At 68.3% G+C, this 54,968-nt stretch carries 55 protein-coding genes and 3 tRNA genes (2 of these 58 only partly in view); 37 read left to right on the top strand and 21 right to left on the bottom strand.

Annotated features, from left to right (window positions below; all coding sequences use genetic code 11):
• Both AC5RVD_RS06055 and AC5RVD_RS06050 read left to right on the top strand, forming a co-directional pair.
• Positions 1–2,621 carry the 3' portion of a bifunctional proline dehydrogenase/L-glutamate gamma-semialdehyde dehydrogenase gene (locus AC5RVD_RS06055; protein ID WP_494126467.1) on the top strand. Its footprint begins 808 nt before the window's first position, so the window shows 2,621 of its 3,429 coding nt (coding positions 809–3,429); its start codon lies beyond the left edge, outside the window; its stop codon occupies positions 2,619–2,621.
• Between the two features lie 65 nt (positions 2,622–2,686).
• Positions 2,687–2,989, top strand: coding sequence for a GNAT family N-acetyltransferase (locus AC5RVD_RS06050; RefSeq protein WP_494126363.1), 303 nt, complete (start codon positions 2,687–2,689; stop codon positions 2,987–2,989).
• A gap of 51 nt (positions 2,990–3,040) precedes the next feature.
• Here AC5RVD_RS06050 and AC5RVD_RS06045 read toward each other — a convergent pair whose 3' ends face one another.
• Positions 3,041–3,574 (bottom strand): hypothetical protein, encoded by a 534-nt coding sequence (locus AC5RVD_RS06045; RefSeq protein ID WP_494111022.1) that lies wholly within the window; start codon positions 3,572–3,574, stop codon positions 3,041–3,043.
• 279 nt (positions 3,575–3,853) lie between these two features.
• Between AC5RVD_RS06045 and AC5RVD_RS06040 the strand changes: the two genes are divergently transcribed.
• Together AC5RVD_RS06040 and AC5RVD_RS06035 are read left to right on the top strand one after the other, a co-directional pair.
• Positions 3,854–4,084, top strand: coding sequence for a hypothetical protein (locus AC5RVD_RS06040; RefSeq protein ID WP_494111023.1), 231 nt, complete (start codon positions 3,854–3,856; stop codon positions 4,082–4,084).
• A 199-nt stretch (positions 4,085–4,283) separates the two neighbouring features.
• Complete coding sequence (locus AC5RVD_RS06035; protein ID WP_494126362.1) at positions 4,284–4,685, top strand: hypothetical protein; 402 nt, start codon at positions 4,284–4,286, stop codon at positions 4,683–4,685.
• A 67-nt stretch (positions 4,686–4,752) separates the two neighbouring features.
• On the opposite strand, the gene AC5RVD_RS06030 is transcribed toward AC5RVD_RS06035, so the two are convergent.
• On the bottom strand, positions 4,753–5,001 hold the full coding sequence (locus AC5RVD_RS06030; protein WP_494122301.1) for a DUF6458 family protein: 249 nt from the start codon (positions 4,999–5,001) through the stop codon (positions 4,753–4,755).
• Positions 5,002–5,177: 176 nt separating this feature from the next.
• Here AC5RVD_RS06030 and AC5RVD_RS06025 point away from each other — a divergent pair, with 176 nt between their 5' ends.
• From AC5RVD_RS06025 to AC5RVD_RS06010, 4 genes are all read left to right on the top strand, one after another.
• The gene (locus AC5RVD_RS06025; RefSeq protein ID WP_494111026.1) at positions 5,178–6,116 is read left to right on the top strand and encodes a hypothetical protein; all 939 of its coding nucleotides are present in this window, start codon (positions 5,178–5,180) and stop codon (positions 6,114–6,116) included.
• 71 nt (positions 6,117–6,187) lie between these two features.
• Complete coding sequence (locus tag AC5RVD_RS06020) at positions 6,188–7,009, top strand: LamB/YcsF family protein (protein ID WP_494126466.1); 822 nt, start codon at positions 6,188–6,190, stop codon at positions 7,007–7,009.
• 1 nt (position 7,010) lies between these two features.
• Positions 7,011–7,619 (top strand): 5-oxoprolinase subunit B family protein, encoded by a 609-nt coding sequence (locus AC5RVD_RS06015; protein WP_494126361.1) that lies wholly within the window; start codon positions 7,011–7,013, stop codon positions 7,617–7,619.
• 3 nt (positions 7,620–7,622) lie between these two features.
• Positions 7,623–8,615, top strand: coding sequence for a 5-oxoprolinase subunit C family protein (locus AC5RVD_RS06010; protein WP_494126360.1), 993 nt, complete (start codon positions 7,623–7,625; stop codon positions 8,613–8,615).
• 107 nt (positions 8,616–8,722) lie between these two features.
• On the opposite strand, the gene AC5RVD_RS06005 is transcribed toward AC5RVD_RS06010, so the two are convergent.
• Entirely contained in the window at positions 8,723–10,084 is a 1,362-nt protein-coding gene (locus AC5RVD_RS06005) for a DUF445 domain-containing protein (RefSeq protein WP_494126359.1), read from the bottom strand.
• 100 nt (positions 10,085–10,184) lie between these two features.
• Here AC5RVD_RS06005 and AC5RVD_RS06000 point away from each other — a divergent pair, with 100 nt between their 5' ends.
• The 4 genes from AC5RVD_RS06000 to AC5RVD_RS05985 all read left to right on the top strand — a co-directional run bounded on the left by AC5RVD_RS06000 (position 10,185) and on the right by AC5RVD_RS05985 (position 14,560).
• Positions 10,185–11,051, top strand: a complete 867-nt coding sequence (locus AC5RVD_RS06000; RefSeq protein WP_494126358.1) for a glycerophosphodiester phosphodiesterase family protein — start codon at positions 10,185–10,187, stop codon at positions 11,049–11,051.
• A gap of 47 nt (positions 11,052–11,098) precedes the next feature.
• Entirely contained in the window at positions 11,099–13,348 is a 2,250-nt protein-coding gene (locus tag AC5RVD_RS05995) for a glycoside hydrolase family 15 protein (RefSeq protein ID WP_494126357.1), read from the top strand.
• Positions 13,349–13,442: 94 nt separating this feature from the next.
• The gene (locus AC5RVD_RS05990) at positions 13,443–14,252 is read left to right on the top strand and encodes an AzlC family ABC transporter permease (protein WP_494126356.1); all 810 of its coding nucleotides are present in this window, start codon (positions 13,443–13,445) and stop codon (positions 14,250–14,252) included.
• Positions 14,249–14,560, top strand: a complete 312-nt coding sequence (locus AC5RVD_RS05985) for an AzlD domain-containing protein (RefSeq protein WP_494111033.1) — start codon at positions 14,249–14,251, stop codon at positions 14,558–14,560. Before AC5RVD_RS05990 ends, AC5RVD_RS05985 begins: the two co-directional genes overlap by 4 nt.
• Before the next feature lie 88 nt (positions 14,561–14,648).
• Here AC5RVD_RS05985 and AC5RVD_RS05980 read toward each other — a convergent pair whose 3' ends face one another.
• A complete protein-coding gene (locus AC5RVD_RS05980) occupies positions 14,649–15,599 on the bottom strand; it encodes a zinc-binding dehydrogenase (RefSeq protein ID WP_494111034.1) in 951 nt (316 codons plus the stop codon).
• 209 nt (positions 15,600–15,808) lie between these two features.
• On the opposite strand from AC5RVD_RS05980, the gene AC5RVD_RS05975 reads away from it, so the two are divergent.
• The 3 genes from AC5RVD_RS05975 to AC5RVD_RS05965 are packed head-to-tail and all read left to right on the top strand — an operon-like array spanning position 15,809 to position 17,703.
• Positions 15,809–16,138, top strand: a complete 330-nt coding sequence (locus AC5RVD_RS05975; RefSeq protein WP_494111035.1) for a thiamine-binding protein — start codon at positions 15,809–15,811, stop codon at positions 16,136–16,138.
• A 14-nt stretch (positions 16,139–16,152) separates the two neighbouring features.
• The gene (locus AC5RVD_RS05970) at positions 16,153–16,842 is read left to right on the top strand and encodes an O-methyltransferase (protein WP_494126465.1); all 690 of its coding nucleotides are present in this window, start codon (positions 16,153–16,155) and stop codon (positions 16,840–16,842) included.
• A gap of 3 nt (positions 16,843–16,845) precedes the next feature.
• Positions 16,846–17,703, top strand: coding sequence for a spermidine synthase (locus tag AC5RVD_RS05965; RefSeq protein ID WP_494126355.1), 858 nt, complete (start codon positions 16,846–16,848; stop codon positions 17,701–17,703).
• A 270-nt stretch (positions 17,704–17,973) separates the two neighbouring features.
• Here AC5RVD_RS05965 and AC5RVD_RS05960 read toward each other — a convergent pair whose 3' ends face one another.
• A complete protein-coding gene (locus AC5RVD_RS05960; protein ID WP_494126354.1) occupies positions 17,974–18,903 on the bottom strand; it encodes a LysR family transcriptional regulator in 930 nt (309 codons plus the stop codon).
• A gap of 158 nt (positions 18,904–19,061) precedes the next feature.
• Between AC5RVD_RS05960 and AC5RVD_RS05955 the strand changes: the two genes are divergently transcribed.
• On the top strand, positions 19,062–20,450 hold the full coding sequence (locus AC5RVD_RS05955; protein ID WP_494126353.1) for an MFS transporter: 1,389 nt from the start codon (positions 19,062–19,064) through the stop codon (positions 20,448–20,450).
• A gap of 93 nt (positions 20,451–20,543) precedes the next feature.
• On the opposite strand, the gene AC5RVD_RS05950 is transcribed toward AC5RVD_RS05955, so the two are convergent.
• Both AC5RVD_RS05950 and AC5RVD_RS05945 read right to left on the bottom strand, forming a co-directional pair.
• Positions 20,544–22,013 carry an NCS2 family permease gene (locus tag AC5RVD_RS05950; RefSeq protein ID WP_494111039.1) on the bottom strand — a complete coding sequence of 490 codons (1,470 nt, stop codon included), beginning with the start codon at positions 22,011–22,013 and terminating at the stop codon, positions 20,544–20,546.
• A gap of 107 nt (positions 22,014–22,120) precedes the next feature.
• The gene (locus AC5RVD_RS05945; protein WP_494126352.1) at positions 22,121–22,774 is read right to left on the bottom strand and encodes an FAD-binding protein; all 654 of its coding nucleotides are present in this window, start codon (positions 22,772–22,774) and stop codon (positions 22,121–22,123) included.
• A gap of 196 nt (positions 22,775–22,970) precedes the next feature.
• Between AC5RVD_RS05945 and AC5RVD_RS05940 the strand changes: the two genes are divergently transcribed.
• Positions 22,971–23,987 (top strand): universal stress protein, encoded by a 1,017-nt coding sequence (locus AC5RVD_RS05940; RefSeq protein WP_494111041.1) that lies wholly within the window; start codon positions 22,971–22,973, stop codon positions 23,985–23,987.
• A gap of 81 nt (positions 23,988–24,068) precedes the next feature.
• On the opposite strand, the gene AC5RVD_RS05935 is transcribed toward AC5RVD_RS05940, so the two are convergent.
• Together AC5RVD_RS05935 and AC5RVD_RS05930 are read right to left on the bottom strand one after the other, a co-directional pair.
• Entirely contained in the window at positions 24,069–25,658 is a 1,590-nt protein-coding gene (locus AC5RVD_RS05935) for a C40 family peptidase (protein WP_494126351.1), read from the bottom strand.
• Positions 25,659–26,081: 423 nt separating this feature from the next.
• On the bottom strand, positions 26,082–26,447 hold the full coding sequence (locus AC5RVD_RS05930) for a metallopeptidase family protein (RefSeq protein WP_494126464.1): 366 nt from the start codon (positions 26,445–26,447) through the stop codon (positions 26,082–26,084).
• Between the two features lie 152 nt (positions 26,448–26,599).
• Here AC5RVD_RS05930 and AC5RVD_RS05925 point away from each other — a divergent pair.
• The 10 genes from AC5RVD_RS05925 (at position 26,600) to AC5RVD_RS05880 (ending at position 31,040) form a co-directional block, all read left to right on the top strand.
• A tRNA-Glu gene (locus AC5RVD_RS05925) sits at positions 26,600–26,672 on the top strand.
• A gap of 84 nt (positions 26,673–26,756) precedes the next feature.
• Positions 26,757–26,830, top strand: a tRNA-Asp gene (locus AC5RVD_RS05920).
• A 58-nt stretch (positions 26,831–26,888) separates the two neighbouring features.
• Positions 26,889–26,964, top strand: a tRNA-Phe gene (locus AC5RVD_RS05915).
• 96 nt (positions 26,965–27,060) lie between these two features.
• Entirely contained in the window at positions 27,061–27,831 is a 771-nt protein-coding gene (locus AC5RVD_RS05910) for an MBL fold metallo-hydrolase (protein WP_494111043.1), read from the top strand.
• 462 nt (positions 27,832–28,293) lie between these two features.
• Positions 28,294–28,548, top strand: coding sequence for a hypothetical protein (locus AC5RVD_RS05905; protein ID WP_494111044.1), 255 nt, complete (start codon positions 28,294–28,296; stop codon positions 28,546–28,548).
• Between the two features lie 46 nt (positions 28,549–28,594).
• On the top strand, positions 28,595–29,134 hold the full coding sequence (locus tag AC5RVD_RS05900) for an Asp23/Gls24 family envelope stress response protein (RefSeq protein WP_494111045.1): 540 nt from the start codon (positions 28,595–28,597) through the stop codon (positions 29,132–29,134).
• A 31-nt stretch (positions 29,135–29,165) separates the two neighbouring features.
• On the top strand, positions 29,166–29,357 hold the full coding sequence (locus tag AC5RVD_RS05895) for a hypothetical protein (protein ID WP_494111046.1): 192 nt from the start codon (positions 29,166–29,168) through the stop codon (positions 29,355–29,357).
• Positions 29,354–29,818, top strand: coding sequence for a hypothetical protein (locus AC5RVD_RS05890; RefSeq protein ID WP_494111047.1), 465 nt, complete (start codon positions 29,354–29,356; stop codon positions 29,816–29,818). The genes AC5RVD_RS05895 and AC5RVD_RS05890 overlap by 4 nt, the downstream gene beginning before the upstream one ends.
• Complete coding sequence (locus AC5RVD_RS05885; protein ID WP_494111048.1) at positions 29,815–30,432, top strand: hypothetical protein; 618 nt, start codon at positions 29,815–29,817, stop codon at positions 30,430–30,432. The genes AC5RVD_RS05890 and AC5RVD_RS05885 overlap by 4 nt, the downstream gene beginning before the upstream one ends.
• A complete protein-coding gene (locus AC5RVD_RS05880; RefSeq protein ID WP_494111049.1) occupies positions 30,429–31,040 on the top strand; it encodes a hypothetical protein in 612 nt (203 codons plus the stop codon). Before AC5RVD_RS05885 ends, AC5RVD_RS05880 begins: the two co-directional genes overlap by 4 nt.
• Here the strand turns inward: AC5RVD_RS05880 and AC5RVD_RS05875 are convergent.
• Complete coding sequence (locus AC5RVD_RS05875; protein ID WP_494126350.1) at positions 31,037–32,893, bottom strand: glycoside hydrolase family 13 protein; 1,857 nt, start codon at positions 32,891–32,893, stop codon at positions 31,037–31,039. The genes AC5RVD_RS05880 and AC5RVD_RS05875 overlap by 4 nt on opposite strands.
• A 242-nt stretch (positions 32,894–33,135) precedes the next feature.
• Between AC5RVD_RS05875 and AC5RVD_RS05870 the strand changes: the two genes are divergently transcribed.
• The 4 genes from AC5RVD_RS05870 (at position 33,136) to AC5RVD_RS05855 (ending at position 37,518) form a co-directional block, all read left to right on the top strand.
• The gene (locus AC5RVD_RS05870; RefSeq protein ID WP_494126349.1) at positions 33,136–34,485 is read left to right on the top strand and encodes an ABC transporter substrate-binding protein; all 1,350 of its coding nucleotides are present in this window, start codon (positions 33,136–33,138) and stop codon (positions 34,483–34,485) included.
• A gap of 96 nt (positions 34,486–34,581) precedes the next feature.
• Positions 34,582–35,547, top strand: a complete 966-nt coding sequence (locus AC5RVD_RS05865) for a carbohydrate ABC transporter permease (protein WP_494111052.1) — start codon at positions 34,582–34,584, stop codon at positions 35,545–35,547.
• Entirely contained in the window at positions 35,544–36,500 is a 957-nt protein-coding gene (locus tag AC5RVD_RS05860) for a carbohydrate ABC transporter permease (RefSeq protein WP_494111053.1), read from the top strand. The genes AC5RVD_RS05865 and AC5RVD_RS05860 overlap by 4 nt, the downstream gene beginning before the upstream one ends.
• 7 nt (positions 36,501–36,507) lie before the next feature.
• Positions 36,508–37,518: a LacI family DNA-binding transcriptional regulator gene (locus AC5RVD_RS05855; protein ID WP_494126348.1), complete on the top strand. Its 1,011-nt coding sequence runs from the start codon at positions 36,508–36,510 to the stop codon at positions 37,516–37,518.
• Positions 37,519–37,543: 25 nt separating this feature from the next.
• Here AC5RVD_RS05855 and AC5RVD_RS05850 read toward each other — a convergent pair whose 3' ends face one another.
• Together AC5RVD_RS05850 and AC5RVD_RS05845 are read right to left on the bottom strand one after the other, a co-directional pair.
• Positions 37,544–38,368 carry a DUF8083 family protein gene (locus AC5RVD_RS05850; protein ID WP_494002000.1) on the bottom strand — a complete coding sequence of 275 codons (825 nt, stop codon included), beginning with the start codon at positions 38,366–38,368 and terminating at the stop codon, positions 37,544–37,546.
• Position 38,369: 1 nt separating this feature from the next.
• Complete coding sequence (locus tag AC5RVD_RS05845) at positions 38,370–39,173, bottom strand: exodeoxyribonuclease III (protein ID WP_494111056.1); 804 nt, start codon at positions 39,171–39,173, stop codon at positions 38,370–38,372.
• Between the two features lie 148 nt (positions 39,174–39,321).
• On the opposite strand from AC5RVD_RS05845, the gene AC5RVD_RS05840 reads away from it, so the two are divergent.
• Entirely contained in the window at positions 39,322–39,924 is a 603-nt protein-coding gene (locus AC5RVD_RS05840; RefSeq protein WP_494126347.1) for a uracil-DNA glycosylase, read from the top strand.
• 146 nt (positions 39,925–40,070) lie between these two features.
• On the opposite strand, the gene nadE is transcribed toward AC5RVD_RS05840, so the two are convergent.
• From nadE to AC5RVD_RS05800, 8 genes are all read right to left on the bottom strand, one after another.
• Positions 40,071–40,895, bottom strand: a complete 825-nt coding sequence (nadE, locus tag AC5RVD_RS05835; protein WP_494111058.1) for an NAD(+) synthase — start codon at positions 40,893–40,895, stop codon at positions 40,071–40,073.
• Positions 40,896–41,243: 348 nt separating this feature from the next.
• Complete coding sequence (locus AC5RVD_RS05830; RefSeq protein WP_494111059.1) at positions 41,244–42,239, bottom strand: sugar phosphate isomerase/epimerase family protein; 996 nt, start codon at positions 42,237–42,239, stop codon at positions 41,244–41,246.
• A complete protein-coding gene (locus tag AC5RVD_RS05825; RefSeq protein WP_494126346.1) occupies positions 42,229–43,422 on the bottom strand; it encodes a Gfo/Idh/MocA family protein in 1,194 nt (397 codons plus the stop codon). The genes AC5RVD_RS05830 and AC5RVD_RS05825 overlap by 11 nt, the downstream gene beginning before the upstream one ends.
• Before the next feature lie 86 nt (positions 43,423–43,508).
• Positions 43,509–44,357 (bottom strand): sugar phosphate isomerase/epimerase family protein, encoded by an 849-nt coding sequence (locus tag AC5RVD_RS05820; RefSeq protein WP_494126345.1) that lies wholly within the window; start codon positions 44,355–44,357, stop codon positions 43,509–43,511.
• A 205-nt stretch (positions 44,358–44,562) separates the two neighbouring features.
• Positions 44,563–45,798, bottom strand: coding sequence for a substrate-binding domain-containing protein (locus AC5RVD_RS05815; protein ID WP_494111062.1), 1,236 nt, complete (start codon positions 45,796–45,798; stop codon positions 44,563–44,565).
• 1 nt (position 45,799) lies between these two features.
• On the bottom strand, positions 45,800–46,906 hold the full coding sequence (locus AC5RVD_RS05810) for an ABC transporter permease (RefSeq protein ID WP_494126344.1): 1,107 nt from the start codon (positions 46,904–46,906) through the stop codon (positions 45,800–45,802).
• On the bottom strand, positions 46,903–47,952 hold the full coding sequence (locus AC5RVD_RS05805; protein WP_494126343.1) for an ABC transporter permease: 1,050 nt from the start codon (positions 47,950–47,952) through the stop codon (positions 46,903–46,905). The genes AC5RVD_RS05810 and AC5RVD_RS05805 overlap by 4 nt, the downstream gene beginning before the upstream one ends.
• Positions 47,949–49,673 carry a sugar ABC transporter ATP-binding protein gene (locus AC5RVD_RS05800; protein WP_494126342.1) on the bottom strand — a complete coding sequence of 575 codons (1,725 nt, stop codon included), beginning with the start codon at positions 49,671–49,673 and terminating at the stop codon, positions 47,949–47,951. Before AC5RVD_RS05800 ends, AC5RVD_RS05805 begins: the two co-directional genes overlap by 4 nt.
• Positions 49,674–49,798: 125 nt before the next feature.
• On the opposite strand from AC5RVD_RS05800, the gene AC5RVD_RS05795 reads away from it, so the two are divergent.
• The 4 genes from AC5RVD_RS05795 to AC5RVD_RS05780 all read left to right on the top strand — a co-directional run bounded on the left by AC5RVD_RS05795 (position 49,799) and on the right by AC5RVD_RS05780 (position 53,253).
• Positions 49,799–51,001 (top strand): ROK family transcriptional regulator, encoded by a 1,203-nt coding sequence (locus tag AC5RVD_RS05795; RefSeq protein WP_494126341.1) that lies wholly within the window; start codon positions 49,799–49,801, stop codon positions 50,999–51,001.
• Between the two features lie 95 nt (positions 51,002–51,096).
• Positions 51,097–51,519, top strand: a complete 423-nt coding sequence (locus AC5RVD_RS05790; protein WP_494126340.1) for a hypothetical protein — start codon at positions 51,097–51,099, stop codon at positions 51,517–51,519.
• Positions 51,520–51,637: 118 nt separating this feature from the next.
• Entirely contained in the window at positions 51,638–52,216 is a 579-nt protein-coding gene (gene pyrE, locus AC5RVD_RS05785) for an orotate phosphoribosyltransferase (protein ID WP_494126339.1), read from the top strand.
• Between the two features lie 26 nt (positions 52,217–52,242).
• The gene (locus tag AC5RVD_RS05780; RefSeq protein ID WP_494126338.1) at positions 52,243–53,253 is read left to right on the top strand and encodes a thioesterase domain-containing protein; all 1,011 of its coding nucleotides are present in this window, start codon (positions 52,243–52,245) and stop codon (positions 53,251–53,253) included.
• A gap of 252 nt (positions 53,254–53,505) precedes the next feature.
• On the opposite strand, the gene AC5RVD_RS05775 is transcribed toward AC5RVD_RS05780, so the two are convergent.
• Positions 53,506–53,997: a YciE/YciF ferroxidase family protein gene (locus AC5RVD_RS05775; protein WP_494106917.1), complete on the bottom strand. Its 492-nt coding sequence runs from the start codon at positions 53,995–53,997 to the stop codon at positions 53,506–53,508.
• A 380-nt stretch (positions 53,998–54,377) separates the two neighbouring features.
• Between AC5RVD_RS05775 and AC5RVD_RS05770 the strand changes: the two genes are divergently transcribed.
• Positions 54,378–54,968: the 5' portion of a TrmH family RNA methyltransferase gene (locus AC5RVD_RS05770; protein ID WP_494126463.1), read on the top strand. 12 nt of this gene lie beyond the right edge of the window; only the first 591 of its 603 coding nucleotides appear in the window; it begins with the start codon at positions 54,378–54,380; the stop codon falls past the right edge of the window.

Here is a 54,968-nt window from a genome sequence, read left to right as displayed (position 1 = left end):
CCCGCGGCGGCGCCGCGATCAAGGTGCGCGTGGTCAAGGGCGCCAACCTGCCCATGGAGCACGTGGAAGCGTCGCTGCACGGCTGGCCGCTGGCCACCTGGGGAACCAAGCAGGACTCGGACACCAACTACAAGCGCGTGATCAATTACGCCCTGCATCCGGACCGGATCGGCAACGTGCGGATCGGCGTCGCCGGGCACAACTTGTTCGACGTCGCGTTCGCCTGGCTGCTGGCCAAGCAGCGCGGCATAGGACACCTCGCGGGGGCCATCGACTTCGAGATGCTGCTGGGCATGGCCCAGGGCCAGGCCGAAGCGGTGAAGAAGGACGTCGGGTCGCTGCTGCTCTATACCCCGGTGGTCCACCCCGGCGAGTTCGACGTGGCCATCGCCTACCTGATCCGCCGGCTCGAAGAAGGCGCCAGCAACGAGAACTTCATGTCCGCGGTCTTCGAGCTCAGCAAGAACGAGCATCTCTTCGAGCGCGAGAAGCAGCGCTTCCTCGCCTCGCTCGAGAACCTCGACGACGACGTCCCGGAACCGAACCGGCAGCAAGACCGCACCAAGCCCGAACCCGCCCGGCCCGTCGATTCCTTCGACAACATCCCGGACACCGATCCGTCCCTGCCCGCCAACCTGGCCTGGGGCCGGGAGATCCTGGCCCGCGTACCCGGCTCAAAGCTTGGCATCGATACCGTTGCCGCCGCCGAGGTCAAGGATGAGGCGCAGCTGGAGCAGGTCATTGCCACGGCCGTCGAGCAGTCCAAGAGCTGGGGCGCGATGAGCGGCGCCGAACGTGCCGAGGTGCTGCACAAGGCCGGCGACAAACTGAATGCCAACCGTGCCCGGCTGTTGGAGGTCATGGCCGCCGAGGCCGGCAAGACCCTGGACCAGGGAGACCCGGAGGTGTCCGAGGCCGCCGACTTCGCACACTTCTACGCCGAGCTGGCGCGCATGCTGGACACGGTAGACGGCGCGGAATTCGTTCCGTCCAGGCTGACCGTGGTCACCCCGCCGTGGAACTTCCCGACGGCGATCCCCGCCGGAGGCGCCCTTGCGGCGCTCGCCGCGGGCTCCGCCGTCGTGATCAAGCCTGCCAAGCAGGCGGCCCGCACCGGTGCCGTGATGGTGGAAGCGCTGTGGGAGGCGTTGGACGAAGCCGGGGTGCCGCGCGATGTGCTCCAGCTGGTCCAGCTGGGCGAGCGCGAACTGGGCCGGCAGCTGGTCTCGCACCCGGACGTGGACCGCGTGATCCTCACCGGCGCCTACGAGACCGCCGAGATGTTCCGCTCCTTCCGCCCGGACCTGCCGCTGCTGGCCGAGACCTCCGGCAAGAACGCCATCATCGTCACGCCCAGCGCAGACTTCGACCTGGCCGCCAGGGACGTTGCCTACTCCGCGTTCGGCCATGCCGGGCAGAAGTGCTCCGCGGCCTCGCTGGTGATTCTGGTGGGATCCGCCGCCACGTCGCCGCGCTTCCGCAACCAATTGGTGGACGCGGTCACCTCCATGAAGGTGGGCTATCCGCAGGATCCGGCCACCCAGATGGGCCCGGTCATCGCCCCGGCCGAAGGCAAGTTGCTGGACGGGCTGACCACGCTGGGCGCCGGCGAGAGCTGGCTGATCCGGCCGGAACAGCTGGACGAGACCGGCAAGCTATGGAGCCCGGGCGTGCGCACCGGGGTGAAGCGCGGCTCGCGCTACCACCTGACCGAGTTTTTCGGCCCGATCCTCGGGGTGATGACCGCCGAAACGCTGGAAGAGGCGGTCGCCATCACCAACGACATCGAGTACGGCCTGACCTCGGGCCTGCATTCGCTGGACCGGGATGAGCTGGACTACTGGCTGCAGAACATCCAGGCCGGCAACCTTTATGTGAACCGTGGGATCACCGGCGCCATTGTGCGGCGCCAACCCTTCGGCGGCTGGAAGAAGTCCTCGGTGGGGGCCGGAACCAAGGCGGGGGGACCGAACTACCTGATCGGACTCGGCGACTGGGAGACCGCGCCGTCCACGGCCACCGCCGACTTCGACGGTGCGGCGGCGAAGCTATTGGAGGCGGCCCGTCGCGCGGGCCAGGCGCTGTCCGCGGACGAGCTCGCCGTGCTGGAGCGCTCGCTGCGTTCGGATGCGGCGGCCTGGACCGCAGAATTCGGCGTGGCCAAGGACGTGTCCGGCCTGACCGCCGAGCGCAACGTGTTCCGTTACCTGCCCGTGCCGGTCACGGTCCGGCTCTCCGACGGCGAGCCGCTGGCCAAGTTGGTGCGCGTGCTGGCCGCCGGCGTGCGGGCGGGATCCGAGGTAACGGTGTCCACCGCCGTCGGGCTTCCCGCGGCATTGCAGGCAGTGGTTACGGAGTTGGATCTTGCCGTGGCGGTGGAGGACGACGACGCCTGGCTGGCCCGGGTTCCGCGGCTCGGCGCCGGGCGGATCCGGTTGATTGGCGGGGACGCCAAGGCGCTCGCCGCCGCCACCGGCGGGCGGCCGGACGTGGCGGTCTATGCCCACGACGTCACCGAAGCCGGCCGGGTGGAGATGTTGCCGTTCCTGCACGAGCAGGCCGTCAGCATCACCGCGCACCGCTTTGGCACGCCCAACCACCTGGCCGACGGCCTGATCTAGCCGGCGGCAGCCCACCCGGGCAGCGGTGTATTTGCACCGCCGCCCGGGTGTGTCAGGCTCGGGCTATGGCTGACAACCTCTCTTTCCGGCTGAACGAGGATCTCAGGCGCTACGAGGTGCTGGCCGCCGGGGCCCTGGCCGGGTATACCGAGATTCAGGCACACGGCGGAACCGTGGCGTTCACCCATACACGGGTGTTCGATGAGTTTGCCGGCCAGGGCCTCGCCGGCAAGTTGGCGGGCCATGCGCTGGACGACGTGGTCGCCGGCGGGAGGAAGATCGCGCCGTACTGCGAGTACATTGCGGATTGGCTGCACAAGCATCCGGAGTACGAGCCGCACGTCGAATGGCCCGAAAGCCCCGAATAGGATCCGCCGGACGCGATCTGCCGGGTTCCCGCCGCCGGGTTGCCGGTGCGGTCAGGGGTGCCGGCGCATCCAGCTGACGGCGTGCAAGGTCAAGGTGCCGGCGACGGTGAGCAGTCCGGCGATCAGGACCATGGGCGCGATGGAGGTCAGGACGAAAATCCACGGCGGCCCGTAGATGCTGGTGGGGCCGAGCATGGCGTCCATCTCGATGAAGTGCGGTGCAATCGAACCCCAGACTCCGAACCCGGCCAGCCCCAGGCCCAGCACCCACATCGCTGCCAGGAACGGATTGGCCTTCCAACGGTTGCGTGCCGCACCTGCCGGCCCCGCCGTCACGACGGCGTCGGGCGGAATGACTTCGGCAATTCCGGTCGCCTGGGCTGCGCTGTCGGCGCTCAGGTCCGTCGCAACGGTCGAATTCGTAGCGGCGGAGGGGGATGCGGGGCTGAACCGAGCCTCCGGCGTGGTGACGGGCTGGGGGAGCCGGGCCGCGGCCGGCCGGGCCGCGGTCCGCGGAGTGCCGGGCGTTTCGCCGCCGCGCTGGTAGATCGAGTCATACCGCTGGTCGAACTGTGATGCGGACATGGTCCCCCTTCTCGCCGGCCTTTGCTTGAATCTACCGGATGCCGGGCGGCGCTGTTAGGCTGTGCGCCATGGGAATTCTGATTTTCGAGTAACCAGGTCTTGGACCGGTCAAGCCGACAACCAAACAAGGCTTGCTGAGGCTGTACCTCGCGAGTGGTTCCCTGATCCCACCCCCGCTCTCGCCCGGATGCTGCTCCGGGTATTGTGGCGTCTTTAGTCTTTACGACTGGTGCGGCGGACCAGTTTCCAGCAGGCTCCTGAAAATACCGAAGGAGAGCCATGACTGACATCGATCCGCGGGCGCCTAAGCCCGTCGAATCCCGTGAACTAAACATCCACCTCGCTCCGGCCGCCGCGGCCAAACTGACCGAGGACCAACAGGCGAAGCTGGCCTCCCGCCGCGCGGCCAATGCCGGCGATCTGGCCGGCTGGCACAGCATCGGCAACAGCCACAAGCCGAAGCACGCCAGCGGCCGGCAGGGACCGCCCGAGAAAAAGGTCCGCTGGTAAAAGCTGCCGGCGAGAGCGCCGACCAGTGCCCCGGTGGAAAGTTTCCGCCGGGGCACTGCCCTGTTTCAAGGTGCGCCGCCGTGTTTAAGGGCAAGCCGGTCCTGCGGATGACGCCCGGCGAGCCGGGTGCGCTGCGTGCCTTCTATAGGGTGGCAGGAGAGGGGCCCCCAAGCGGGCGGAGCTACGGGAGGAATACGGTATGAGGCCCGACGTGCGGCGGATGTTGCTGATCCAGGCCGGCAACGTCCTGCAGTTCGCCATCGCCGTGGGCGTCATCGTCGTGGCCATCGACACCCTGACAGCCTTCTCGCTGGGCTCGCGGCAGGACCCGAAGGGCGGCGGAACCTTGGCGGGCTTCGCCCTGGTCGGAGCCAGCGCCGTCGTCGTCCTCGCGGTTTTTGCCTACCGCTGGACGGCCCGCGGCGAGCGGTATGCGCCGTTGTTCGCCGTGCTCGGCTGGGCCGTGCTCTGGCTGCCGCTCAGCCTGACGCTGGGCATGGGCGGCGAGGACGGCGTGGGCCTGGCCTACCTGGCCACGCTGGTGTGCGGGGCGGGCATTGTGCTGTCGCTCGTGGCGCTGGGCAGCAAAAAACCCCGCTGATCGCCGACGGCGGGCCTGCGCGCGGGCCGTGGGGCCCGCGTGCAGGCGCGTGCTTCAGCCTGTGTGCTTAGAGGCCGCGGGTTTCGTCCCGCCGGATGGTCTCGCCCGTGTTCGGATCCTCGACGCGGCGGCTTTCCGTCACGCGGTGCTCGCGGCGCGGCATGGCCATGATGATGGAGATGATCAGGCCGAGCACGCCGACACCCATCAGGATCCAGCCGATCAGCGTCAGGTCGATGAAATCGACGACGTCAGCAACGGCGAAGGCCAGGATTGCGCCGATAGCAATCAAGGCAATTGATGATCCGATTCTCATAGCCAGCAACTCCTTTAGGTTGGGCGGCCGGCGCAGCAGGCGCTGCCTCCGGCCGTCGTACAGGAAGTACGCGGTGCTTTGTCAGCATACTTGGTGTTGGGAGGAACGTCCCGCAACCGGTGACTTACGCTTAAGGCCGGAACACCATCACGGTGCTGATTGCTCCAGGAGGGTTTGTGGCCAGAGGACGGAAGATCAATCCAGCCATGCGCGTCGCCGCCGATGCGGCATTCGACAAGCACGGCAACCCAAAGCCCGGCGTGACGACCGGCATCATGAAGGCGCTGGACGTCCAGCGGCCGCTGGTGCTGGCCCACTTGGACCGGCTGCGGCGCAAGAACCCGGACGCAACGCCGGCCGAGCTGGCCGCGAAGTTGGAAAAGAAATACCTGGCCGCGGTGACCACCGGCGGTGCCGCGGTGGGGGCATCCGCCGTCGTACCGGGTGTGGGCACGGTGGCGGCACTGGGCCTTTCCGCGGCGGCAACTGTGGGCTTCCTGGAAGCCACTGCCCTGTTCGCCCAGTCGATCGCCGAACTGCATGGCATCGATACGGAGAACCCGGAGCGCTCCCAGGCCATGGTGATGGCCATCCTGATGGGCGACGAGGGCAGCTCCCTGATCAAGGAGTTCGCCGGGCAGGCCGGGGGCCGCGGCGGAAATCCGTCGCGGGCCTGGGGAAACGCGGTGGGCAGCAGCATGCCCTCCGGCATGGTCAGCTCGCTGGTGGACAGCCTGAAGAAGCGCTTCCTGACCAAACTGCTGGCCAAGCAGGGGACGGCGATGCTCGGCCGGGCGGTTCCCTTCGGCATCGGCGCTGCGGTCGGGGGTGCCGGCAACCACGTAATGGGCCGGCGCGTCATCGACGCCACCCGGACCGCCTTCGGGGAGCCCCCGCTGGTGCTGCCGATGTCCCTGGTGGAGGATTTAACCGACAACCGGTACCGGCTGGGCGAGCTGCCGGCGGTGCCCGGCCGGGTCGCCGCCGGCATGCTGGAGAGGCTGCCCGGCCGCAGGCGGAAGGCGCCGGCGGCCCTCGAGGCGTCCGCTGACCAGGACGGCGACGCCCGCAGCCGCTCCGCCGGCGGACCCGACGAGGAGGGAACCGGGCCGTGACAGCATCCGGCAGCCGACCTGCCGGCGGCGGCGATGCGGTACGCGGAGCTGAATCGGGGGGCCGGCCGGGCATCGACCTGAACAGCGATCTCGGGGAATCGGTCGACGGGCGGCTGATGGGCGACGATGCCGCGATGTTTCCGCTGATCACCAGCGCGAACATCGCCTGCGGCTACCATGCCGGCGACGACGAGACGATGCTGGCCAGCTGCCGCCGCGCCGTGGAGCACGGGGTGGCGGTGGGCGCGCACGTTTCCTATCGGGACCGGGCCGGGTTCGGCCGCCGGACCCTGGACGTCGCGGCGGCCGATCTGACCGCCGACGTGGCTGCCCAACTCGCCGCCCTCGACCGGATCGCCCGGAGCGCGGGAACACGCGTGGCTTACGTGAAGCCGCACGGCGCGCTCTATAACCAAATAGTCCACGACCGTAGCCAGGCCGCGGCGGTGGTCGAGGCCATCGGCGCCTTCGACCCCCGGCTTCCCCTCCTGGGGCTGCCCGGATCCGCGGCGCTTGAGCTGGCGGCCGCCGCCGGACTCCCGGTGTTCCGGGAGGCTTTCGTGGATCGCGGCTACCGGGCGGACGGAACGCTGATTCCGCGCGGCGAACCCGGCGCCCTGCTGGAAGACCTGGAGCAGATTGCCGACCGTGCCGTGGACTTCGCCCGCAGCGGTGCGGCGGATTCGCTCTGCGTCCACGGCGATACCCCCGGCGCGGTGGCGATGGCGCGGTTGGTCCGGGAACGGCTGACCGCGGCCGGGATCCCGCTGCGTCCCTTCACGGGTGCGGCCGGCAACGGGGCCGGCCACCGCCCGCCCGCCGCCGGCGATTCCCGCGCCGCCGGCGCGGCACCCGTTCCCTCCCCCTCCGGGCACCCCACCCCTGGACGGTAGGGTGCGGATCCTGCCCTTCGGCGCGGGCGCCCTGCTCGCCGAATTCGACACCCTCGACGACGTCCTGGCGCACTACGACGCACTCAAGGTTGCGCCGCCGCCAGGCGTGACGGAGCTGGTTCCCGCGGCCCGCACCATCCTGGTGACCTTCGACGATCCGGCGGCCGCCGACGTCGTCCGCCGCTGGCTGGAACAGACACCACCGCACGACGGCGGCGCACGCACCACGGGCGACGAGGTCACGGTTGAGGTGGACTACTCCGGGGAGGACCTGCCGGAGGTGGCGCGGATCCTGGGGGTGAGCGAGGCCGAGGTGGTGCGCCGGCACCAGCAGTGCGAATGGAGTGCCGCCTTCACCGGCTTCGCGCCGGGCTTCGCCTACCTGGTGGCCCCCGGAAACCCGCTGCAGGTGCCGCGGCTGGCCGTACCGCGGACCCGGGTACCGGCCGGATCGGTCGGGCTGGCGGGCGAGTTCAGCGGCATCTACCCCTCCGCGTCGCCCGGTGGCTGGCGGCTGATTGGCAGGACCGAAGAGCGGTTGTGGGACGCCGCGCGGGAGCGGCCGGCGCTGATTGCGCCGGGAACGCGCGTGCGGTTCAGGGCGGTGTAGCCGGTGATCACCGTGATCAGGGCGGGACCGCAACTCCTGGTGCAGGACCTCGGCCGGCCGGGCCATGCCGCGATCGGGCTGAGCCCGTCCGGCGCACTGGATAACCGGGCACTGCGCACGGCCAACCGCCTGGTCGGAAACCCCGAAACTGCGGCGGGGCTGGAGCTGCTGCTGGGCGGCGCGGTCCTGCAGTTCGGCGCCGACACGGTGGTGGCGGTGACCGGGGCCTCGGGCAAACTTTCGGTGGCGGGCCCAGCGGGCCCGGCAGGGAAATCACCGGCAGCGGGCCGGTCGCGGAAGGACCACCCGGCTCTTTACCGGCCCTTCCGTGTCCGTGCCGGCCAGCGGCTGGAAATCGCCCCCGCCGCGTCCGGGCTGAGGTATTACCTGGCGGTGGCCGGCGGCATCGTGGCCGACACGCTGATGGGATCGGCGGCCACGGATCTGCTCTCCGGCGTGGGGCCGGCTCCGCTGCGGGACGGGGACGTGGTGGAGACCGGGGCCGTTCCACCGGCCGCGCGGGCCGGTTCCAACGTCGCCGCCGCGCCCGCCGGCACGGGCCAAGGACCCGCCGCCGGCCATGGACGCAGCACGGTCGAACGGTTTGTCGTCGATTCCCGCTGGACGCCGGTGCCGCTGCCGCCCGCCGCTGCGGTGACAGTGCGGCTGCGCCCCGGCCCGCGGTTGGATTGGTTCACCGCTGACGCGCGCCAGCGCCTGGTGCTGGGCCATTGGACGGTCAGCGCCGAGAGCAACCGGATCGGGCTGCGCCTGCTCGGCCGGCCGCTGCAGCGCGCGGTCGACCGGGAACTGCCCAGCGAAGGCATGGTCACCGGCGCGGTGCAGGTGCCGCCGTCGGGCTTGCCCACCGTATTTCTGGCCGACCATCCGGTGACCGGCGGCTATCCCGTGCCGGCCGTGGTGGAAGCGGCCGACCTCCCGCTGCTGGCCCAGGCCAGGCCCGGCCAACGGCTCCGCTTTCTCTGGGCCGGCTAGGGCCCCCCGAGGTGGACCTTGCGCTCCGTTTCGGGCTCGGGCTCCGGTTCAAACCGGAGCACTAGTCACGAACTGGAGCGGATGCTCCACAGGGAGCCCAGCGCCGGCTAACCGAAGGCGGCGGTGGCCACCGTGAAGATCGCCAGCCCGGCCAGGGAGCCGACGACGGTGCCGTTGATCCGGATGAACTGCAGGTCGCGGCCCACCTGGAGCTCGATCTTCCGCGACGTCTCCTGCGCATCCCAGCGCGCCACCGTTTCGGTGATGACGGCGGCAATCTGCGAACGATAGGTGCGGACCAGGTACCCGGCGGCCTCCTCGATCCAGCCGTCGATCTTGGCCGCCAGTTCGGCGTCGGTGGCCAGCCGGTGGCCGAAGTCCCGGACCGCCCGCTTGAACGTCAGGCTCAACCCACTCTGGGGGTCCTCCACCGCCTCCAGCAGGGCGGTCTTCAGCGTCTCCCACGTGCGGGCCGCCAGCGAACGCACTTCGGGGTCGCCCAAGGCGTTGTGCTTGATCGCTTCCACCCGCGCCATCATCTCCGGATCGTGCTGCAGGTCCTGCGCCAGGGAGTTCAGGTACCCGTCCAACTGCTGGCGCATCGGATGCTCCGGGTCGGCCTGCACCGCGATGAGGAACTTGTACAACTCCAGATGCACCTTGTCGCCGACCAGCGAATCCAGGAACGGCGGGACCCAGGTCGGTGAGCGGTCCGACACCAGCCGCGCCACCGTGTCCTGGTTGTCCAGCACCCAGTCGGCGGCGCGGTCCAGCAGCAGGTCCACCAGCTTCAGGTGGTGGCCGTCGCGCAGCAGGTGCTCGGCCAGCCGGCCCAGCGGCGGTCCCCACTGCGGGTCGATCAAGTGCCGGCGTGCCAGTGACTCGATCAGTTCCTGCACGTCCTCGTCATTGAGGACCGTCAAGGCTCCGCGGATCGCCGTGGCGCCTTCGCGGGCAATCCGTTCGGTGTTTTCCGGCCGTTCCAGCCAGAGACCGGCCTTCGCCGTGATCCCCAGGGAGCCGATCTTGGCCTTGACCACGTCCTCGGCCAGGAAATTCTCTTCCACGAACTGGCCCAGGCTCGCGCCGATCTGGTCCTTGCGGCGCGGGATGATCGCGGTGTGCGGAATCTTCAGCCCCATCGGGTGTTTGAACAGTGCGGTCACGGCGAACCAGTCCGCTAGTGCGCCCACCATGCCGCCCTCGGCCGCGGCCCGGACATAGCTCAGCCACGGGTAGCGGTCCTGCAGCGCGAAGGACACCACGAAGACCACCGCCAAAACCAGCAGCAACCCCGTGGCGAGCAGTTTCATCCGCCGCAGGCCCGCGGCACGGATGCTGTCCGGCAACACGGAAACCTGGCTCGTTCCGCCTCCCGGCACGCTTCCGGGGATGTTTTGCGCCGCGTATGCGGCTGTCTGCCCTTCCGCCGTTTCAGGTGCGACGCCGCCGCCCGTCTGAGTGCCCATGTTGCCTCCGAAACCGAATTGCCGAACGATCATCGTTCGTTCACCCATCAGTCAACCCTACGGCGGGTCCGGATGTCCGGTCATCGCGTACGGTGAATTTATGCACCAGAGGATCTACGCCCACCGTGGTTCCAGCGAGCAGTATGCGGAGAATACGCGGGCCGCTTACCTGCAGGCGATCGCCGACGGCGCCGACGGGATTGAGTGCGACATCCACCTGACCAAAGACCGCCGGCTGGTCTGTTTCCACGACTTCACACTGGACCGCACCTCCACCGGTACCGGCAACGTGTCCGATCACACGCTGGACGAGCTGCTGCAACTGGACGTCAGTTCGTGGAAGGGCACACCGATTCCGGCCGAGTACGGCGGCACTGCCGACCAACTGGTGACGCTGGACGACCTGGTGGACCTGATGCGGGACGCCGGCCGGCCGCTGGGCTTGGCCATAGAGCTCAAGCACCCCAGCCCGTACGGGCAGGAGCTGGAAGACGAGGTGCTCAAGTACCTGATGGCGGAGGGCTGGGAGCCGGAAACCTCCCGGCTGGACAACATCCAGCTGTCCTTCATGAGCTTCCACCCGGACGCCGTGAAGTACTTGGCCGACCACATCCCCGGCCAGTATCTCTGCCAACTCCTGGACGACATCGACGCCGACGAGCTCAAGGCCAGCCTGATGATGGGCGAGCTGACCGTCGGCGCGGTCGCGGTACTGCTGCGGCGGGCGCTGTCCGAAGGCGAAGGGCTGATCGAAGCGCACCGCGTCGGGTGGGCCGGGCCCGGCGTGGACTACGTGCGCTCCCATCTGCCGCTCATCCGCCGCTGGCTCGACGCCGGCACGCAGTTCCGCGTCTGGACGGTGGACGATCCGCAGGACGTGGAGCTGTGCCGGGAGTTGGGCTTCGGCGAAATCACTACCAACCGGCCGGCCGCGGTTCGCCGGCAGCTGCAGGCCGCGCCGGCCTGAAAAGTTGCCGTTGCCGTAACCGGGGTCCCTTGTGATTGAGTGGAGAAATGGCATCTCCAATTGAGGACTACGCACTCATATCGGATCTGCACACGGGAGCCTTGGTGTCCCGGTCCGGAAGCATGGACTGGCTCTGCCTTCCCCGCTTCGACTCTCCCTCGGTTTTCGGTGCGCTTCTGGGGTACCCCGGACACGGCCGCTGGCTGCTGGCCCCGGACGGTGCGCATCCGCAGGGCGGGGAACCGGCGGGGACGGAGGCGCACGGCAAACCGGGCAAGGATCCGTTGGAAGTCCAACGCAGCCGGCCGCCGGTCTCCACGCGGGAACAAGATGAAGCAGTGTCGGCAGCCCCGGGGAACCCCGGGCGGTCCGCGACGGACGAGGCCGGCAAGATTGCCGGGGTGAGGACCGCGGCCGCGGAAGCCGGACAAACCGGCGACGCAGCCGGCACCGCCGAAGCCGGCGCATCCCTGGCGGTCACCGGCGCCACCGAAGCCGGCGCATCCCTGGCCGCCGCCGACGGCACCGGCGGCCCGACGGCGGCAGGGCAGGGGGCCGCACGCTCGACCACGGACACCTTGTCCCGCGGCGACCTGGTGTCGGCACCGGCCCGCGCCGAGGCTGCGGGAGACCGCAACGACACTACCGTTGCCGCAGAGGCAGCAGGGGCGCCGTCCGCCGTCGTCGTTGAACGCTCCTACATTGCGTCGACATTTGTGCTGCAGACCCGCTGGAAGAGCGACACCGGCGAGGCGCTGGTGACCGAGTTCATGCCGGTGGGCGACCGCCGGGCATCCCTTGTCCGCAGGGTCGAGGGCCTGTCCGGCGAAATGACCATCCGGCAGGAACTGATCATGCGGTTCCACTACGGGGACGTGGTGCCGTGGGTGAACCGCGTGCACGACGAAACCACCGGCCGGGAATCGATCGTCGCCATCGCCGGCCCGGACGCGCTGGTGCTGCACGGGGAGCACCTGCCGCGCGCCGCGAACCGCCGGCACGAAGGCGAATTTACGATCAAGGCCGGCGAGACGGTCGATTTTGAACTGTGCTGGTTCCCGTCCCACCGGACGGTGCCGCCGGGGATCGACGTCGACGCCGCGCTCGCGGAAACGGTGCAGTACTGGCAGGACTGGTGTTCACGGTTCCCGCCCCAGGGGGACTACCACGGCATCGTCAAGCGGTCCCTGCTGGTGCTGCGCGCGATGACGCACGAGACGACCGGCGGGATCGTCGCCGCGCCGACTACCTCCTTGCCGGAGTCCTTCGGCGGGGAACGGAACTGGGACTACCGCTACGTCTGGCTGCGCGATGCGGCGTTGACGCTCGAATCGATGATGACCCACGGCTACGAAGACGAGGCGCTGCAGTGGCGCAACTGGCTGCTGCGCGCGGTGGCCGGCGATCCGGAAGACCTGCAGATCATGTACGGGGTGGCCGGGGAACGCGACCTGGAGGAACGGATCATCCCGCACCTGCCCGGTTACGAGGGGTCGGCACCGGTCCGGGTGGGAAACGGCGCGGTGGGCCAGTACCAGGCGGATGTGATCGGCGAGGTGATGGTCGCGCTGGAGAAGCTGCGCAACATGGGCGGCACCGAGGACCATTTCTCCTGGCCGCTGCAGAAGGCGATGCTGCACTACATCGAGAAGCACTTCGACCAGAAGGACCAGGGCATCTGGGAGATGCGGGGCGAACGGAAGTACTTCACCCACTCCCGGGTGATGATGTGGGCGGCATTCGACCGCGGCGTGCGGGCGGTGCAGGAGCACGGCCTGGACGGCGAAGCCGAGCACTGGGCGGAGCTGCGCGACACGCTGCGCGAAGAGATCATGGAGCACGGCTTCAACCGCGCGATCAACTCCTTCACCCAGACCTATGACGGCACCGAGGTGGACGCCTCGCTGCTGGTGCTGCCTCAGGTGGGCTTCGTGAAGTACGACGACGACCTGATGCTGGGTACCGTGGCCCGCCTGGAGCGGGAGCTGGTGGATGCGGACGGACTGATCCTGCGCTATCGGACCGAGTCGGGGCTGGACGGGCTGGCTCCGGGCGAGCACCCGTTCCTGGCCTGTTGCTTCTGGCTGGTGGAACAGTATGCCCGCTCCGGGCGGATCGGCGACGCCCGCGACCTGATGGACCGGCTGGTCGGTTACGCGAACGACCTGGGGCTGATGGCCGAGGAGTACGACACGGTGAACAAACGGATGGCCGGTAACTTCCCGCAGGCGTTCTCGCACCTGGCGCTGATCCGTGCGGCGGACGCCATCAACGGCCACGCGCAGGAAGCCGTGTAGCCGCAGCCGCGTCCCCGGCCGTATCCACAGTTTCCACAGAGGTATCCACGGCTGGGGGCGGCGGCGCCGCGGCCTTCCCGGCTACTGTAGACGGGTGAAGTTTCTCCAGTCCCCGGCCGTTAAAGTGGGGCTGTCCATCTCCATTGCCACCGGTCTGTACGGGGTGTCCTTCGGCGCGCTGTCGGTGGCATCGGGACTCGACCTCTGGCAGACCATGGCGCTGAGCCTGCTGCTGTTCAGCGGCGGCTCCCAGTTCGCGTTCATCGGAGTGATCGGCGGCGGCGGTACCGGCCTGGCCGCCATGACGGCCTCCGCCCTGCTCGGTATCCGCAACGGCATCTATGGCATGCAGATGAACGCCCTCGTCTCCCCGTCCCGCTGGCGGCGGCCGCTGGCCGCCCACGTGACCATCGACGAATCCACCGCCACGGCGTCCGGCCAAAACGACCCCGGCGAGCAGCGGCGCGGATTCTGGGCGGCCGGCGTGGGCATATTCCTGCTTTGGAATCTTTTCACCCTGGTGGGTGCCTTAGCCGGCAACGCCTTGGGGGATCCGAGGCAGTGGGGCCTGGACGGAGCCGCCGTCGCCGCGTTCCTGGCGCTGCTGTGGCCGAGGCTGAAAGGCAAGGAACCGGCTGCCATTGCCATTGCCTGCGCCCTGGCCACCCTGCTTGCCGTACCGTTCGTGCCCAGCGGCGTGCCCATCCTGGTGGCGGCGGCGGTCGCGGCTGCCATCGGCTGGTTCACCCACAAACCCATTCCGGCCGGGATGGCACCGGACATCGAGCCCTACGATGAGCCGTATTCCGAGCACGACGGCCCCCGCACGCTCGCCAGGTCCGAGCGCCGGGCCGCCGGACGCGACGACCCTGCCGGCACCGGGGACGGAAGGGAGACGCCATGAGCCTGTGGATCTGGATATTGGCCGCTTGCCTCATCTCCTACCTCACGAAGCTGGCAGGCTATCTGGTGCCCGCCCAGTGGATGAAGAACCAGCGGATGTCCCGGGTCGCCGCCACCATGACCATCGGCCTGCTCGCGTCGCTGACCGTTGTCAACGCCTTCTCCACCGGCCAGCAGTTGGCGTTCGACGCCCGGGTCGGGGCCCTGCTGGCCGCCGCCGTCGCGCTGCTGCTGCGGGCGCCGTTCCTGGTGGTGGTCATCGCCGGTGCCGCCGCGGCCGCGCTGCTCCGCCTGGCCGGCTGGGGGTAACCGAGGGCGGCCCGCACCCGCGGAAAAGGGCTTAAGGCAGATTGACGACGGCGGTGCGCACCGCCGTCGTCAATCTTTCAGGTAAGGGTCAGTCAGCGATCTTGGCGACCAGGCGCCCGACGACTTCGCCCTTCTTGAGCTTTTCCAGGCCCTCCGGGATTTCCTCGAAGGTGATCTCGGTGATGGTCGGAGTGAGCTTGCCTGTGGCGAAGTAATCGTAGACGCCCTGCACGTCGTCCCTGGTGCCGCCCTGCGAGCCGACCAGGGTGACCTCGGACAGAATCAGGGCCTTGGTGCTGATGGTCGATTCCAGCCGGCCCATGCCGACCTGGACCACGCGGCCGCCGCGGCGGACCGTCTCGATGGCCTCGGCGGTGGTTGTGCCGAAGCCGGCAAAATCGACGATGACGTCCAGGCCGATCTCCTTGAACTCGGCGATGGACTTCGCCACGTCCTTGGCGCCGATCTCCTTGGCCTGGTCCCAGATCTTCTCGTTGACCTCGGCGATGTAGACGTCTGCGCCGGCCAACACGGCCACGCGGGCGCCAATGGAGCCAAGGCCGCCGAAGCCGATGATGCCGACCTTGTCGCCGGCCTTGACCTGGCCGTTGGCGATCACGGCGTGGTGGCTGGTCATGCCGGCATCGGTGCCGGCCGCGCCCTGGGCGAAGCTGACGTTGTCCGGGATGCGGACCAGGGCCTGCTGGTCGATGGCGGTCTTCAGGGAGAAGCCGCCGTCGAAAGCGTAGCCGGGAGCGCCGGCCGGGGTGGTCGGGCAGCAGCCCACGCGGTCGCCGACCTTCCAGTCGGTGACGCCTTCGCCGACCTCGGTGATGACGCCGGCAACCTCGTGGCCGAGGGTGATGGGGCGCTTGGCCAGCGTCGAGAGCCAGCCCTCGTCCTCAAGCATGCCGACATCGGAATGGCACAGCCCGGCCGACTTGATGTCGATGACGACGCCGCCGGGTGCGGCGGTCGGCTCCTCGACTTCCTTCAGTTCAAGCGGCTCGTGGGTATTGGTGAACTGCCAGGCTTTCATGGGGTCTCCTGTGGCTCGGCGGGGATGGTGGCATTCCGCGGGCAAGCGGCGGAACTGTGCGGGTGCGACATCCGCACCTCCAGTTTAGTTCAAAACCCCCGGATTTTTATGCAAAAGCATGTAAAGTTGGTCACGCCAGGCTGCCTGAGGGTTGCGGCAGGTGACACCGGACCTGTGCGCCGGCTGGGGTGCTGTGGAAGACTGAAGCCATGCTTGTAGCCTTCTCTGTTGCCCCCTCAGGGGTGCCCGTTGCCGGTCCCGCGCCCCATGATGCCTCGGTCCATGACGCCGTTGCCGAGGCCGTCCGGATCGTCCGGGAATCCGGCCTGCCAAACCATACCGACGCGATGTTCACCACCATCGAGGGCGAGTGGGACGAGGTCATGGCGGTGATCAAGCGTGCCACCGAGGCTGTGGGCCGTCACGGATCGCGCGTGTCGCTGGTGCTTAAGGCAGACATCCGTCCGGGGTACTACGGCGAGCTCACCGGCAAGGTGGACCGGCTGGAGGCTGCCATCGCCGAGCAGGAGCAGCAGTGACCGCCCAGCCGGGCATGCCGGACGTTGAGTCGGCAGCGGCGTGGACCGCGGTCGAAGACTACCTGACCGTCACCCTGGTGGGTGAGGACGAGTCCCAGGTCGCGGCCAGGGAGGGGGCCGCACAGGAAGGCCTGCCCGCGATCGAGGTGAGCGCAACCCAGGGCAAGCTGCTGATGCTGCTGGCCAGGCTGACCGGTGCGCGCAAGGTGCTGGAGATCGGCACGCTCGGTGGTTACAGCACCATCTGGTTGGCCCGCGGACTGCCGGACGACGGCCAAGTGGTCAGCTGCGAGTACGAACCGCGGCACGCCGAGGTGGCGCAGCGGAACCTGGAGGCCGCCGGCGTCGCGGAGAAAGTCAGCATCCGGGTGGGCGCCGCGCTGGAAACCCTGCCGCAGCTGGCCGAAGAGGGCGTCGGGCCGTTCGACCTGGTGTTCATAGACGCGGACAAGGAAAACAACCGGCACTACGTTGAGTGGGCACTGCAGATGACCCGCCCCGGCAGCCTGATTGTGGTGGATAACGTGGTCCGTTCCGGCAAGGTGCTGACCAACGGCGGCGACACCAGCGCGGAGGACCGCGACATCCGCGGTACCCGCGATGCACTGGCGCTGCTGGGCTCCGACGAGCGCTTGGACGCCACCGCGATCCAGACCGTGGGCGGCAAGGGCTGGGACGGCTTCGCGCTGGCGCTGGTCAAGTAGCCGATGGCGCGGCGAAGCACCCGTGCCGAGACGGCACGGGAGCCGGAGGCGTCAGGCGGGCCCGCCGAGGGGCGCTATGAAATTTCCTCCGGGATAGCCGAGCTGGTCCGCGAGCCTGATTCGGCGGACAGTTGGCTGTTGAAAATCAACGGCGTCCAGTCCTCCCACGTGGTGATCGGCGATCCTTTGCGGCTGGACTTCGAATACATGCGCTGGATGGCGGCGCTGATCGCATCCCGCTGGGGCCCCGAGGCACGGCTGCGGGCCCTCCACCTGGGCGGCGGGGCGTGCTCAATGGCCCGCTATCTGGCGGCCGCCTACCCGGAGGCGCGGCAGGTCGTCGTCGAGATCGACGCGAAGCTGGCCGACCTGGTGCGCCAGTGGTTCGACATCCCGCGTGCGCCGTTGGTGCGCATCAGGGTGGGCGAAGCGAGGGCGGTCACCGAATCACTGAGCGAGGGCAGCCGGGACCTGCTGGTCCGCGACGTCTTCTCCGGCAGCGAGACGCCGTACGGACTGACCACGCTGGAATTCACCCGGGCGGTGCGGCGCGTCCTCTCGCCCGGCGGGGTCTACCTGGTGAACTGCGGCGATACGCCCCAGCTGGCCGGTGCCCGCGAGGAGGCCGCGACCATTGGCGAGGTGTTCGAACATCGGGTGATCATTGCCGATCCGCCAATGCTCAAGGGCCGCCGGCACGGAAACGTGGTGATCGCGGCCAGCGACCAGCCGCTGGAAACCGGTCCGGGACTCGTCCGGGCGTTGCTGCACGGTGCCGTGCCGGCACAGCTGTGGGACGGGCCGAGGGTAGAGAAGTTTTGCAGAGGATCGGCGATCCGGCAAGACCGACCGGCCAATTAGGGGCCTTTCCCGGAACGTTATGACTTCGGCCGGAATTTGTTTGTAAGATGGACACGAACGGCCGCGCAGCGGCCGTACTAGGCCCGGGAGTGAGCCGCTTGCGGCTGGCTCTCCGGAGGCAGGCATAGAAAGAACGGCTTCGACACTATGGATGGTGGCTGGAGCGCTATGTCTGCTCAGCCGGATTCAATCCGGCGCCGGATGCCGGGTGCTGACAACCTAATCCCCCCAAGTTAGGTCCAGTGCCCGGCATCTCGGTCATTAATCCTTTCACCGATGCCTGCTCTCGGTTCCCTTCCCCATCAGCTCAGCTTCCCGGCTGCGGGCCTCGCGCCTGAGCGCATCAACGACCGCCGCCACCGCCGTCTGCCGCAGCGACTCCGGGCGGGCCACCAGCCAGTAACCGAGCCGCTCCTCCAGTTCCCCCGGCAGGATACGGACCAGATCCGGGTGGCGGTTGGCCATGAAGCAGGGCAGCAGGCCGAGGCCGGCGCCGGCGCGGGTTGCCTCTACGTGGACGAACACGTTGGTGGAACCCAGGGCGGTGGCCATCGCCGGCAGCAAGCGGCGCGCGGCGTCAAGATCGTCGACCTGCAGCATGGAGTCCACGAAATAGACCAGAGGGTGGTTCATGGCCGCGCGCACGCTATCCGGTGAGCCGTGTTCCGCCAGATAGTCCCGGGAACCGTAGAGGCCGAGTACATAGTTGCCCAGCCGGATGGATCGGGCACGGATGACCTGCGGCCGCCCGACCACGACTTCGAAATCCAGGCCCGGCCGGTGTTGCGAGGCCTGGCGCGCGGCGGTAACGATCTCCACGCTGAGCCTGGGATGGTGCTGCTGCAGGCGGGCAATCGCCGGGGCGGCCACGAACGCGCTGAAACCGTCGGTGGCAGACATCCTCACGACCCCGGCCAACCGGTCGGCCTGATCCGGCGTGCGGCCCAGCTCCGTCAGCGATTCCTCGATCCGCTCGGCCACCGCTGCCGCCTTCCGGCCCAGGTCGGTCAGCTCCCAGCCCCCCGGCGCCCCGGAGAACACGCGGCCGCCCAAGGCCTTTTCGACGGCAGCGATGCGACGCGAGACGGTGGTGTGGTTCAGGCCAAGGTTCTCGGCCGCCGAGGTATACCGGCCGGTGCGGGCGACGGCGAGAAGGATGATCAGGTCGTCCGGCTTGGCGGGCTGGGGTGCGGGAGGCATATCTGCATCTTTGCAGACCATGCCTGCAAAGTTTGTCATTGATGCACATGCGGGAACGGGGAATACTCGGCTTCGTCTAATTGTGACCACACTCACAGCGTGCGGGGGGAGTCCCGGCGGTAAGCGCCGCAGTATCCGCACGCCATGCAAGGAGAATGATGAGCGCCCACGCTACCCCCACCGGACCCGGATCCGGCGCGACGCACGAGTCGCCGCCGTCGGTCCTGCGCAAGGTCGTCACCGCTTCCATGGCCGGCACGGTCGTGGAATGGTACGAGTTCTTCCTCTATGCCACCGCGGCCACGCTGGTTTTCGGCGCCCTGTTCTTCCCGAATGCGGGCACCGAACTGGACGCGATCATCGCAGCCTTCGTCACCTTCGCGGTCGGCTTCATCGCCCGGCCGCTGGGCGGGATCGTGTTCGGCCACTTCGGCGACAAGCTGGGCCGGAAGAAGCTGCTGCAGGTGAGCATCATCCTGATCGGTGCCGCCACGTTCCTGATGGGCTGCCTGCCAGGCTTCGACCAGATCGGTTACTGGGCGCCGGGCCTGTTGGTGGTGCTGCGGTTCGTCCAGGGTTTCGCCATCGGCGGCGAATGGGGCGGCGCGGTCCTGCTGGTGGCCGAGCACAGCCCGGCGGCCAAGCGCGGCTTCTGGGCGTCCTGGCCCCAGGCGGGTGTGCCGATGGGCAACATGCTGGCCACGGTGGTGCTGTGGGTGATGTCAGGCATCCTCTCCGAGGCCGAATTCCAGGCCTGGGGCTGGCGCGTTGCCTTCTGGCTCTCTGCAGTCATCGTGCTCGTCGGCTACTACATCCGCACCAAGGTCACCGAGGCGCCGATCTTCCTGGAAGCCCAGGCCGAGTCTGCCAAGGTGAAGTCCACCTCCTACGGCGTCGTGGAAGTGATGAAGAAGTACCCGCGCGGCGTGTTCACTGCCATGGGGCTGCGCGTCGCGGAGAACATCATCTACTACATCGTGGTGGCGTTCTCCATCACGTACCTGAAGACCGTTCACGATTTCGACGTCACCACGGTGCTGGGCCTGCTGATCCTGGCGCACGCCTTCCACTTCGTCGTGATCCCCTTCTATGGGCGCCTGTCGGACACCATTGGCCGCCGGCCGGTCTACATGGCGGGCGCCGTGCTGTCGGGGGTCTGGGCCTTCGTCGCCTTCCCGATGTTCGATACGCAAAGCCCGGTCATCATCCTGGCCGCGATCTTCCTGGGACTTGCCGTGCACGGGCTGATGTATGCGGGCCAGCCGGCCATCATGGCCGAGATGTTCCCGACCCGGATGCGCTACTCGGGTGTCTCGCTGGGTTACCAGGTGACCTCGATCTTCGCCGGTTCGCTCGCCCCGATCATCGCTTCCACGCTGCTGAAGGACTTTGAGCACTGGCTGCCCGTTGCCCTGTACCTGGTGGTCGCTTCGGCCATCACCGTCGTGGCAGTGATCTTCACCCGCGAAACGAAGGGCGCCTCCCTGCGCGACCTGGACCGGGCCGACCTGGCCCGCACGGAATCGGGAGTGCGGGCCCAAGCCTAGGCGCGACGGCGCAAGCCAAGCGAGCAAAACCGAAGGGACCGGTGCCACCCGTTGCGGGCGGTACCGGTCCCTTTCGCCTCGGCGGACCTGCGGTCAGCGGAAGCCGATGAGCTGCTCGACCGGGCCCATGCAGAAGAAGAGCACGAAGGCCGCGGCCACCGCCCACATCAGCGGGTGGATGTCCTTGGCCCGGCCCTGGAACGTGCGCACCAGCACATAGGCGATAAAGCCGGCGCCCAGGCCGTTGGCGATCGAATACGTGAAGGGCATCAGCGTGAACGTCAGGAAGGCCGGAATGGCCACGCCCCAGTCGGACCAGTCGATCTTGCCCACCTGCGCCACCATCATGAAACCGACGACGACGAGCGCCGGCGCCACTGCCTCGAACGGCACCAGCGAGATCAGCGGCGTGAAGAACATGGCCACCAGGAACAGCAGGCCGGTGACAACGTTGGCCAGGCCGGTGCGCGCGCCCTCGCCGATTCCGGCGCCGGACTCGACGTAGATCTGGTTGGAGGAGACCGAACCGGCGCCGCCGGCAATCGCGCCGACCGCGTCAACCATGAGCACCCGGTCAACCTGCGGGATGTTGCCCTCTTTGTCGGTCAGCCCGGCCTCGTTGGCCAGGCCGACCATCGTGCCCATGGCGTCGAAGAAGATGCTCAGCAGGATCGCAAACGCCAGCAGGGAAGCGGCGGTGATACCCAGCGTCCCGAAGGCACCGAAGAGGCTGGCCTGGCCGATCAGGCTGAGGTCGGGCAGCCCCACCCAGCTGCCGCTCGGCAGCTCGGGCACCACCAGGGACCATCCCAGCGGATTGGGGCCGTCGGGACCCATCGACGGGCCAACGTCGGCCACCGCTTCGATGACCACCGCGAGCACGGTAGCGGCGATGACGCCGATCAGAATGCCGCCCTTGACCTTGCGCACCACCAGCGCGATGGTCAGGATGAGGCCGAAGACGAAGACAAGGATAGGCCAGCCCAGCAGGACGCCGTCGAAGCCGAGGCCGACGGGAACAGTGGTGCCCGCCGCGTCGGGGATGCGGCGGATGAAGCCGGCGTTGACCAGGCCGATCAGGGCAATGAACATGCCGATGCCCACCACAATGGCGGTCTTGAGGCTCTGCGGCACGGCGTTGAACACGGCGGTTCGGAAACCGGTCAGGACCAGGATCAGCATGGTGATGCCGGAGAGGATCACCAGGCCCATCACATCCGGCCAGGTCAGGCCCGGGTTGGTGGCAACGGTGATGGCGATAAAGGCGTTGACGCCCAGGCCCGTAGCGAGGGCGAACGGGTACTTGGCCCACGCCCCCATCACGATCGTCAGCACGCCGGCCACGAGGGCCGTGACCGCCGCGACGCGTTCGGCGCCGAGCATGGCGCCGGTTGAATCGGCGCCGCCCAGGACCAGCGGGTTCAGCACCACGATGTAGCTCATCGCGAAGAACGTGGCCAGGCCGCCGCGGATTTCGCGCGAATAGTTGGAGCCGCGCTTGGTGATCTCGAAGTACCGGTCGAGCACCGAAGTCTTGGCGGCTACTGCTCCCTTTTGGGGCATGGGGAATGTCCTCCACAGGTAAGTGGTATGGTCGGGAATTTCCCCAAAATTCTAGCCCCTACGGCACGCGGCGGCGTACGACGCCGCTGTTCCACGCCTTCCCGAAGTCAGGCGATGGCCGGCCGGGAGGTGGAAGCAATGGCATTGCCGGCCACTTTCGCCTGCCGAATGATCTCCCGTGTGCTCGGGGCCAGCAGGTCCGCCACGCCGACCAGGTAGAGGCTGATCGCTTTCAGGACGGAGGCAACGTTTTCGCCGGCCGCGATGCCCAGGCTCCGGAGCAACCGGCGCATTTGGTTCTGCGCGCAGCCCGTCAGGACGATGGAATCGGCTACCAGCAAGCCGTTTTCGGTCCGGATGACCCACTTCTGGTCCTTGTCCCTGCTGATCGCTGGCACGTGGGCCGCGCGGGTATCCAGCGGCGTGGGCGCATCCGCCGGTGCCGCTGGCGCTGGCGCTGTTTTCTCCGACGTCTTGGTGACGCCGCAAACGTGGGTGCTGTGGCGGATGTCCAGCGCGTGGCTCGCGGCGTATGCCTGCAGCAAGCGCAGCAGGTCGTTGCGTTCGCTCCGGTGCGCCGAATCAGCCAACGGGGACCGGCGGCCGTGGTCGGCCGGCTGAGGGAGCAACCCCTCCACGACGATCGACGACACGCCCTGGCGGCTCAGTTCACTCGCCACGGCCAGCCCGGGCAGCCCGGAACCGATGACCACCGTGGTGGTGTATTCGGTAGGCACTTCTGGTACGGAAACGCCACTCACTGCACGGACTCCTTGGACAGTAGGGAGAACCTCGGACGGCGAACGGACCGCCCGCACACGCATTGTGAAACTGTTATTTAACACAATTTTCATCGAAGCCTACATAACTTTTCGGCCACTGAGAAGCGCCTTGTATCAGAGTAAGCTGAGGGTAGCGGGCGAGGATGCCCGTTCGACGTTGAGGGAGGCGGAACGAATGACAGAAGCCACAGGTTCAGACGCCCGACAGGGCGCCGCACCCCGCGGCATTGTCGTCGGAGTCGATGGCTCCGATCAGAGTATCTGCGCGTTGGTTTGGGCTGCGGAGGAGGCGCAACGGCGCAGGACCCCGCTGCACGTCGTGACCGCCTACACCGTTCCGGTCTTCGCTGCCTCCAGCATGGATGCCGGCTATGCCACGCTGGATGATTCGGTGATCCGCGAAGGTGCCGAAGCCGTGCTCGAGCAGGCAGTGTCCAAAGTCACCGGTTACGGCTTGGATATCGATGCCCGGGTGGAAACCGGCGACGCCGCCGGAGTTCTGCTGGAGCTCTCCGAACAGGCCGAGTTGATCGTGGTCGGTACGCGCGGCCGCGGCGGCTTCATGGGCCGGTTGCTGGGCTCGGTCAGCAGCGCTGTCCCGGCCCACGCCTCCTGCCCGACGGTGACGATTCCGCTGGCCTGCGCACCGCGGCTCGGCGACCTGGATATTGAGGTTCCACGGTCCAAGGACCAGGCAATCCGCCCCGAGGACGTCGAGAAGGTCGTCGTGGTCGGGGTCGATGGTTCCGAGCAGGCACGCAACGCCACCCTGGTGGCCGCAGAGCAGGCCGAGCGGCTCGGTTATCCGCTGAAGGTCGTATGCGCCGTGCCGCCGTTCACCGGTTCGCTGGCCTGGGTGCCGGCACCGCTGGACCGCGAAGCGCTTTATGCGGACATCCGTGAGCAGCTCGACGCGGGCGTGGCGTGGCTCAAGAGCCACTTCCCCGGGCTGCGCGTCATCGGTGAAGTACAGGACGGCTCCCCGGTGGAACTGTTGATCGAGGCGTCACGCACCGCCGAACTGCTGGTGGTGGGCACCCGCGGCCGCGGCGGCTTCGCCGGCATGCTGCTCGGCTCCACCAGCCAGGGTGTGCTGCACCATGCCAAGGGTCCCGTCATGGTGGTGCCCGACAAGCACGATCCGCGATTGGACGACCGCCGGAACTTCGGTCCCCTGCCGGACGCCGAATAGCAGCAGCTTGAAAACGGGCCGGGCCCGGAACCCAAATGGTTCCGGGCCCGGCCCGTTCTTAGAGTTTGTGCTCTATCCCACTCAGACGGCCCAGCGCGCCCCGACCGTGTGCAGCTTGCCGTACATGTGGCTGATGTTCGTCACCGTCAGACCATCCTTGTCGTTTAGCGCATGTACGACTTGCCAGTTGCCGATGTAGATCGCCACGTGCCAGATGGCATTCGGTTCGCCCCAGAAAACAAGGTCGCCCGGCTGGAGTTGGTCGAGCGGCACCTTGTGCGGTGCGTCGTCGAGCTGGGCCTGGGCCACGCGGGGGAGGTATCGACCAGCGCTGCCGAACGCCGCCTGCGTCAGTCCCGAGCAGTCATAGCCCCACGGGCCGCTGCCGCCCCAATCGTAGAAGCTCTTGTTGTTCGCCTGCTTGGCCATCGCGAAGTTGATGGCAGCGTTGGCGATGCCCGCGTTGCTGCCGGGGGCCGGAGCCGGTGCCGGCGGTACCGGGTTCGGCTTGGGCTTCGGGGCCGGTTGAGGGGCCGGGGGCGGAGGCGGCGCCGGGGCGGGCGTCGAAGGCCGGGACGGCGCAGGCGCCGCGGGCCGTGACGTGACTGGCGGCGTGGACGGAGCGACTGGCCGGGAGGTTGCCGGCGGTGCGGCTGGAGCGGCTGGCCTAGAGGTTGCCGGCGGCGCGGCTGGAGCTGCAGGCCGGGCCGGCGTGATGTCTTCACTGGCCGCTGCAACCGTGGAGTCCTGCGCGTTGGAACTGCCTCCGGAGGGCCGCTGGGCCGCAGCGGCCTCCTGCGCCGACTGCGCGACCAACGCCTGGAGCGCTCGTTCCTGCTCGGCGCGCTCCAGGGCGGTGATGCGTGCGTCCTCTTCGCCGGTGCTGGTCCCGCGCAGTTCGGCCAGATGCACCAGAAGGGCCTGCCGCTGTTCCTCGTAGCGGACGACGAGCTGCTCCTGTGCGGCGCTGGCGGCTTTCGCGTCCGATTCCGCGGCCTCCGCGGCTACTGCCGCGTCCCGCGCGGCCTCTTCGGCCTGCGTGACGTAGAGCTCCCAGGATGCCCACAGCTGGGCGGCCTGCTGGGATTCGCTCAGCGTCTGCGAGCGGTTCGCCGTCAGGGCGTCGAGCGTGGAGGCCTTGTACAGCACGTCGCCGGCGGCCTTGCTGTCCAGCAGGGAGCTGAGGGCGGGGTTGACGCCGCCGTTCCGGTACAGCTCACCGGCCAGCTGTCCCACCTGATTCTTGACCGACTCGAAGTACTCCGCGGCCTGCGAGGCCTTGGCCTTGGCGTCATCGAGTTCGGCGGTCCGCTCCTGCTGCTTCAGCAGGGACTCGCTGTAGGCGTTCTGGGAACGCATGGAATCGAACTGCGCGTTGGCAAGGTTTCCGGAAGCTGCCCTGAGCTGCTCTTCGATCCGGTCCACCAGGGCCTGGGTGGCCGCTGCATCGCCCTTGGCGTCGTCGATCTCCTCGCCGGACGGCAGCGTGGGCGCCGCCGGCAGGATGATCCGCTGCGACGTCACCGGCGGCAACTGTCCCGCCGGTGCGGCGACGGCCGGCGCCAGGGCCGGAACGCAGATCAACAGGGCGGTAGCCGAGAAGAGCGCGACGGCGCGCATCGGCGTCGTCGATCGATGCGGGGCAGGACGCCCCGAGGGAAGCAGCCTCATCCGAACGGGTCCTTACTAGGAGCGCGGTAAATGCACGCGCCCTTTCAGGACGGCCGGCCTTGGGACCGGAGCGGTCAATGTGCGAACGGGTGGCACCCCAACTAGACCGAACTGCATTCACACAGCACGTTGAGGATATGCAACTTCATTCACAGTTGCAACATTTGTCCCAGCAGTAACATAAACAACACCAGTGTCATTTGCACTACATTCCCGATGAGTGGGCGTGTCGGCCCCTCGTTTCCCCATAACAGCTGGATTGCAGGGCGGGGAAGGCGCGCATGATCCACCGAGGGGTGCGGTCCTCTGCGAAGGTGCCGAGCGGGCGCGTCGTCCGCGTAGGCGTCGAGCCAGGCCGGTTGACAGGCGAGGAAGCCGGCCAGCTTCCGCCGGCCTGCTGTGTTCAACTGAGCGGCGCGGGTGTCAGCCCCAGCCCAGTTCGTGGAGGCGGTCGTCGTCGATGCCGAAGTGGTGGGCAACTTCGTGGATCACGGTCACCAGGACCTCGTGGACCAATTCTTCCCGGGAAGAGCACATCCGTTGGAGGGGGCCCCGGAAGACGACGATTCGGTCCGGCATCGACCCGGCGTCCCACCAGTGGTCCCTCTCGGTGAGCGGGGTGCCCTCGTAGACGCCCAGCAGTTCCGTCTCCGGGTCTTCCCAAGGTTGCGGGGTGTATTCCTCTTCGACGAAGATGCCCACGTTGGTCATCTCGCGCATGATGTCTTCCGGGATCTGGTCGATCGCGTCGTTTACCGCGTCCTCAAATTCCGGCAGGGACAACTCCATCGGCATGCAGCCGACTTTACCCGCGGGCGGCGGCCTTAAAAGCGCCCCTGTGCAGGCCTCGGCAGGCCACGGTGGTCGGTTTTGGTTTTTCCCGGGACAGGCCCTATAGTTTTATAGGTCCACAGCGGGGAAATGAATCCCAAGTGGTCCTGGCCCCCATCGTCTAGCGGCCTAGGACACCGCCCTTTCACGGCGGCGGCACGGGTTCGAATCCCGTTGGGGGTACGCGAGACGTCATGAATGGCAGCCGCTGGAGTGGTCAGAACCGCTTCGAAAGGCTGGTAGGATTGAGTCTCGTAAAAAATGCAAGGCCCTGTAGCGCAGTTGGTTAGCGCGCCGCCCTGTCACGGCGGAGGTCGCGGGTTCAAGTCCCGTCAGGGTCGCTTTGGTTTCCGGAGCGATTTCGGAAGGCCATCGGTGATCATCGCAAGATGTTGCCACGGCTCTGTAGCTCAGTTGGTAGAGCGTTCGACTGAAAATCGAAAGGTCACCGGATCGACGCCGGTCGGAGCCACCAGCAAAAACGAAGCCCCGCCGTCCTGGTTCAGGACGCGGGGCTTCGTCGTGCCCGGCCACTCTGTCCACCTCCGGCTTCGTCGGGCACCATGGGTGCATGAACGAAACCGCAATCACCCACATTGGCGGTCCGACAGCGTTGCTGGAGTTCGGCGGCTGGACGTTCCTGACCGACCCCACCTTTGATGAACCCGGCGAGTACCCGACAACAGCCGGAACCCTGGTGAAAACCTCCGGGCCCGCCGTTCAAGTCGCAGACCTGCCGGTGGTGGACGCCATCCTCCTCTCGCATGACCAGCATGCGGACAACCTGGACGCCTCCGGCCGGCGCCTGGTGGAATCCGGCGGAGCCAAGGTTCTCGGCACCCTGGAGGCAGCAGACCGGCTCGCGACGGTCACCGGCATGGCCCCGTGGGAGCGGACGGTGCTCGAGGCCGCCGACCGGACCACGATCACGGTCACTGCCGTCCCCGCCCGGCACGGACCGGAAGGATGCGAACCGGTGACCGGCACCGTGACCGGATTCGTCCTGACAGGATCCGACCTGCCGACTGTTTACGTCAGCGGCGACAACGCCTCGCTGGACGCGGTCGACGCCGTCGCGGCACGTTTCGCTCCGGTCACCACGGCGGTGCTCTTCGCCGGAGCCGCCCGCGTGGGAGCCTTCGACAACGCCGCGCTAACCCTCACCGCCGACGCCGCGGCCGAGGCGGCACGCAAACTGGACGCGGCCACCGTCGTGCCGGTCCACGCAGAGGGCTGGAAGCACTTGAGCGAAGGCCACGAAGAGCTCCGCGCCCGGTTCTCCGCCACCGGCCTCGAAGACCGGCTCCGCATCCCCACTCCGGGGCGGAAACTGACCCTGTAACTCGGCACGCCGGCGGCCTGCCCGTCAGCTCCAGCCGCTCCAAGTTCCCAGTCTCCACTCAGGGTCACTGGCCTACCATGGAAGGGGTTCCATTGCCGCCTGCACCTGATGAGGCACCGGACCAGGGGGACGATTGGAGCGTGGAGCATAGTGCAGGCCCTTCTAAAGGCGACCGCGATCGGCCTGGCAACCGCCGTCCTGCTGACGTCCTGCAGCAGCGCGGAACCAGCGTCGGAATCAACGACGACGGCGCCCGCCCCCACTGCTTCGGGGGCCACCGAAGGGACGGCTCCTGCAGAGACACCCCAGGCACCAGCCCCCGCCACTGAACAACCCGCTACGGCATCGCCCGGCCAGGCACCGCCGTCGGACTCCGCTGGCCCCGCCGGCGGAAGCGGGGGATCCGACGGAGGCGCCACTGACTGGGGAAACTACGAAAGCCGGGACCACGCTTGCGCCGCCGTGGCCGCAAACGTCGCCTCCCTGCTGCTGGTCCCGCTCGGCTTCATGACCGGCGTGGAGGACTCCGACCTGAAGGCGCTGCAGGAGGAGCTGGACGAATTCAGCCGCGGTGTTCCGCCCCGGCTGGGCGACGACCTGGACCGGGTGGAGGACCAGCTGGACCACGCAGCTGCAACCGGCCACTTCGACGCCGCCGGGTTTGCCGACGCCCTGCAACCGGTGGAGGACTGGCTGGCCGAACACTGCGGGGAATGAGGCGTTAGGCTTGCCCTGAGAGTCATCACAGCGTCAGGGAGAACAGATGCACAACGAGGATCGGCCGGCTGCCCCGTCCGCCGGAGTATCGCCCGGGGCACACCCTGTCACCGCACCCGTCGGGGTCCCGGGCGGGCCGCCGTCCGGGCAGGCAGCGGTGGACCCGGACCAGACTGCAGCCGTTGGCATCCCGGACGCGCCCGGCCGCACCACCATTTCCGAAGCCGCCGTGGCCAAGGTCGCGGCCGTTGCCGCCCGCTCCGTCCCGGGGGTCTACGCGCTGGGCAGCGGCACAGCCCGTGCGCTGAGTGCGCTGCGGGATGTCGTGGGCGGCAGCGACGCCGGCCAGGGCGTCCATGTGGAGGTCGGCCAGACGCAGGTTGCCGTGGACATCAGCCTGGTGGCCGTTTACGGCAAGCCGTTGCAGGAACTGGCGGGCGGCGTACGCGCGGCGGTGTACACCGCCGTCGAGCAATTGGTGGGGCTGGACGTGATCGAGGTGAACGTGGAGATCAACGACGTCCACGTGCCCGGCCTGGACGCCAAGGCGCCGGCCGAGAAGCCTGTCCGACAGGGCGCCCAGTAGCAGGATGTTCGGGACGGCGAGAGGAGCAAGGATGAGCTACACGGTAGTCGGCATGGCCGTCGGCGCAGTGCTGGCGTGGGCCGCGCTGGTTTTTAACTTCTGGGGCTTCCTGCTGATGGCGGTCTTCCTGATCGTGGGGGCCTTGCTGGGCCGCGCCGCGGAGGGCAAGCTTGACTGGCGCAGCATCCGCGATGCGCTGACCGGACGCCGCTCGTCTTCATGACGGACCCCGTTGTGGACGCCGACGAGATGCCCCCCCGCCCGGAAGGACCGCCGCTCGCGGACCGCCCGGACTCACCGCCCCCGGCGTCGCTCGCCACCGGGCCGCCCGGGCGACGCTACGCCGGGCACACCCGCGTCAGCACGCAGGCGTTGACCAGCACCGCGCAGGGGGTTGCGGCAGAGCTGCTGGGAATTTCACCGGGCCTGATCCGCGCGACGTGGCGCGACGATGCCGGTTCCCTCGCCTTGTCCCTGGCGCTTCCCATGGGCATTCCTTCGCTGAACCGGGTGGTGCGGGACCCGCACCTAGTGGACGGCTTTGGCGGATCGGTCTGGGACCGGGCACACGCCGCCAAGGGAACCATCCTGGAGAGGATCTCCCGGATCAGCGGTTCGAAGTTGAGCCGGGTGGACATCAGGGTCACCGGCATCCGCGTGCAGGAAGGAGGCCGGGTCCGGTGAGCAGCACCAACCTCAAAACCGGCGAGCGATCGGCTGACCAGCGCCCGGCCGACGAGCGCCTGGCCGGCCGCGAACTGCGCAGTTCCCGCGCTACCGCAGCAGTGATCGCCGCGGTTCTCGTCGCGTTGGCCTGCCTTTACCTGCTGCTCGAAGCGGCGTTGAAGTCGATCGGGCAGCGCCCGTGGTTGGCCTCGCCGGAAGAGATGGCCGGCTGGATCCACCAACTGCCGGGGAACATCGCGCCCACCGTCCTGGGCGCCTCCGGTGCGCTGATCCTGTTCTTGGGTCTGCTCTTCTTCCTGCAGGGCGTGCTCCCCGGACACCTGCACCGGCACCGCATTCCCGGCCGCCGCGGCGTGGTGGTGGTGGACGATGAAGTCATCGCCGCGTCGCTGGCGCGGCGTGCCCGCATCGAGGCGCAAGTGACGCGCGAGCAGGTGCTGGTGGTCGTCTCGCGCGGCGTGGTGGACGTCCGGCTCCGGCCAACCTCCGGCCAGCCGGTGGAAGCGGATGCCGTCCAGGCGGCGGTGGAGGACGAGGTCCGCAGGGCGCGGATCAGTCCGGTTCCGCAGGTGCGCGTGTTCGTTTCCAGTTCCGGGGTGGTGGGACAGTGAACCAAACGCCCCGGACACTGAACCGTATCCTGATCACCCTTCTGGGGCTGCTGCTCATGCTGGCCGGCGGCACCGCGTTGGCGCTGGCACTGGTTCCCGCGCTCGCCGGCTGGTGGCACGCCGCCACGGAACAGGCCGGCGCCAACCTGCGGACGGTGCTGGACGCGGCCACCTTGCCCGGACAGCGGGACAGCTGGCTGTGGATTGTGGTGGCGCTGGTGCTGCTCCTGATGGTGCTGCTGATGATCGCGTGGGCCGCTCAGCAGGGCAAGGGCCGCACCGGCACCATCGCCGCTGACTACGACGGCGCAGGCGAACCCGGCGCCGTCCGGCTGAGTGCCGCCGTGGCCGAGCAGGCGCTGCGCGACGCACTGCGGGAACGCGACAGCATCCTGCAGGCAACGGTCACCGCCTACGACTACGAGGGCGGCGGAGGCTTGCGCGTCCGGGTGGTTCCGCGCCTCGGGGTATCCCCGCAGGCCGTGGCGGACGAAGTCTCCGACCTCGTCGAAGCGCTGGACCTGACCATCGGGATCAGCTTCCCGGTGGTCATCCACCTGGTGGCCGGCGCGCGCTCGCGGCTGGTCCGCGCCGACCGCGTCCGCTAGGCGGACTGCCCGTCGGCGGCGGGCGTCAGCCAGGCGGCCCCGTTGGGCTCCAGCAACCCGTTGGCGACCGCGCCCTCCTGCGACGCCAGGACCAGCGAGGCCCCCGCGGGCAGCCGGATGGCGGAACTGCCCAGGTTGGCCAGCACCTGAAGTGTCCCGTTGCGGTAGCTGAGGACTCCCGACGCCGGATCGTGCTCCGCGGCCCACTCCACGCTGCCCTGGCCCAGCTTCTGCTCAGCACGCAGGCGCAGCGCCGCCCGATACAACTCGTAGGTGGAAGCGGCTACTCCCACCTGCTGGTCCACCGCATAGCGCGCGAAACTTTCGGGCTGCGGCAACCACGGTTCATGTTGGGTAGAGCCCCAGCCGTAGCCGTGCGCCTCCGCGCGCCAGGGAATCGGCACCCGGCAGCCGTCGCGGCCCCGCTCTTCGCCGCCAGTGCGGAAAAACGCCGGGTCCTGGCGCACCTCGGCCGGCAGGGTGGTGTGCTCCGGAAGGCCGAGCTCATCGCCCTGGTAGATGTAGGCGGAGCCGGGCAGCGCCAGCATCACCAGCGCAGCGGCGCGACCGCGGGCGTGACCGAGTTCCTCGTCGGGCTGTTCGTCGCCGGGGCCAATGCCCTTGGGAAACGTGGTGGGGTCGGCCAGGCCGTAGCGGGTGCTGTGGCGGACGGTGTCGTGATTGGACAGCACCCAGGTGCTCGGAGCACCCACTGAAGCTGCAGCGGCCAGCGAATCCTCGATGCTGCGGGCCATCCGCCGGGCATCCCAGCCCGCGAGCAGGAAATCGAAGTTGAAGGCCTGCTGCATTTCGTCGGGGCGGACGTAGGCAAAGAGCCGCTCGACCGGCTCGACCCACGCTTCGGCCACCAGCATGCGGTCGCCGTCGTATTCGGCCAAGACCTTGTGCCACTCGCGGTAGATCTCGTGCACGCCGTCCTGGTCGAAGTAGGGCGGAGTCTCCGGATGGACGCCGGCCTCCGGCAGCGCAGCTACCTGCTGGGCCGCCGCTCCGGGGGCATCCGCCCCGGCTGGTTCCAGGACCTGTTCCCCGGAGGCACGGGCATCGGGGGTGGGCGAGGCGCCGGCGGGTTGGCCGACCGCCGCCCCGTCGCCGCCGCCGGGCAGTGCGTCTTCGCCCGGGAGCCGCTCGTTGCCGGCCACCATCGAGGTCTTGGCCGCCCAATCCGGCAGGCCCTCGGCCTTGACCAGGCCATGGGCCACGTCGATCCGGAAGCCGTCCACGCCGCGGTCCAGCCAGAACCGCAGGACGGAGACCATTTCGGCCCGGACCTCCGGGTTCTCCCAGTTCAGGTCCGGCTGCGTGGAATCGAACAGGTGCAGGTACCACTGGCCGGGCGTGCCGTCGGGTTCGGTGATCCGGGTCCAGGCATCGCCGCCGAACACCGACTGCCAGTTGTTGGGCGGCTCAGTGCCGTCCGGGCCCCTGCCGTCGCGGAAGATGTAGCGGGCACGTTCGGGCGATCCCGCCTCGGAGGTCAGCGCGCTCAAGAACCATTCGTGCCGGTCGGACGTGTGGTTCGGCACGAGGTCGACAATCACCCGCATGCCGAGCTCGTGGGCGCGTGCCAGCAGCGAGTCGAAGTCGTCCAGGCTGCCGAACAGCGGGTCGACGTCGCGGTAATCGGCAACGTCGTAGCCTGCATCGTTTTGCGGGGAGACGTAGAAGGGCGACAGCCAGATGGCGTCCACCCCCAGGTTCTTCAGGTAGGGGATCTTGGCGCTGATTCCGGCCAGGTCGCCCATTCCGTCGCCGTTGTGGTCGGCGAAGGAGCGCGGATAGATTTGGTAGATGACGGCGTCGCGCCACCAAGGAACGGCTGCTGCGGTCATTGGCTCTCCTCGACTCGGGGGGTCAGGACCACTTCCAGCCTAATGATCTTTCCGATTGAACAGGCAGGACAGACCGCGGATGCGGCGCAGATCACGATTCGGCATCGAACACCAGAGCCCCGAATATGTGCCTTGCGACACACTCCGTAAGCGTTTACGTTACGAGTTATCAGATGGGTACTTGGTGGCTGCACTCTGACCTGTTCAGCTCTCTAAGGGCCACCGGACAAAGGAGTCACATCATGCACTTTGCACGCTCCAGAAAGGCCGTCCTGCCGGTGGCAGCGCTCGGCGCCATGGCACTGACGCTGTCCGCCTGTGGGGGAGGGACGGAATCCGAGGAGTCGCCGGCGCCTGCCGCAGACTGTGCCGCCTACGAGGCCTACGGCACTTTTGACGGCGCCGAGGTCAGCGTCTACTCGACCATTACCGATGCCGAGCAGGATCTGCTGGAGAACTCCTGGGTGGACTTTGAGGAGTGCACAGGGATCGACGTGGTGTACGAGGGATCCAACGAGTTCGAGACGCAGATCGGCGTCCGTGCCCAGGCTGGCAACCCGCCGGATGTGGCGATCTTCCCGCAGCCCGGCCTGCTGGCCGCCCAGGCCAAGGCCGGCTACCTGAAGCCCGCGCCGCAGGAGGTGTCCGACCTGGTCGACGAGAACTGGTCCGAGGACTGGAAGACCTACGGCACCGTGGACGGCACCTTCTACGCCGCCCCCATGCTGGCCAGCGTGAAGGGCTACGTCTGGTACGTTCCGGCTACCTTTCAGGAGAAGGGCTGGGAGGTTCCGCAGACCTGGGACGAGATGATGGAACTCACCCAGACCATCGCCGACGAGGGCACCATGAAGCCCTGGTGCGCCGGGTTCGAGTCCGGCGAGGCCACCGGCTGGCCGGGCACCGACTGGATCGAGGACGCGCTGCTGCGCCAGGCCGGACCGGACGTGTACGACCAGTGGGTCAACCACGAGATCCCGTTCAACGACCCGCAGGTGGCCGAGGCGTTCGACGCCGTCGGCGACATCCTGAAGAACGAGGACTACGTCAACGGCGGTATCGGCGACGTCCGCTCGATCATCTCCACCTCGGTGGACGACGGCGGCATCCCGGTGATCGACGGTACCTGCGCCATGCACCACCAGGCTACGTTCCAGGCCGCCAACTGGCCGGAAGGCACCAACGTGGCTGAGGACGGCGACGTCTGGGCGTTCATCACTCCCGGCCAGGAGGCCGGCGCCAGCGCCATCACCGGCGGCGGCGAGTTCGTGGCCGCCTACACCGAAAGCGAAGAGGTCTCGGCCTACCTGCAGTTCATGGCCTCGGCCGAGTTCGCCAACAACCGTGTGGAGCAGGGCGCCGCGATCAGCGCCAACAAGGGCCTCGACCCGGCGCTGGCCGCCAGCGACCTGGACCGCCAGTCCATCGAACTGCTGCAGTCGGAGGACACCACCTTCCGGTTCGACGGTTCGGACCTGATGCCGGGCGCGGTGGGCGCCAACTCCTTCTGGAGCGGCATCGTGGAGTGGATCAACGGCAAGTCGACGCAAGAGGTCGTGGACTCCATCGAAGCCAGCTGGCCCAAGGACTAAACCGGTACCGACAGCCCGGCCGCACCGCCTGTGACCCATGCAGGCGGTGCGGCCCGGCACGGTCTGTCCCTTCCACGCACCAAGGAGGCAAGTGCCATGGAGGACGTTGGCGAGAAGCTCGTGCAGGTGGCGATCGCCCTGGCGGTCTTCGCCGCGATCATCGCCTTGATCATGCTGTTGGTGGACCGGGCCCCGAAGTCGTTCCGCGATAAGGCGACGATTATCGGATTCCTGGCCCCCGCCGTCGTACTCCTGGCCATTGGGTTGGTGTGGCCGGCCATCCAAACGACGTACCTGGCGTTCACGGACCGCACCGGAACGCCGAACGGCCTGGACAACTTCGTGTGGATGTTCACCCAACCCGAAGCGCTGGTCACGCTGCGCAACACGCTGCTGTGGGTCGTCCTGGTGCCGCTGCTGTCCACCGGCATCGGCCTGGCGTACGCGGTGTTCATCGACCGGGCGCGCGGCGAGAAGGCGCTGAAGGCGCTGGTGTTCATGCCGATGGCCATCTCCATGGTGGGCGCCGGCGTGATCTGGAAATTCATGTACACGTACCGCGGCGGCGAACGCGAACAGATCGGCCTGCTGAACCAGGTTCTTGTGTGGTTCGGCGGCGAACCCAAGCAGTTCCTGCTGGACGCGCCGGAGAACACGTTCTTCCTGATCGCGGTGATGGTCTGGATCCAGACCGGCTTCGCCATGGTGATCCTCTCCGCGGCGATCAAGGGCATCCCCACCGAAATCGTGGAGGCGGCCCGCCTGGACGGGGCCAGCGCCTGGCAGCAGTTCCGCTCCATCACCATCCCGTCCATCCGGGGGGCGTTGATCGTGGTGGTCACCACCATCACCATCGGCACGCTGAAAGTCTTCGACATTGTGCGGACGATGACCGCGGGGAACTTCGAAACATCGGTGGTGGCCAACGAGATGTACACCCAGGCGTTCCGCGCCAATGAGCCCGGACGCGGCGCCGCGCTGGCCTTGATCCTGTTCCTGATGGTGCTGCCGATCGTCATCTACAACGCCCGGCAGCTGAAGAAGCAGAGGGAAATTCGATGAGCGCAACGCCTGCCATCCCGACCGCTCCCGACGCCGTCCTGGCCAGCACCACCGAACAGCAGATCCCGATCACCCGGCGGGTGAAGCAGCGCCTGACCTCGCGCGGGGCCACCGCCGCGGCGATCATCATCGCCGTCATCTGGACCGTGCCGACCTTCGGCCTGTTCATTTCCTCGCTGCGCCCGGAAGACAACATCCAGGCCAACGGCTGGTGGAACATCCTGGGCGACCTGCAGTTCACCACGAAGAACTACACCGACGTGCTGGACTCCCAGGGCGGTTCCGCGTCCAACCTGGGCCAGTACTTCATCAACTCGCTGGCGATCGTCATCCCGGGCACCCTGATTCCCCTGGTGATCGCTTCGATGGCGGCCTACGTCTTCGCCTGGGGCAGGTTCCGCGGCAAGGACACCTTGTTCATCGTCGTGTTCGCGCTGCAGATCGTGCCGCTGCAGATGGCGCTGATCCCGCTGCTCTCGCTGTTCATCAACCTCAAGATCGGCGAGTTCCAGGTGCTGCCGGCCGGAACCTACGCCCAGCTGTGGATCGCGCACACCATCTTCGCGCTGCCGCTGGCCATCTTCCTGCTGCACAACTTCATCTCCGAGATCCCGGGTGAGGTCATCGAGGCGGCGCGGGTGGACGGCGCCGGGCACGCGACCATCTTCTGGCGGATCATCCTGCCTCTGTCCGTGCCGGCGATCGCATCCTTCGGCATTTTCCAGTTCCTGTGGGTCTGGAACGACCTGCTGGTGGCGCTGGTGTTCTCCGGCGGCACGGCCGACGTCGCCCCGATTACCCAGCGGCTGGCCGAGCTGACGGGCACCCGCGGCGACGAGTGGCACCGGTTGACCGCCGGCGCGTTCGTTTCCATGATCGTGCCGCTTGCGGTGTTCTTCGGCCTGCAGCGCTACTTTGTCCGCGGCCTGCTGGCTGGTGGCCTTAAGGGGTGAGCGCACCGTGACCGGGATCGACGACGTCGCGCGGGCCGCCGGCGTCTCGACCGCAACGGTTTCCCGTGCCCTCCGCGGATTGTCCGGGGTCTCCACGGACACCCGCGACCGCGTGCTGGCGACAGCCGACTCGCTGGGCTACGTGCCGTCGTCGTCGGCGGCCCATCTGGCCTCCGGCCGCACGAGGGCCATGGGCGTGCTGCTGCCGGTGATCGACTGGTGGTACTTCGCGTCCGCGCTGGAAGGCGTGGACCGTGTGTTGCGGGCGGCCGGCTATGATCTGATCGTGTTCAGCCTGGGCGGCACCGGCATCAACCGCGAACGGGTGTTCCACCGGTCCATGCTGCGCAAGCGGATCGACGCGCTGCTGGTGATGTGCATGCAGCTGACCCCGGACGAACTGGCCGCGCTGCAGGCGCTGGAGTATCCGAACGTGATCGTGGGCGGCCAGGTGGACGGCTTGCGCAGCGTGAGTGTGGATGACAACGCCGCGGCCGCCGAAGCCGTCGAGCATCTCATCGGGCTGGGGCATACGCGGATCGCGCACCTGCAGGGCGGCGGTGCCTACGGGATCGACTTCGATGTGCCGCGCCGGCGCGAGCTGGCCTTCCGGGACACGATGGCCCGGCATGGGCTGCGGGTGCGGCCGGAATGGCTGGCCATGGGAGACTTCCGGTTCGCCGGCGGCAGGATTGCCGCCGGCACGCTGCTCGATACCCCCGGGGAACGGCCGACGGCGATCTTCGCCTCCGCGGACGAGATGGCCTTCGGCGCGCTGAGGGCCGCGCAGGAGCGCGGCCTGCGGGTCCCCGAGGACGTTTCCGTGGTGGGAATCGACGACCACGAGTTCGCCGAGCCGATGGGGCTGACGACCGTCCGGCAACGGCCGGACGAGCAGGGGGCTTACGCGGCGCGGCTGCTGCTGGCCGAACTGCAGGGGAAGGCCCGGCTGGACGTGCCGCGGATCCAGCCCCACGAGCTGGTGGTCCGGGCCTCGACCGCGCCGCCGTCGTCGTAATTGTCGGCCGGCGTCATGCCGGCGGTCAGGACGCGCGGGCGAGTTGGCGGATCTTGATCCAGCGGCCGGCGAGGCGGCGGTACGCGGCGGCGGCGCCGGTCATGTCGCCGTCGGCCAGCGATTCGATGCCGGCGTGCACGTCCGAGGGCGATTCGTCCGGGTAGACCAGTTCGGCCACGCGGCCGTAATCCAGCTCCACGATGCCGTCCGCGGTGAAGGTTTCCAGCCACTCGGTCAGCTCGGTCAGTTCTTCCAGCAGGTCCAGGCCCGGGGCGGCGAGGGCCAGGGAAGCCGCTGCGTAACGGGCCCGGTCGATGCACTGCGGGACCGGGGCGGCCAGGCGGACCGTTTGCAGCGTGTGGTCGCTCTCCACCTTTTCGGTGTGGTCGTCCTCGCGGAACAGGACGAACCAGCCGAACGGGATGCCCCAGGTGGAGCTGCGCGTGTGCAGCTTGGCCAGTGCGTCCACGAAGTTGTCCGGGTCCAGCCGGGACTGCTGGGCGTCCCGCGCCGCTTCGGGCACCAGCAACCCCAGCAGCGGATCGCGCAGGCTGCTGGAGAGCGATTCGGCGGCCAGGGTGCTGCGGACCGCCAGCTGGTTGGGGCAGTACCGCGGCGTGGTGATGCCCTCGGGCGTCGGATAATGAAGGACCCGGATCAGGTCGTCGCTGGAGTGCGGAAACGGGTCCGACACCGTGCGCGTGATCCGGCGCAGCGAGTCACCGCGGTCCAGATCCTCCGTCACGTCCCGGCCGCGGCCGCGCTGGCTCATGATGAGCAGCTGCTGATCGTCGTCGAACACATCCAGTGGTTCGAAGACCCGCAGGTAGGAGACGTACGGGAACTTCATCTCAGTCCAGCTCCGCGATGACCGGAGCGTGGTCCGAGGCGCCCTTGCCCTTGCGCTCTTCGCGGTCGATCATCGCACCGGTGACCCGCCCGGCCAGCGCCGGGGAGGCCAGGATGAAGTCGATGCGCATGCCTTCCTTCTTGGGGAAGCGCAGCTGCGTGTAGTCCCAGTAGGTGTAGACGCCGGGCCCGGGCGTGTACGGGCGGACGACGTCGACGAATCCGGCTTCTTCGAACGCACGGAAGGCGGCCCGCTCGGGTTCGGTCACGTGCGTGGCGTTCTGCGCGCGGAACCAGTCGATGTCCCAGACGTCGTCGTCCGTCGGGGCGATGTTCCAGTCGCCCATGAGCGCGACGTTGAGCGTCGGGTCCTCCTGGACCCAGCCGGCGGCCTCCTCCTTGAGGGCCTTGAGCCAATTCAGCTTGTAGGGCATGTGCGGATCGTTGACCGCCCGGCCGTTGGGCACATACAGGCTCCACACCCGCACGCCGCCGCAGGTTGCCCCGATCGCGCGGGCCTCGGCGGCGGTGCTGTCCTCCGACTTGCCGAAGTGCGGCTGGCCGTCAAAGGTCCGGACCACGTCATCCAGGCCCACGCGGGAGGCGATGGCCACGCCGTTCCACTGGTTCAGGCCGAAGTGCGCCACCTCGTAACCGTTCTTCTCGAACAGGTCCCACGGGAAGTTCTCATCCTTGGCCTTGGTCTCCTGAATGGCCAGCACGTCCACGTCGGAGCGCTGCAGCCAGGACTCAACGCGGTCGGCGCGGGCACGGATCGAGTTCACATTCCAGGTAGCAATCTTCACAACAGCTACGTTACCCAACGGCGGCAGGCTGTGCTCGCCGCTCGGGCCGGCTGGGCTCGCCGTTCGGGGCGACCGGGCTCGCCGCTCAGGGCGGCTGGCTCGCCGTCCGACCTCCAACGGCGTTGTGGCTTCGGGGTATGTTGGACAGATGTTTGCTGATAAGCCGCAGTCTTTAGCAGATCCACTCGAACGGCAGCGGCGGCAAGCCATGCTGCAATCCGAGCCGTCCATACAGAAGCTTGAGGAATGGCGGGACGCCTACGCGCCGACCCGCACGGAGCCCGTCCCGCATTTTGACCCGGCGGATGCAGGCGTCGAGGCGCGGGTGCTCTTTCTGCTCGATAGTCCCGGGAGCCAAACGGTCACGGCAGAGGGGCCTGGATTCGTTTCAGTAGACAACGCCGACCAAGCGGCCGAGCGGTGCTGGAACGAACGCCGGGAAGCGGGGCTGCACGAGGGGGTTCTCCTCTGGAATACGGTGCCGTTTTTCCTCGACGGCGCCGAACCGACGCCCGTCCAGACAATCGCCGGGGTCAAGGCACTGAAGTCCGTCCTGGGGCTGCTGCCCCGTCTCCAAGCCGTCGTGCTGTGCGGGACCTTCACCAAGACCCAGTGGGCGAAGCACATGGGCGCGTTCACCCGCCCGACCGTCATCAAGGCGCCCAGCCCCGGCGGCAGGGCGATGATCAGCAGGAAGAACCAAGAAGAGTTCCGGAAGGCCGTGATGCGGGCGAAGAGCCTGGTCGGCTGACGGTTCAGCGGGCCGGCTGCGCTTGGCCGGGTGACGGTTCAGCGGGCAGGCTGCGCTTTACCTGGCCGGCTGACGGGTCAGCGGGTGCCCGGGCCGACGGTGTCAAAGGCTTTGGCCAGCAGTGCTCCGCCGCGTGACGGTTCGGCCTAGCCCCGCCACCATTTGTCGAGGATTGACACCGGGGTGGTCCGCTTGTGCCGGGTCATCAGGTAGCGCTGCTCGATCTTTTCGGCGACCTCGTCGGGGATCGCGCGTCCCTCAAGGTAGTCGTCGATGTGGTCGTAGCTGATCCCCAGTTCGTCCTCGTCGGTGCGGCCGGGCGTGGTGTCCAGCAGGTCTGCCGTCGGCACCTTGTGCGCCACCTGGTCGCTGGCACCAAGGTGCTCCAAGAGCTGTCGGTTTTGGCGCTTGTTGAGCCCGAACAGGGGCAGCACGTCGGCCGCCCCGTCGCCGAACTTGGTGAAGAAGCCGGTGACCGACTCGGCGCCGTGGTCCGTGCCCAGCACCAGGTAGTTGTGCTGGCCGGCCAGCGCGTACTGGGCCATCATCCGAGCCCGGGCCTTGATGTTGCCCTTGTTGAAGTCGGTGATCTCCTCGCCGGTCGTCGTCGTGAATTCGGCTTCGAAGCCGTCGACCGCCGACTTGATGTTGAACGTCCACGAGGTTTTCGGCCGGATGAAATCCATGGCTGCCTGCGCGTCGGCTTCATCGTGCTGGACCCCGTAGGGCAGGCGCACCGCGACGAAGTTGGCTTCGACGCCTTCTGCTTTGAGTTCGTCGACCGCCAGTTGGGCCAGCTTGCCGGCGAGGCTGGAGTCGACGCCGCCGCTGATGCCCAGCACAAAGCCTTTGGAGCCGCTGGTCTTGAGGTAGTCCTTCAAAAATCCGACGCGCCGTGCGACTTCCTGCGACGGGTCGATGGAGGGCTGGACGCCCAGTTCGTCAATGATCGTGGCCTGGAGTTCGCGCATGGCCACAGCCTACTAAAGGTCCTGGCCAGCTGCAGAGAATCCGGCGGGCAGGTCAGCGCGGCTTAAGCCAGAGGCCCCGGTTGTCCTTGTTTTGGGCGGCCGTTCGGCATCGCCGCAGGTCAGGGCCGCACGTCCCTCCAAAACATGGACAATTCCTGTTGAACCTGGACAGCCAGCGTGTTCGGGAGGCAGGGGGCTGGCAGCAGGCAGGGAGCACTTTCGCTCCCACTTCTTGGATACGCTTCCGGCATCGCCGCAGGTCAGCGGCTTGCGGGGTTCTTAGACGTGGGAAGTTAGGCCCATATCTGGGAGCGAACGGGTCGGCCACGGTGCCACCCCGCGCCGCCCCTACTGCTTGAATGCGGCGTCGAAGGAGGACTGCGGCGGATCGAAGTCGAACCGCTTGAGGAACCGGAGGGCTTCCGGCGCGCCCTGCAACCGGTCCATGCCGGCGTCTTCCCACTCCACCGAGATCGGCCCGTCGTACCCGATGGCCGCCAGGGCGCGGAAGCTGGCCTCCCACGGCACGTCGCCGCGCCCTGTGGAGACGAAGTCCCAGCCGCGCCGCGGGTCGCCCCACGGCAGGTGGGACCCCAACCGCGTGTTGCGCCCGGTGATGCGCAGCTTCGTGTCCTTGCAGTCCACGTGGTAGATCCGGTCCTTGAAGTCCCAGATCAGCGACACCGGGTCGATGTCCTGCCACATCATGTGGCTGGGATCCCAGTTGATGCCGAACGCCTCGCGGTGCCCCAGGGCCTCCAGCGCCCGCACCGTCGACCAGTAGTCGTACGCGATCTCGGAGGGGTGGATCTCGTGCGCGAACCGCACCCCGCACTCGTCGAACACGTCCAGGATGGGGTTCCACCGGTCGGCGAAGTCCCGGTAGCCGGCGTCGATCACGTCGGCGGAAACCGGCGGAAACATTGCCACGTACTGCCAGATCGAGGACCCGGTGAATCCCACCACGGTCTTCACCCCGAGCCGCTGTGCCAGCCGCGCGGTGTGCTTCATCTCCTCGGCCGCCCGCGTCCGCACGCCCTCCGGCTCGCCGTCACCCCACACGCGTGCCCCGACTATCGCCTGGTGGCGGAAGTCGATCGGGTCGTCGCACACCGCCTGGCCCCTCAGATGGTTGGAGATCGCCCACACCCGCAACCCGTAGCGCTCCAGAATGCCGAGCCGGTCGGCGATGTAGTCGTCGTCGTCCCAGCGCCACGCGTCCAGGTGGTCCCCGGACACCGCGATCTCCAGGCCGTCGTAGCCCCAGCCCGCGGCCAGTTCCGCCACCTTCTCCAGGGGCAGGTCCGCCCACTGGCCGGTAAACAACGTGAAATTACGTGCCATCGGTTGCTCCTGCGTAGTCGGCGCGGGTGTCGGTTTCTGAAAGGACGACGGCGGCGCCCGCCTGCGCGGCGCTGCGCACGATGGCGTCCAGCACCTTTTGCACCGCCAGGCCGTCCTCGAAGCTTGGGCTGGGCGCCCGGCCGGTTGCCACCGCGGCCAGGAAATCGGCGGCCTGGCTGGTAAAGGTATGGTCCCAGCCGAGCACATGACCGGGCGGCCACCAGGCCTGCAGGTAGGGGTGCGTCTCCTCGGTGACCAAGATTTTCGCCGCGCCCGCGAGCCCCGGCGGGGCACCGGCGTCGTAATAGGAGAGCTCGTTGAGCCGCTCCAGGTCGAAGGCCAGATGCCCGGCGGACCCATAGACCTCGATCCGCAGCGCGTTCTTGCGGCCCGCGGCCATCCGGCTGACCTCCATGCTGGCCACCGCGCCGGAGTCGAGCCGCAGGGTGGCCCACGCGGCGTCGTCGACCGTCACCGGTTCGGGCCCGCCCGGTCCCTGCCGGGTTTCGACGAACGTGTTGAGCGTCGCGGAGACCGACGTGACCCGCGCGCCGAGCAGGAAGTGGATCTGGTCCACCGCGTGCGAAGCCAGGTCGCCGAGCGCCCCGGAGCCGGCGGTCTCCCGGCGCAACCGCCAGGTCATCGGGGCGGAGTCGTCCGCCAACCAGTCCTGCAGGTAGGCGACGCGCACCTGCCGCACGGCGCCGATCCTGCCCTCGGCGATCACTTGACGCGCCAGGGCCAACGCCGGCACCCGCCGGTAGTTGAAGCCGACCATCGAGCGGACGCCGGCCGCTCCGGCGGCGCGGGCCGCGGCCGCCATGCGCTCGGCTTCGGCCACCGAGTTGGCCAGCGGCTTCTCCACCAGCACGTGCTTGCCCGCCTCCAGCGCGGCCACGGCCAGGTCGGCATGCAGGTGGCCCGGGGTGCAGATGTCCACGATCTGCACGTCGCCGCGCTCGAGCACGGCACGCCAGTCCGTGGAACCCTCCGCCCAGCCGTACCGGGCCGCGTCCGTGGCCACCCCGTCGGCATTCCGGCCGACCAGGACCCGCCGGGCCACGGCGGGCCCACCGGGATAGAACGCGGACACGTTGCGCCAGGCATTGGAGTGCGCCTTGCCCATGAAGGCATGCCCCAGCACCGCCACCCCCAGCGGCGGCGACTCCGGATTGGCGGTCATCGTCTTCTCCTTCGTGCTCGTCGGTCGGTGGTGCGGCGGGATGGGCTGCGGTCCGGGTCCGGGCTGCACCCGGACGCGGGAACGGGCTAGAGGCTGCGCAGGAATGCCAGCCCGTCCGCTGCCAGTTGATCCTGGCTCGGCGCCAGCGGCCGCCAGATCGATGCGGCGGTCGCGATGGCCGCGTTGTCCGCGGTGAAACTCTCGATGTTCAGCGGGCCGGCGTAGCCCACGTCGTCCAGCGCCTTGACCAGCGCCGGCCAGTCGGTCTGGTCGCCGCCCGGCGCCCCGCGGTCGTTGCCGCACACCTGCAGGTGGACCAGGTGCTCACCGGCGGCGCGGATGGCGGCGGCGCTGGAGCGTTCTTCGATGTTCAGGTGGTAGCTGTCCAGCGCAAGCCCCACCCCGTGGCCGAGCAGCGGTCCCAGCGCGTCGAGCGCCTGGTCCACGGTGTTGACCAGCGAGGTCTCGTACCGGTTGAGCGGCTCAATTCCCAGTACCACGCCGGCCGCCTCGGCTTGGGCGGCCAGCGGCGCCAGGTTCTCCCGCAGCTGGCGGTACGCTTCGGCGCGGTCTTCGGCGTCGATCCGCCACACCCGCCCCGTGCTCGAGTAGAACGGACCGCACACCGCCGGGGCGCCGACGTCGTGTGCCAGGCCGATGCAGGCCGCCAGATAGTCCTGGGTGGCCTGCACCGACCCGGCGTCGGCCAGGACCAATTCGCGGCCGGGTGCCATGGCGCCCACGATGTAGGGCTTCAAGCCCGTGGCCGCGAGGGCGTCCCGGGCGGTGCCGGCGGTGAAGTCGCCGACGTTCTCCAGCGGCAGTTCGACGCCGTCAAAGCCCATGCCGGCGATCTTCGCCAGCAGCCCGGGCAGCTCGGCGTCGCGCAACGGCGACTGCCACACCCAGGTGTTGACGCCGATCGGCCGGTCCATTGATCCTTCTCCTTTGTCTGCGGCTGCTGGTGGGGACATCGTCCGGTTGCCGCCGGACGCTGTCGCGCCGGCCCGTACGGGGTCCCGCGGAATCTGGCGGGCCGCGCCATCGGTGCCCGGCTCGCGCCGGGCTCCCGCCGGATGTCCGAACCGGCAGTTGCGGGCCGGCCGGGCACCCTCCCCGGGCCCGGCCGGCCCGCAAGTTCTACGGAATCTGGCGTTGCTGCCAGACCTCCGGGTAGCCCGGCAGGTCCTCGCCGCCGAACTTGGCGTAGTGGCCGTCCGGCATGCCGTCGTTGCGTTCCAGCCAGTCGTCCAGCTCGTCGGCCGGGATCGGAACCTGCGGCAGCACCCACTCGGCCGGGATTTCCTCGCCGGCGAAGATCTTCTGCACGGCCAGCAGCGGCGTGCGCCACTGGAAGTTGGAGTAGACCGGAGCCAGCGCGTCGATGCCGGTGTCCTTCCACTTGCGCAGGAAGCTCAGCTCGTCCTCGCCGGTCATGACCGGCAGGTCCTTGCCAGCGTCCTCGAACGCCTCGATCGCAGCCACCGCGCCGTCGCCGGCATCCATCCAGACACCCTGGACATCGCCGGTCGCGAGCTCGTCGGAGATGATCTTCTTGATCTCGGTCGGGTCGGCGCCGGTGAAGTAATCGGTGGCTTCGATGCCGTTCTCCTCAAAGATCTTCTCCGCCGCCGCCCAGCGCTGCTCCAGCACATCCACGCCGGGCAGGATGCGCAGTGCCACTACCTTGTCGCCTTCCTGCAGTCGTTCGCTCAGGAAGTTGGCGGTGTCGATGCCCCAGGCGAATCCGCCGATCGGGTGGATGAACGTGGTGGCGCAGTCGGTTTCCACGCCGCGGTCGAACACCACAACGGGCTTGCCGGTCTCGCAGGCGCGCTCAACCGCCGGCGTCAGCGCCGCGGTAGCGTTCGGCGAGATGATGAACGCGTCGCAGTCGCCTTCACTGATGAAGTAATCGATGTCGGCAATCTGGGTGTTCGAGTCGTCCTGCGCGTCGCGGGTTTCCATCTCGGAAATCACGCCCTCGTCCTGCAGCACCTGCAGCTGCTGGTTCATGGTGATCCAGCCGGTCTGCCGCCACGGGTTGGAGATCGACGCGTTGGCGAAGCAGACCTTCTTGGCGCCCTCGGAGGCGAAGTCGGCGGTGTCGGTCATCTCGCCGTCGATGTACTGAAGCCACGGCTGCTCCGGGTCGCCCTCGAATTCCGCCGTCCGCTGTTCGAACTGTTCGTCGTAGACGGCCTGGTCGAACCATTCCGTGGAGGCCTCGGTGGTTTCCGCCGGTGACGGGCTGGCCGCGCCGCCGGGGCCGCCGGTCTCCTCGGTGATTGACGGATCGGTGGTGCAGCCGGTCATGGCCATTAACGACGCGGCCGCTGTGAGCGCGACCGCGGTACTTAGACGCTTTCCCGTCATGTCAGTTCCCTCCCTTGTCGGTGCCCTCAGCGGGCTCTGGTGCCGCGATGATGTGTTGTTCGGAATGCGCGGCCGCAGAGCCCCCGCGCCGCTTGCGCTGCCAGGACTGCGCGGCGGCAGCAACAGCGACGATGATGATGGCGCCTTGCACGGTGTCCCGCCAGGTGGACGCCACGCCCAGGAAGTTCAGCAGCGTGAACAGCAACTCCAGGGCGAACGCGCCGGCTGCGGCCGAGAGCACCCAGCCGCGGCCGCCGCCCAGCACCACCCCTCCCAGCACGACGGCGGTGATCGCCGTGAACTCGTAGCCTTGCCCCACCGACGGATGGACCCCGGCATAGCCGACGAGCAGGATTCCCGAGACGGTGGCGGCGAGCGACGAAAGCATGAAGGCACGCGTGCGCACCCACCAGACCCGGGCGCCGGTCAGGGCTGCGGCCACGTCGTTGTCGCCGACGGCGACCAGCGTGCGCCCGTAGGGCCGGCGCATCATCCAGACGGCGAGCACGGCGACGGCCGCCAGGATGATGACCGGATAGGGGATGACCTCCAGCACCGGCACGTTTTCGATGCCGCCGCGGCCGATTTGCCGGAAGCTGTCCGCCGGGTTGCCCTGCGCGGCGCCGCCGGTCCAGTTGAGCACCAGGCCCAGCAGCGCCAGCATCATGCCCAGGGTGACAATGAAGCTGGGGACCTTGAGCAAGGTGGTGACCAGGCCGTTGATCAGCCCGATGACCGCCCCGAGGACGAACATCAGCGCCAGCACGGGGATGACCTTGGCGTCGTCCTGGCCGATCAGGTTGCCGGCCACGATCACCTGCATGGTCACTACCGATCCCATGGACAGATCGAACTCGCCGGAAACGATTACGAAGTACTGCCCGATGGCGGCGATCGCAATCGGCGCGGTCCGGCCGATGAAGCGGATGAAGGACCCGGGCTCGCCGAACGACGGGTTCAGGATGATGATGGCGACCAGTAGCGCGGCCAGGAGCACGAAGATGCCGCCGCCGGGAGTCCGCAGGCCGCGCAGGAAGCGTTGGCCGAGGCCGGCCCGGTTCTGCTGCAGGACCCTGCCGCCGGCCTCCGAGTCCAGAACTGTGCTCATGCCTGCGCCTCCTGCTGTTGGCCGCCGTGCCCGTAGCGCGGCGGCCGGGCGACGATGGTGCGGCGGGCATAGACGGCGACGGCGACCACGATCACCACGCCGCGGACCACGTCCTTCAGGAACGGGTTGATCTGGAGCACGGACATGATGTTGTCCAGCATCGCGAAGATCAGCACGCCGCCCAGGGTCCCTGTCACGGAGCCCTTGCCGCCGGCCAGCAGGGTCCCGCCCAGAACGACGGCGGCGATCGAGAGCAGGTCATAGCCGCCTTGCGAGCCCACGGTTGGGCTGCCGACGCCCAGCCGGCTGGCCAGCAGCAGTCCGGCCATACCGGAGAGAGTGGAGCAGATGACGTGCGCGGTGATCACCGCGCCCGGCACGCGGATGCCGGACATCCGGGCCACGTTGCTGTCACCGCCGACGGCGTAGATGTGGTGGCCCATGCGGGTGCGGTGCAGCATCAGCAGCACGAGGGCGGCGCAGGCGAGCATGATGAGCGTGGAGATCGGCACCGGCCCTATGCCGGTGGCGCCGATCAGCCGGAAGGAGAACGGGGTCTGGCCGAAACTGCCCTTGTAGTTGGTGCCCAGATAGCCGCTGATCAGCAGGCCCATGCCGAGCGTGGCGATGAAGCCGTGCACCTTGAGGCCGGCGACAATCAGTCCGTTGGCCAGGCCGATGACGGCGGAGACACCCAGTGCCAGCAGCACGGCGGCCGGCACGTTTTCGCCCCGGTTGGCCATCACCCCGGCCGCTATCAGGCTGGCCAGGCTGGTCACGTAGGGCACCGAGAGATCCAGGCTGCCGACCAGAATCACCAGGGTCTGGCCGATGGCGATGAAGCCCAGCACGCTGGTGCCGGTCAAAATGGCGGAGATGTTGCCCGGGCTGAAGAAGTTCCGGCCGGCCGTGGCCACCAAAATGCTGCCGGCGATCAGTGTCAGCAGGGCCACCAGGTACACGATCTGGGTGGAGGTCAGCCGCGCGAAGAAGCCGCCGCCCGCCCGTGCCCGCCTGGTTCGGGCCGGGGTTCGCGTGGTCGTCATGGTGTCCCTCCCGTGGTGCCGCGGTCCTCCGCGAGGTGCGACCCGCCGTCCTGCCCGGCGTCCGCAAGCCGGGCGCCGCCGTCGTTGCCTGCTTCCGCGCGACGATCCCCGCCGTCGCTCCCTGTGCCCGGAAGTGGGGCACCGCCGTCGTTATCCGGAGCCGGCGGCGGGCCGTCGGAGTCCGCGCCCGGGACCCGCGCGCCGGTGGCCAGCCGCAGGATTTCCTCCTCGGTGGCGCCGGCCGGCAGCTCGCCGGCAATCTGTCCGTCGCGCATCACCAGGATCCGGTCGGACATCCCGATCACCTCCGGCAGCTCGCTGGAAACCATCAGGACGCCCTTCCCCTCGGCCGCCAGCTGGCGCATCAGCCGGTACACCGCCACCTTGGCCCCGACGTCGATGCCCCGGGTCGGTTCGTCCAGCAGCACCACACCCGGGGACACCGCCAGCCACTTGGCCAAAACGATCTTCTGCTGGTTGCCGCCGGAGAGGTACTGCACCTCCTGATCCAGGTCCCGGGCGACGACCTCCAGCGCGCTGAACGAGCCGGCGACGGCGCGTCGCACCGTGGCGGTTCGCTTGGGGAACACGGCGCGGACCACGCCCAGCGCGTTGTCCAGCAGGGACTGGTTGAGGCTCAGGCCCTGCGCCTTGCGGTCCTCGGTGATCAGCGCGACGCCGTGCCGCACCGCCTGGCGGGGAGAATGCGGACGGATCGGACGGCCGCCCAGCTGCATGCTGCCGCGGTTGAACGGGGCGGCGCCGAAGATCGCCTGCAGCAGTTCGGTGCGGCCGGAGCCTTGCAGGCCGGCGATGCCGACAATCTCGCCGGGCATAAGGCGCAGGCTGATGCCGTCCAGCTGGTCGTTGCCGGCGTCGGCGAGTTCGAGCAACGGGGCTTTCGTGTCGGAGCCTGGCGCCGCGGGCGCGGCCGGGAGCTTGTCCGGGAAATAGGCGGAGATGGGGCGGCCTACCATCATCCGCACCAGCGAGGCATCGTCGAGTTCGGCGGCGGGTTTGGTTCCCACAATCCGCCCGTCCTTGAGCACGGTGATGGTCTGGCAGAGGTCGAAAACTTCGCGCAGCCGGTGCGAGACGTAGAGGATGCCGGCGCCGCGTTCGGCCAGCCTCCGCACGATCCCATACAACAGGGACACTTCCGGCCCGGACAACGCGGCGGTCGGCTCGTCCATGGAAATGATCCTGGCGTCGTAGCTGACGGCCTTGGCGATTTCGACGATCTGCTGCTCGGCCACGGAGAGCGACCGGACCAGCGCCGTGGGACGGATGGAGCCGATGCCCAGCGACTCCAGCAGTTCCGCGGTGGCGGCGTTCATCTTGGCCCGGTTGACCAGCAGGCCCTTGCGGGGCTCGCGGCCCAGGTAGATGTTCTCCGCCACCGTGCGGTCCGGCAGCAGGTTGAATTCCTGGAAGACAGAGGACAGGCCGGCTTCGTGCGCCTGGGTGGGATGGCTGAACTGGACGCTTTGGCCGTCCAGCAGCACCGTTCCCGAGTCGCGCTGGTACACGCCCGCCAGAATCTTCATCAGGGTCGACTTTCCGGCCCCGTTTTCCCCGACGACGCCGTGGACCTCGCCGGCGTGCAGCGTCAGTGACGCGTCCTGCAGCACGGGATTGCCGAAGAAGCTCTTGGTCAGGCCGCGGACCTCGAGTACGGGTTTCCCCCGTCCGGCGCCGCTGTCGGCCACAGTGTTGCTCATCTGCTCCACCCACTCACTGTGGCACGGGTCACATAGTTTTGTCGAGAGTCAGGCAAAAGTTGTTTGAACACGAATTGTTAGTTTCGCTAGAGACAAACAGAAGTGGTGCGTGCTGTACTGAAAGCGTGTTGAAGTCCGATGTCGCCCCGCCGCAACGCCTGGCCACCCAGCCGGCCGCCGGAGCAAGCGAGGTATTCCAACTGCTGCGCGACGGCCAGCCGCGCACCCGGGCAGAGCTGGCGCAGTTGACCGGCCTGGCGAGGTCCACGGTGACCGCCCGGGTGGACTCGTTGATGCGGCTGGGGCTTATTGCCCCCATTGGGGGAGCGACCTCCACCGGCGGAAGGCCGCCGTCGTTGTTCGCGCTCAACCCGGCCGCCCGCCTGGTGATCGGCGCAGACCTCGGCGCCACGCACGCCCGGGTCGTCGTTGCCGACCTCTCCGGCGATGTGCTGGCCGAGGAGCGCACCGAGCTGAGCATCGCCAACGGCCCGGACATCGTGCTGGGTTGGTTGACCGACGCCGTGGCGCGGCTGCTGAAGGACGCCGGACGGAGTGCGGCGGACCTGGGCGCGTTCGGCATCGGACTGCCGGGACCGGTCGAACATGACACGGGTCGGCCGATCAATCCGCCGATCATGCCCGGCTGGGACCGGGTGGACGTCCCCGCACTCGTGCAGCAGCATTTCGCCGTGCCGGTCTTGGTGGACAACGACGTCAACATCATGGCGCTGGGCGAGCAGGCCATGGCCTGGCCCGACACCGCCGACCTGATGCTGATTAAGGTGGCCACGGGGATCGGGGCCGGCATCATTTCCTCCGGGCAGCTGCAGCGCGGCGCCCAGGGAACCGCCGGGGACCTGGGGCATGTGCGCGTGCCCCGGGGCGACGACGTGGTGTGCCGGTGCGGGAACACCGGCTGCCTCGAGGCGCTCGCCGGCGGGCCGGCGCTGGCGGCCGTGCTCTCGGCCCAGGGGAAGAAGGCCGAGAGCAGCCAGGACGTGATCGATCTGGTCCGCGCCGGCGACCCGCAGGCGATTCAGGCGGTGCGCCAGGCCGGCCGGGACATTGGCGACGTGCTGGCCACCTGCGTGAACCTGGTCAACCCGTCAGTCATCGTGATCGGCGGGCGGCTGGCGCAGGCCGGCGAGCACCTGTTGGCCGGGATCCGGGAAGTGGTCTACCGGCGCTCGCTGCCGCTGGCGACCGAGCATCTGCGGATCGCCCCGTCCGTGGCCGGGCAGCGCGCCGGCGTGCTGGGGGCGGTGGCGCTGGCGATCGGGCACGTGCTCTCGCCCGAAGCGATTGAAGCGGCCGCGTCCGCCTGACTGCGAAGTTATCGCTTCGTAACGGGGTGGGCCTCCCGGCCGCGTGCCTCCGCGGCTAGCGTGAGACAACACGTCTATCGAGGGGGCGGGGCGCCATGCGCACACTGACCACATTGGCGGCCGGTGCCGCCGTCCTGCTGGCACTCGCGGGCTGCGGGGGTTCGAAGTCCGGAATTGGCGCGCTGGCGGCCCCCGCCGGCCCGGACGACAAGCTGGCGGGCGGGGCCGAGGTCCTGCGTGTGGCGCCGGGCAGTGTCCGGGCGTTGGCGGAAGAGGGCGACTTCGCTTTCTATGCTGCCGTCCCGGACAACCCGGCCGACCGCGGCGTGTGCGTGATCATCGTGGATGTGGAGGCTTCCGGGGCGTCAAGCAGTTGCGGCGGTACTGGGCGGGATCCGGTTGAACTCGGCACGTCCGGGGCGTGGGCCAAGCTGGTCCAGGACAACTTCGACGCCGGCAAAGACCTCGCCGAGGGCTGGGAGCAGCTGCACCCGAACCTGCTGGTCCGCGGGCTCTAGCCGGCTCAGGCGCCTTCCGGCGGCGTCCGGCGGCGTCGGGTCTGGGGCCCCGCCCGGGGACCGCAAGACCTGTCATGGATTCCCGGTGCGGCGGGGGCAACCCCATAGACTAAGAGCCATGACCCAGACTCCTGCGGCCGATCCAGCGGCCGACCGCGCCCGCCTGCTCGAACTGATTAAGGAACTGGCCGTAGTGCGCGGCAAGGTCACTCTCTCCAGCGGTGCCGAAGCCGACTACTACATCGACCTGCGCCGGGTCACCCTGCACCATGAGGCGTCGCGCCTGGTCGGCAGGGTCGTGCTGGCGATGCTCGACGAGGCCGGCATCGAGTTCGAGGCCGCCGGCGGCCTGACCATGGGGGCCGATCCGGTGGGGACGGCACTGATGCACGCCGCCGGAGACGGCGGACGGGCCGTTGACGCCTTCGTCGTGCGCAAGGCGCAGAAGTCCTACGGCATGGGCCGCCAGGTGGAGGGTCCGGAGGTAAAGGATCGCCCCGTCGTCGTGCTGGAGGATACTTCCACTACCGGCGGCTCCGCGCTGACCGCGGTGGAAGGCGTGCGCCAGGCCGGCGGGCAGGTCAAGGCGGTGGCCGTCATTGTGGACCGCGACACCGGCGCGAAGGAACGCATCGAGGCCGAAGCCGGCGTGCCGTACCTCTTCGCTTTCGGCAAGGACGAACTGGAGCTGGATTAGCCGCCGGTGGCCGGCCCGCTCACATGATGGATGTACGCAGGAACCACGCCTTCCGCCAGCTGCGCCTGGCCAGCAGCCTGCATCGGGTTTCGCGCCGCTCGTTCCTGATCGGTGCCGCCTTCGGGCTGGGCACCGCCGCCGACCTGGCGGCCACCCGGGCCATCCAGGAGATGCGCAACGAAGCGCAGATCCTCACGCTGGACGACGAACGCGCGGACCGGCGCTTCCCCCGCACCAGCTGGGTGCTCTTTCCGGGGTACAAGACCAGCTGGGAAGAGGGCCTGTGGATCTTAAACTCGTTGCGCGGCGGCCTGGTGGATCGCGGCCGGCTGGCGGTGGCGGGGTATTCGAACCGCGGCCTGGACCTGGCCGAATTGACCGAGGTGCTGCAGAAGCACATCCAGGACAACGACCTGCAACGGCTCTACTTCTACGGGCACAGCTTCGGCGGCATGGTGGCCGTGGAAATGACCGCCCGCCTGCGCGCCAAGGGCTTCCCGGTGGAGCTGATCCTGATGGATTCGTCCCCGTACAGCCGCTTCGATGTGCTGGACAAGACCATGTTCGAAGGCGTGGTCTTCCTGTTCGAGGCCGGCTACCGGGTGCCCAGTTACGTGCGGGGCGGATACGAGCTGGGCGAGCGGATCGTGCACAAGGATGAGCGCAGCTGGCGCCAAATCGTGGAGCAGACCATGGAGCAGCTGTCGCCGCTGGCCGTGTCCAGCACGCTGATCCAGTCCCAGTCCTCGTACATCTATCACTTCGACGCGTACCGCTTCCGCCACAGCATCGGCGACACCCGCATTGCCTGGATGGGCAACCCGGGGGATCAGACGGTCAACTACTCAACCGCCCGGCGCAGCTGGCTGGTCAACTATGAGGCGAACTTCCTCACCAACAACTTGGTCACCGAAGGGGCCCGGCCGGCCCATGCCAGTCCGCAGTGGAATTCCGCGATCTACGTGCCGATCATCCAGCAGGTGGTGGACGAATTCTTCCCGCTGCCGGTGGTCGGCGCCCGCAAGCGCTACTACTGACAAGGGCAGCGGGCGGCAGCGGGGTTCCACCCGCTGAGCGTCACGGGGAGCTTGGCTGAGAACGCGGAGCTGAGCGGTGCCACGGGAGACGTGAGCGGCCGCTGCGGTGGAGCGGAGCGGCAGGCATGCGAAGGGGAGCGGTGCCGCTGCACGGCTCTCCGCTCCCCTTCAACTTCGTGCGCCGGCCGGGTATTCACGTGCCTGCTGCGCTATCCGCGTAAGCCGACCCGGCCCACGCGTGGTCCAACCGCGCTACTTGGCGACGGCTTCCTGGGCGAGCTTCCGGCCGAACTCGGTCAGCTTGTCCCGAGTGCTTTCCTCCTGGCCCAGGATCTGCTGAAGCAGTTCGACGACTTCGGTCTGGCCCTGGGCCTCCGCGGAGGTAATCAGCGTGGTGTAGCAGGCGACCTCATGGTGTTCCGTGTCCAGCGCCCCGGCCACGATGACCATGTCCACCAAGCTGGGGTCCACCTTGTCCAAGGCGGCCTGCGCTTCCTCGGCCAGGCCCTTGCTCACCGGGGAGCGCTGCTCCTTGGCCTCCAGGCCCAAGACCTTGAAGCACTTTTCGATATACGTGATCTGTTCGCGGGTCTCGTCCTGGTGGTGGCTGAGCATTTCCTTCAGCTCTTGGCTCCGTGCAACCTTCTGGTTCTCTTCGAGCATCTTGAGCACATCATGTTCCGACCGCAGGGCGACGCCCAGCTTGAAAGCGAAAAGTTCCTCGGGGGTGGTCAGTTCAGCCATTGAAACTCCTTTTCCGATGAATCGTTACTCAGCATGCTTATCATCCTCGATTGATCGTGCACAACCTGCCGTAGGCCCGTCGGGCGGCTCCTGCCACGGAGCCTCACGCGCCACGGTGCGTGAGGCTGCCGTCTGTCCCCTAGGCTTGTGGAGTGGAAGAAAAAGCAGGTGAAACCGGGGGCGGACCGAGGTTGACCGGCGGTTCGGGCGAGCGGCCGGATGCCCCAAAGGCGGCCCCCAATGATCCCGAAATCGACGGGTCGGAGGTGGCCCCCAATGGCCCCGAAACCGACGGGTCGAAGACTGCCCCGAACGGCTCCAAGACCGGCGCGCGCGAAGCCGCCCCGAACGCCTCCGTAACCGACGGGCCGGAGCCGGCCATCGGCGTCGGGCCGTGGGACGGACCGTTGCCCGACGGCGACCATTGGGACCCGCAGCTGCTGGCCGACGGCGACCGACGCAACGTGACTGACCAGTACCGCTACTGGAAGCACGAGGCGATCGTCGCGGACCTCGACACCCGCCGGCACAACTTCCACGTGGCCATTGAGAACTGGCAGCATGACCTCAACATCGGCTCGGTGGTGCGGTGCGCCAACGCCTTCCTGGCCAAGGAAGTGCACATCATTGGACGACGGCGGTGGAACCGGCGCGGGGCGATGGTCACCGACCGCTACCAGCACGTCCGGCACCATCCCACCGTGCAGGACTTCGTGGCGTGGGCGCAGGGCGAGGGCCTGCGAATCATCGGTATCGACAACTTCCCCGACTCGGTGCCGCTGGAGACCTACGACCTGCCGGAGAACGCCGTGCTGGTGTTCGGGCAGGAGGGGCCCGGGCTGACGCCGGAGGTCCACGCCGCGGCCGATGCCACGCTGTCCATCGCGCAGTTCGGCTCGACCCGGTCTATCAACGCTTCCGCCGCCGCGGCCATCGCGATGCACGCGTGGATCCGGCGCCACGTTTTCGCC

This window comes from Arthrobacter sp. THG-b23, assembly GCF_059091265.1.
The sequence above is the reverse complement of the archived record's forward strand: the minus strand, read 5'-3'. Positions and strand labels throughout refer to the sequence as shown.

Excerpts from the sequence above, each read along its gene's own strand:
- AC5RVD_RS05790 (WP_494126340.1), top strand. The coding sequence starts at position 51,097 with ATGCGCACACTGACCACATTGGCGGCCGGTGCCGCCGTCCTGCTGGCA.
- AC5RVD_RS06050 (WP_494126363.1), top strand. The coding sequence starts at position 2,687 with ATGGCTGACAACCTCTCTTTCCGGCTGAACGAGGATCTCAGGCGCTAC.
- AC5RVD_RS05800 (WP_494126342.1), bottom strand. The coding sequence starts at position 49,673 with ATGAGCAACACTGTGGCCGACAGCGGCGCCGGACGGGGGAAACCCGTA.
- AC5RVD_RS05805 (WP_494126343.1), bottom strand. The coding sequence starts at position 47,952 with ATGACGACCACGCGAACCCCGGCCCGAACCAGGCGGGCACGGGCGGGC.
- pyrE (WP_494126339.1), top strand. The coding sequence starts at position 51,638 with ATGACCCAGACTCCTGCGGCCGATCCAGCGGCCGACCGCGCCCGCCTG.
- AC5RVD_RS05995 (WP_494126357.1), top strand. The coding sequence starts at position 11,099 with ATGGCATCTCCAATTGAGGACTACGCACTCATATCGGATCTGCACACG.
- AC5RVD_RS05900 (WP_494111045.1), top strand. The coding sequence starts at position 28,595 with ATGCACAACGAGGATCGGCCGGCTGCCCCGTCCGCCGGAGTATCGCCC.
- AC5RVD_RS05970 (WP_494126465.1), top strand. The coding sequence starts at position 16,153 with ATGCCGGACGTTGAGTCGGCAGCGGCGTGGACCGCGGTCGAAGACTAC.
- AC5RVD_RS05890 (WP_494111047.1), top strand. The coding sequence starts at position 29,354 with ATGACGGACCCCGTTGTGGACGCCGACGAGATGCCCCCCCGCCCGGAA.
- AC5RVD_RS05930 (WP_494126464.1), bottom strand. The coding sequence starts at position 26,447 with ATGGAGTTGTCCCTGCCGGAATTTGAGGACGCGGTAAACGACGCGATC.
- AC5RVD_RS05895 (WP_494111046.1), top strand. The coding sequence starts at position 29,166 with ATGAGCTACACGGTAGTCGGCATGGCCGTCGGCGCAGTGCTGGCGTGG.
- AC5RVD_RS05965 (WP_494126355.1), top strand. The coding sequence starts at position 16,846 with ATGGCGCGGCGAAGCACCCGTGCCGAGACGGCACGGGAGCCGGAGGCG.
- AC5RVD_RS06030 (WP_494122301.1), bottom strand. The coding sequence starts at position 5,001 with ATGAGAATCGGATCATCAATTGCCTTGATTGCTATCGGCGCAATCCTG.
- AC5RVD_RS05950 (WP_494111039.1), bottom strand. The coding sequence starts at position 22,013 with ATGCCCCAAAAGGGAGCAGTAGCCGCCAAGACTTCGGTGCTCGACCGG.
- AC5RVD_RS05830 (WP_494111059.1), bottom strand. The coding sequence starts at position 42,239 with ATGGCACGTAATTTCACGTTGTTTACCGGCCAGTGGGCGGACCTGCCC.
- AC5RVD_RS05865 (WP_494111052.1), top strand. The coding sequence starts at position 34,582 with ATGGAGGACGTTGGCGAGAAGCTCGTGCAGGTGGCGATCGCCCTGGCG.
- AC5RVD_RS06005 (WP_494126359.1), bottom strand. The coding sequence starts at position 10,084 with ATGGGCACTCAGACGGGCGGCGGCGTCGCACCTGAAACGGCGGAAGGG.
- AC5RVD_RS05975 (WP_494111035.1), top strand. The coding sequence starts at position 15,809 with ATGCTTGTAGCCTTCTCTGTTGCCCCCTCAGGGGTGCCCGTTGCCGGT.
- AC5RVD_RS06045 (WP_494111022.1), bottom strand. The coding sequence starts at position 3,574 with ATGTCCGCATCACAGTTCGACCAGCGGTATGACTCGATCTACCAGCGC.
- AC5RVD_RS05775 (WP_494106917.1), bottom strand. The coding sequence starts at position 53,997 with ATGGCTGAACTGACCACCCCCGAGGAACTTTTCGCTTTCAAGCTGGGC.
- AC5RVD_RS05940 (WP_494111041.1), top strand. The coding sequence starts at position 22,971 with ATGACAGAAGCCACAGGTTCAGACGCCCGACAGGGCGCCGCACCCCGC.
- AC5RVD_RS05960 (WP_494126354.1), bottom strand. The coding sequence starts at position 18,903 with ATGCCTCCCGCACCCCAGCCCGCCAAGCCGGACGACCTGATCATCCTT.
- AC5RVD_RS05825 (WP_494126346.1), bottom strand. The coding sequence starts at position 43,422 with ATGACCGCCAATCCGGAGTCGCCGCCGCTGGGGGTGGCGGTGCTGGGG.
- AC5RVD_RS06040 (WP_494111023.1), top strand. The coding sequence starts at position 3,854 with ATGACTGACATCGATCCGCGGGCGCCTAAGCCCGTCGAATCCCGTGAA.
- AC5RVD_RS05840 (WP_494126347.1), top strand. The coding sequence starts at position 39,322 with ATGTTTGCTGATAAGCCGCAGTCTTTAGCAGATCCACTCGAACGGCAG.
- nadE (WP_494111058.1), bottom strand. The coding sequence starts at position 40,895 with ATGCGCGAACTCCAGGCCACGATCATTGACGAACTGGGCGTCCAGCCC.
- AC5RVD_RS05955 (WP_494126353.1), top strand. The coding sequence starts at position 19,062 with ATGAGCGCCCACGCTACCCCCACCGGACCCGGATCCGGCGCGACGCAC.
- AC5RVD_RS05935 (WP_494126351.1), bottom strand. The coding sequence starts at position 25,658 with ATGAGGCTGCTTCCCTCGGGGCGTCCTGCCCCGCATCGATCGACGACG.
- AC5RVD_RS05875 (WP_494126350.1), bottom strand. The coding sequence starts at position 32,893 with ATGACCGCAGCAGCCGTTCCTTGGTGGCGCGACGCCGTCATCTACCAA.
- AC5RVD_RS05850 (WP_494002000.1), bottom strand. The coding sequence starts at position 38,368 with ATGAAGTTCCCGTACGTCTCCTACCTGCGGGTCTTCGAACCACTGGAT.
- AC5RVD_RS05810 (WP_494126344.1), bottom strand. The coding sequence starts at position 46,906 with ATGAGCACAGTTCTGGACTCGGAGGCCGGCGGCAGGGTCCTGCAGCAG.
- AC5RVD_RS05860 (WP_494111053.1), top strand. The coding sequence starts at position 35,544 with ATGAGCGCAACGCCTGCCATCCCGACCGCTCCCGACGCCGTCCTGGCC.
- AC5RVD_RS05910 (WP_494111043.1), top strand. The coding sequence starts at position 27,061 with ATGAACGAAACCGCAATCACCCACATTGGCGGTCCGACAGCGTTGCTG.
- AC5RVD_RS05980 (WP_494111034.1), bottom strand. The coding sequence starts at position 15,599 with ATGAAAGCCTGGCAGTTCACCAATACCCACGAGCCGCTTGAACTGAAG.
- AC5RVD_RS06035 (WP_494126362.1), top strand. The coding sequence starts at position 4,284 with ATGAGGCCCGACGTGCGGCGGATGTTGCTGATCCAGGCCGGCAACGTC.
- AC5RVD_RS05870 (WP_494126349.1), top strand. The coding sequence starts at position 33,136 with ATGCACTTTGCACGCTCCAGAAAGGCCGTCCTGCCGGTGGCAGCGCTC.
- AC5RVD_RS05985 (WP_494111033.1), top strand. The coding sequence starts at position 14,249 with ATGAGCCTGTGGATCTGGATATTGGCCGCTTGCCTCATCTCCTACCTC.
- AC5RVD_RS05815 (WP_494111062.1), bottom strand. The coding sequence starts at position 45,798 with ATGACGGGAAAGCGTCTAAGTACCGCGGTCGCGCTCACAGCGGCCGCG.
- AC5RVD_RS05780 (WP_494126338.1), top strand. The coding sequence starts at position 52,243 with ATGGATGTACGCAGGAACCACGCCTTCCGCCAGCTGCGCCTGGCCAGC.
- AC5RVD_RS06000 (WP_494126358.1), top strand. The coding sequence starts at position 10,185 with ATGCACCAGAGGATCTACGCCCACCGTGGTTCCAGCGAGCAGTATGCG.
- AC5RVD_RS05820 (WP_494126345.1), bottom strand. The coding sequence starts at position 44,357 with ATGGACCGGCCGATCGGCGTCAACACCTGGGTGTGGCAGTCGCCGTTG.